Annotated in this window: 54 protein-coding genes, 2 tRNA genes and 1 other RNA gene (1 of these 57 running past the window's edge); 23 read left to right on the forward strand and 34 right to left on the reverse strand. The window is 57.8% G+C overall.

Going from position 1 to position 56,081, the window contains the following annotated elements; genetic code table 11:
• Nucleotides 1-697: 697 nt before the first annotated feature.
• Nucleotides 698-1,876: a DUF6538 domain-containing protein gene (locus AC2FLP_RS00005; protein ID WP_496681577.1), complete on the forward strand. Its 1,179-nt coding sequence runs from the start codon at nt 698-700 to the stop codon at nt 1,874-1,876.
• A gap of 749 nt (nt 1,877-2,625) precedes the next feature.
• On the opposite strand, the gene AC2FLP_RS00010 is transcribed toward AC2FLP_RS00005, so the two are convergent.
• From AC2FLP_RS00010 to AC2FLP_RS00020, 3 genes are all read right to left on the reverse strand, one after another.
• Nucleotides 2,626-2,700 (reverse strand) — tRNA-Gln (locus AC2FLP_RS00010).
• Between the two features lie 90 nt (nt 2,701-2,790).
• Nucleotides 2,791-3,780 (reverse strand): NADPH:quinone reductase, encoded by a 990-nt coding sequence (locus AC2FLP_RS00015; RefSeq protein ID WP_496681575.1) that lies wholly within the window; start codon nt 3,778-3,780, stop codon nt 2,791-2,793.
• Between the two features lie 95 nt (nt 3,781-3,875).
• Entirely contained in the window at nt 3,876-4,337 is a 462-nt protein-coding gene (locus tag AC2FLP_RS00020) for an SH3 domain-containing protein (protein ID WP_117868194.1), read from the reverse strand.
• Between the two features lie 198 nt (nt 4,338-4,535).
• Here AC2FLP_RS00020 and AC2FLP_RS00025 point away from each other — a divergent pair, with 198 nt between their 5' ends.
• From AC2FLP_RS00025 to AC2FLP_RS00050, 6 genes are all read left to right on the forward strand, one after another.
• The gene (locus tag AC2FLP_RS00025) at nt 4,536-5,522 is read left to right on the forward strand and encodes a 2-hydroxyacid dehydrogenase (RefSeq protein ID WP_117872586.1); all 987 of its coding nucleotides are present in this window, start codon (nt 4,536-4,538) and stop codon (nt 5,520-5,522) included.
• Nucleotides 5,523-5,542: 20 nt separating this feature from the next.
• Complete coding sequence (locus AC2FLP_RS00030) at nt 5,543-5,932, forward strand: GFA family protein (protein ID WP_299895122.1); 390 nt, start codon at nt 5,543-5,545, stop codon at nt 5,930-5,932.
• 111 nt (nt 5,933-6,043) lie between these two features.
• On the forward strand, nt 6,044-7,831 hold the full coding sequence (gene ggt, locus AC2FLP_RS00035) for a gamma-glutamyltransferase (protein ID WP_496681573.1): 1,788 nt from the start codon (nt 6,044-6,046) through the stop codon (nt 7,829-7,831).
• 93 nt (nt 7,832-7,924) lie between these two features.
• Nucleotides 7,925-9,334, forward strand: coding sequence for an FAD-binding oxidoreductase (locus AC2FLP_RS00040; RefSeq protein ID WP_299895116.1), 1,410 nt, complete (start codon nt 7,925-7,927; stop codon nt 9,332-9,334).
• Nucleotides 9,335-9,420: 86 nt separating this feature from the next.
• Nucleotides 9,421-9,699, forward strand: coding sequence for a hypothetical protein (locus AC2FLP_RS00045; protein ID WP_496681571.1), 279 nt, complete (start codon nt 9,421-9,423; stop codon nt 9,697-9,699).
• A gap of 142 nt (nt 9,700-9,841) precedes the next feature.
• Nucleotides 9,842-12,349: a GcvT family protein gene (locus AC2FLP_RS00050; protein ID WP_117868199.1), complete on the forward strand. Its 2,508-nt coding sequence runs from the start codon at nt 9,842-9,844 to the stop codon at nt 12,347-12,349.
• A gap of 42 nt (nt 12,350-12,391) precedes the next feature.
• Here the strand turns inward: AC2FLP_RS00050 and AC2FLP_RS00055 are convergent, their stop codons facing one another.
• From AC2FLP_RS00055 to AC2FLP_RS00065, 3 genes are all read right to left on the reverse strand, one after another.
• Nucleotides 12,392-12,727, reverse strand: a complete 336-nt coding sequence (locus AC2FLP_RS00055) for a carboxymuconolactone decarboxylase family protein (protein WP_496681568.1) — start codon at nt 12,725-12,727, stop codon at nt 12,392-12,394.
• 72 nt (nt 12,728-12,799) lie between these two features.
• Nucleotides 12,800-13,453: a DUF938 domain-containing protein gene (locus AC2FLP_RS00060; RefSeq protein WP_496681566.1), complete on the reverse strand. Its 654-nt coding sequence runs from the start codon at nt 13,451-13,453 to the stop codon at nt 12,800-12,802.
• Nucleotides 13,450-14,523 (reverse strand): NAD(P)/FAD-dependent oxidoreductase, encoded by a 1,074-nt coding sequence (locus tag AC2FLP_RS00065; RefSeq protein ID WP_496681564.1) that lies wholly within the window; start codon nt 14,521-14,523, stop codon nt 13,450-13,452. Before AC2FLP_RS00065 ends, AC2FLP_RS00060 begins: the two co-directional genes overlap by 4 nt.
• Nucleotides 14,524-14,685: 162 nt before the next feature.
• Between AC2FLP_RS00065 and AC2FLP_RS00070 the strand changes: the two genes are divergently transcribed.
• Complete coding sequence (locus tag AC2FLP_RS00070) at nt 14,686-15,114, forward strand: hypothetical protein (RefSeq protein WP_299636448.1); 429 nt, start codon at nt 14,686-14,688, stop codon at nt 15,112-15,114.
• On the forward strand, nt 15,111-16,343 hold the full coding sequence (locus AC2FLP_RS00075; protein ID WP_496681562.1) for an HlyD family secretion protein: 1,233 nt from the start codon (nt 15,111-15,113) through the stop codon (nt 16,341-16,343). The genes AC2FLP_RS00070 and AC2FLP_RS00075 overlap by 4 nt, the downstream gene beginning before the upstream one ends.
• A 61-nt stretch (nt 16,344-16,404) precedes the next feature.
• On the opposite strand, the gene AC2FLP_RS00080 is transcribed toward AC2FLP_RS00075, so the two are convergent.
• The 7 genes from AC2FLP_RS00080 to AC2FLP_RS00110 all read right to left on the reverse strand — a co-directional run bounded on the left by AC2FLP_RS00080 (nt 16,405) and on the right by AC2FLP_RS00110 (nt 24,257).
• Nucleotides 16,405-17,550, reverse strand: a complete 1,146-nt coding sequence (locus tag AC2FLP_RS00080) for an iron-containing alcohol dehydrogenase (RefSeq protein WP_496681559.1) — start codon at nt 17,548-17,550, stop codon at nt 16,405-16,407.
• 67 nt (nt 17,551-17,617) lie between these two features.
• The gene (locus tag AC2FLP_RS00085; RefSeq protein WP_496681556.1) at nt 17,618-19,000 is read right to left on the reverse strand and encodes an aldehyde dehydrogenase family protein; all 1,383 of its coding nucleotides are present in this window, start codon (nt 18,998-19,000) and stop codon (nt 17,618-17,620) included.
• Between the two features lie 93 nt (nt 19,001-19,093).
• Complete coding sequence (locus AC2FLP_RS00090) at nt 19,094-20,446, reverse strand: glutamine synthetase family protein (protein ID WP_299895093.1); 1,353 nt, start codon at nt 20,444-20,446, stop codon at nt 19,094-19,096.
• Nucleotides 20,447-20,536: 90 nt separating this feature from the next.
• The gene (locus AC2FLP_RS00095) at nt 20,537-21,568 is read right to left on the reverse strand and encodes a TRAP transporter substrate-binding protein (RefSeq protein ID WP_299895090.1); all 1,032 of its coding nucleotides are present in this window, start codon (nt 21,566-21,568) and stop codon (nt 20,537-20,539) included.
• A gap of 67 nt (nt 21,569-21,635) precedes the next feature.
• Nucleotides 21,636-22,961 (reverse strand): TRAP transporter large permease, encoded by a 1,326-nt coding sequence (locus tag AC2FLP_RS00100; RefSeq protein WP_299895087.1) that lies wholly within the window; start codon nt 22,959-22,961, stop codon nt 21,636-21,638.
• The gene (locus tag AC2FLP_RS00105; protein ID WP_496681551.1) at nt 22,961-23,479 is read right to left on the reverse strand and encodes a TRAP transporter small permease subunit; all 519 of its coding nucleotides are present in this window, start codon (nt 23,477-23,479) and stop codon (nt 22,961-22,963) included. The genes AC2FLP_RS00100 and AC2FLP_RS00105 overlap by 1 nt, the downstream gene beginning before the upstream one ends.
• A 16-nt stretch (nt 23,480-23,495) precedes the next feature.
• Nucleotides 23,496-24,257, reverse strand: coding sequence for an N-formylglutamate amidohydrolase (locus AC2FLP_RS00110; RefSeq protein WP_254683766.1), 762 nt, complete (start codon nt 24,255-24,257; stop codon nt 23,496-23,498).
• Between the two features lie 127 nt (nt 24,258-24,384).
• On the opposite strand from AC2FLP_RS00110, the gene AC2FLP_RS00115 reads away from it, so the two are divergent.
• The 6 genes from AC2FLP_RS00115 to AC2FLP_RS00140 all read left to right on the forward strand — a co-directional run bounded on the left by AC2FLP_RS00115 (nt 24,385) and on the right by AC2FLP_RS00140 (nt 31,282).
• Entirely contained in the window at nt 24,385-25,257 is an 873-nt protein-coding gene (locus AC2FLP_RS00115; RefSeq protein WP_117868212.1) for a MurR/RpiR family transcriptional regulator, read from the forward strand.
• Between the two features lie 104 nt (nt 25,258-25,361).
• A tRNA-Gly gene (locus AC2FLP_RS00120) sits at nt 25,362-25,435 on the forward strand.
• 129 nt (nt 25,436-25,564) lie between these two features.
• Complete coding sequence (locus tag AC2FLP_RS00125) at nt 25,565-27,385, forward strand: ABC transporter transmembrane domain-containing protein (protein WP_496681547.1); 1,821 nt, start codon at nt 25,565-25,567, stop codon at nt 27,383-27,385.
• A 159-nt stretch (nt 27,386-27,544) separates the two neighbouring features.
• Nucleotides 27,545-29,434: an acyl-CoA synthetase gene (locus AC2FLP_RS00130; protein WP_299895079.1), complete on the forward strand. Its 1,890-nt coding sequence runs from the start codon at nt 27,545-27,547 to the stop codon at nt 29,432-29,434.
• A gap of 12 nt (nt 29,435-29,446) precedes the next feature.
• Complete coding sequence (locus tag AC2FLP_RS00135; RefSeq protein WP_299895076.1) at nt 29,447-30,370, forward strand: alpha/beta hydrolase; 924 nt, start codon at nt 29,447-29,449, stop codon at nt 30,368-30,370.
• Between the two features lie 108 nt (nt 30,371-30,478).
• Nucleotides 30,479-31,282 carry a class I SAM-dependent methyltransferase gene (locus tag AC2FLP_RS00140; RefSeq protein ID WP_299895073.1) on the forward strand — a complete coding sequence of 268 codons (804 nt, stop codon included), beginning with the start codon at nt 30,479-30,481 and terminating at the stop codon, nt 31,280-31,282.
• Nucleotides 31,283-31,305: 23 nt separating this feature from the next.
• On the opposite strand, the gene AC2FLP_RS00145 is transcribed toward AC2FLP_RS00140, so the two are convergent.
• The 15 genes from AC2FLP_RS00145 to AC2FLP_RS00215 all read right to left on the reverse strand — a co-directional run bounded on the left by AC2FLP_RS00145 (nt 31,306) and on the right by AC2FLP_RS00215 (nt 46,634).
• Nucleotides 31,306-32,142: an alkaline phosphatase family protein gene (locus AC2FLP_RS00145; protein ID WP_299895070.1), complete on the reverse strand. Its 837-nt coding sequence runs from the start codon at nt 32,140-32,142 to the stop codon at nt 31,306-31,308.
• A gap of 154 nt (nt 32,143-32,296) precedes the next feature.
• Nucleotides 32,297-33,934: an ABC transporter ATP-binding protein gene (locus AC2FLP_RS00150; protein ID WP_299895067.1), complete on the reverse strand. Its 1,638-nt coding sequence runs from the start codon at nt 33,932-33,934 to the stop codon at nt 32,297-32,299.
• The gene (locus tag AC2FLP_RS00155) at nt 33,931-34,746 is read right to left on the reverse strand and encodes an ABC transporter permease (protein WP_117868219.1); all 816 of its coding nucleotides are present in this window, start codon (nt 34,744-34,746) and stop codon (nt 33,931-33,933) included. The genes AC2FLP_RS00150 and AC2FLP_RS00155 overlap by 4 nt, the downstream gene beginning before the upstream one ends.
• Nucleotides 34,743-35,699 carry an ABC transporter permease gene (locus AC2FLP_RS00160; protein WP_117868220.1) on the reverse strand — a complete coding sequence of 319 codons (957 nt, stop codon included), beginning with the start codon at nt 35,697-35,699 and terminating at the stop codon, nt 34,743-34,745. Before AC2FLP_RS00160 ends, AC2FLP_RS00155 begins: the two co-directional genes overlap by 4 nt.
• Before the next feature lie 15 nt (nt 35,700-35,714).
• A complete protein-coding gene (locus tag AC2FLP_RS00165) occupies nt 35,715-37,301 on the reverse strand; it encodes an ABC transporter substrate-binding protein (RefSeq protein ID WP_117868221.1) in 1,587 nt (528 codons plus the stop codon).
• A gap of 235 nt (nt 37,302-37,536) precedes the next feature.
• On the reverse strand, nt 37,537-38,640 hold the full coding sequence (locus AC2FLP_RS00170; protein ID WP_496681539.1) for a DUF4147 domain-containing protein: 1,104 nt from the start codon (nt 38,638-38,640) through the stop codon (nt 37,537-37,539).
• Nucleotides 38,640-39,077: a D-aminoacyl-tRNA deacylase gene (gene dtd / locus AC2FLP_RS00175; protein WP_117868223.1), complete on the reverse strand. Its 438-nt coding sequence runs from the start codon at nt 39,075-39,077 to the stop codon at nt 38,640-38,642. Before dtd ends, AC2FLP_RS00170 begins: the two co-directional genes overlap by 1 nt.
• A 42-nt stretch (nt 39,078-39,119) precedes the next feature.
• Nucleotides 39,120-39,788: a nitroreductase gene (locus AC2FLP_RS00180; protein WP_496681537.1), complete on the reverse strand. Its 669-nt coding sequence runs from the start codon at nt 39,786-39,788 to the stop codon at nt 39,120-39,122.
• 65 nt (nt 39,789-39,853) lie between these two features.
• On the reverse strand, nt 39,854-40,969 hold the full coding sequence (locus tag AC2FLP_RS00185) for a TFIIB-type zinc finger domain-containing protein (RefSeq protein ID WP_299895054.1): 1,116 nt from the start codon (nt 40,967-40,969) through the stop codon (nt 39,854-39,856).
• A 7-nt stretch (nt 40,970-40,976) separates the two neighbouring features.
• Nucleotides 40,977-41,294, reverse strand: coding sequence for a CPCC family cysteine-rich protein (locus tag AC2FLP_RS00190; protein WP_117868226.1), 318 nt, complete (start codon nt 41,292-41,294; stop codon nt 40,977-40,979).
• Between the two features lie 9 nt (nt 41,295-41,303).
• Complete coding sequence (locus AC2FLP_RS00195; protein ID WP_117868227.1) at nt 41,304-42,452, reverse strand: SPFH domain-containing protein; 1,149 nt, start codon at nt 42,450-42,452, stop codon at nt 41,304-41,306.
• A gap of 22 nt (nt 42,453-42,474) precedes the next feature.
• Nucleotides 42,475-43,401, reverse strand: coding sequence for a DUF2927 domain-containing protein (locus AC2FLP_RS00200; RefSeq protein WP_299895047.1), 927 nt, complete (start codon nt 43,399-43,401; stop codon nt 42,475-42,477).
• Nucleotides 43,402-43,444: 43 nt separating this feature from the next.
• Nucleotides 43,445-44,635: a toxic anion resistance protein gene (locus AC2FLP_RS00205; RefSeq protein ID WP_299640154.1), complete on the reverse strand. Its 1,191-nt coding sequence runs from the start codon at nt 44,633-44,635 to the stop codon at nt 43,445-43,447.
• Between the two features lie 30 nt (nt 44,636-44,665).
• A complete protein-coding gene (locus AC2FLP_RS00210) occupies nt 44,666-45,580 on the reverse strand; it encodes a 5-bromo-4-chloroindolyl phosphate hydrolysis family protein (RefSeq protein WP_496681532.1) in 915 nt (304 codons plus the stop codon).
• 175 nt (nt 45,581-45,755) lie between these two features.
• On the reverse strand, nt 45,756-46,634 hold the full coding sequence (locus AC2FLP_RS00215) for a pseudouridine synthase (RefSeq protein WP_299640158.1): 879 nt from the start codon (nt 46,632-46,634) through the stop codon (nt 45,756-45,758).
• Between AC2FLP_RS00215 and AC2FLP_RS00220 the strand changes: the two genes are divergently transcribed.
• Entirely contained in the window at nt 46,633-47,097 is a 465-nt protein-coding gene (locus AC2FLP_RS00220) for a nucleoside deaminase (RefSeq protein ID WP_299895041.1), read from the forward strand. The two genes, AC2FLP_RS00215 and AC2FLP_RS00220, sit on opposite strands and share 2 nt — an antisense overlap.
• 15 nt (nt 47,098-47,112) lie before the next feature.
• On the opposite strand, the gene AC2FLP_RS00225 is transcribed toward AC2FLP_RS00220, so the two are convergent.
• Nucleotides 47,113-47,805, reverse strand: a complete 693-nt coding sequence (locus AC2FLP_RS00225; RefSeq protein ID WP_299895038.1) for a metal-dependent hydrolase — start codon at nt 47,803-47,805, stop codon at nt 47,113-47,115.
• A gap of 60 nt (nt 47,806-47,865) precedes the next feature.
• On the opposite strand from AC2FLP_RS00225, the gene AC2FLP_RS00230 reads away from it, so the two are divergent.
• Nucleotides 47,866-48,537, forward strand: coding sequence for a ceramidase domain-containing protein (locus AC2FLP_RS00230; protein ID WP_496681529.1), 672 nt, complete (start codon nt 47,866-47,868; stop codon nt 48,535-48,537).
• Between the two features lie 73 nt (nt 48,538-48,610).
• On the opposite strand, the gene AC2FLP_RS00235 is transcribed toward AC2FLP_RS00230, so the two are convergent.
• On the reverse strand, nt 48,611-49,174 hold the full coding sequence (locus tag AC2FLP_RS00235) for a DUF4202 domain-containing protein (RefSeq protein WP_496681527.1): 564 nt from the start codon (nt 49,172-49,174) through the stop codon (nt 48,611-48,613).
• 156 nt (nt 49,175-49,330) lie between these two features.
• The gene (locus AC2FLP_RS00240; protein ID WP_162896729.1) at nt 49,331-49,489 is read right to left on the reverse strand and encodes a hypothetical protein; all 159 of its coding nucleotides are present in this window, start codon (nt 49,487-49,489) and stop codon (nt 49,331-49,333) included.
• A gap of 227 nt (nt 49,490-49,716) precedes the next feature.
• On the opposite strand from AC2FLP_RS00240, the gene gatC reads away from it, so the two are divergent.
• From gatC to rnpB, 5 genes are all read left to right on the forward strand, one after another.
• On the forward strand, nt 49,717-50,004 hold the full coding sequence (gatC, locus tag AC2FLP_RS00245) for an Asp-tRNA(Asn)/Glu-tRNA(Gln) amidotransferase subunit GatC (RefSeq protein ID WP_117868236.1): 288 nt from the start codon (nt 49,717-49,719) through the stop codon (nt 50,002-50,004).
• 3 nt (nt 50,005-50,007) lie between these two features.
• Nucleotides 50,008-51,495 (forward strand): Asp-tRNA(Asn)/Glu-tRNA(Gln) amidotransferase subunit GatA, encoded by a 1,488-nt coding sequence (gene gatA / locus AC2FLP_RS00250; RefSeq protein ID WP_496681525.1) that lies wholly within the window; start codon nt 50,008-50,010, stop codon nt 51,493-51,495.
• Nucleotides 51,496-51,533: 38 nt separating this feature from the next.
• Complete coding sequence (locus tag AC2FLP_RS00255; RefSeq protein ID WP_299895025.1) at nt 51,534-52,238, forward strand: hypothetical protein; 705 nt, start codon at nt 51,534-51,536, stop codon at nt 52,236-52,238.
• Nucleotides 52,189-52,896, forward strand: a complete 708-nt coding sequence (locus AC2FLP_RS00260) for an N-acetylmuramoyl-L-alanine amidase (RefSeq protein ID WP_299895022.1) — start codon at nt 52,189-52,191, stop codon at nt 52,894-52,896. Before AC2FLP_RS00255 ends, AC2FLP_RS00260 begins: the two co-directional genes overlap by 50 nt.
• A gap of 124 nt (nt 52,897-53,020) precedes the next feature.
• An RNA gene (rnpB, locus tag AC2FLP_RS00265) (RNase P RNA component class A) lies at nt 53,021-53,420 on the forward strand.
• A gap of 6 nt (nt 53,421-53,426) precedes the next feature.
• Here rnpB and AC2FLP_RS00270 read toward each other — a convergent pair.
• The 3 genes from AC2FLP_RS00270 to AC2FLP_RS00280 form a co-directional block, all read right to left on the reverse strand.
• Nucleotides 53,427-53,759, reverse strand: coding sequence for a GYD domain-containing protein (locus AC2FLP_RS00270; protein ID WP_299895019.1), 333 nt, complete (start codon nt 53,757-53,759; stop codon nt 53,427-53,429).
• A gap of 69 nt (nt 53,760-53,828) precedes the next feature.
• Nucleotides 53,829-54,671 carry a DUF2182 domain-containing protein gene (locus tag AC2FLP_RS00275; RefSeq protein WP_496681521.1) on the reverse strand — a complete coding sequence of 281 codons (843 nt, stop codon included), beginning with the start codon at nt 54,669-54,671 and terminating at the stop codon, nt 53,829-53,831.
• Between the two features lie 13 nt (nt 54,672-54,684).
• Nucleotides 54,685-55,320: a DUF1326 domain-containing protein gene (locus AC2FLP_RS00280; protein WP_299640183.1), complete on the reverse strand. Its 636-nt coding sequence runs from the start codon at nt 55,318-55,320 to the stop codon at nt 54,685-54,687.
• Nucleotides 55,321-55,589: 269 nt separating this feature from the next.
• Here AC2FLP_RS00280 and AC2FLP_RS00285 point away from each other — a divergent pair, with 269 nt between their 5' ends.
• Nucleotides 55,590-56,081, forward strand: the 5' portion of a protein-coding gene (locus tag AC2FLP_RS00285; protein ID WP_299895013.1) for a tellurite resistance TerB family protein. It continues 216 nt past the right edge of the window; 492 of the gene's 708 nt are visible here — the first part of the coding sequence; its start codon is at nt 55,590-55,592; the stop codon falls past the right edge of the window.

The following is a 56,081-nucleotide window of genomic DNA, read 5'->3' on the forward strand; positions in this document are numbered from 1 at the left end:
CCAAAAGTCTTCCTGTCGGCCATCGCTCTAGCAGCCACCGTGCTGTTCTGGCTGTAAATCAATGAGTCTAGAGCCTAGGGTTTAAGGTGGTCCTCGGTGCACCCAGTCCCCGATATCTTGTATGGGGCATCAAGGCAACAACCATAAATTGTCTAAATTCGTTCGGCGGCTACGCGAAGCTCGCTTAGGTGCCATATTCGTCCTCTAATCCATATACTTGCGCCAACCATGTGTTAGCGCTCAGAAATCTTGGGTTTTACGGTATTCGAAGCTTGCCTTCTGGGTCGTTTGGGGCCGTCTGACGGAGGATCCTCTGCTTCTTCCGCGAAGTCGCCTTTAATCAAGCGGAAGGTGGTCCATCCAACAATAGAATAGGCGCATTTTTCAAAGAGATAATAGCAGACTGGACGACGTTTGGCGGTTGGACTAGCTTGCATTGTATTGGGCAAAAATGGACGCAGAAGGACGACTGGTGCGATTCCAGAACGCGGAATCACATAAATAAATCAAATACTTGAAATGATATGAGAATTCCCTTGGGGGTATTAAAAGGGGTATTGAAGGCAATTGGATATGACTTTCGTGTTTAATTTTAGATGCTTACCGCATTTTTACGATTCCGCCCCCGGCACCATTCCCAACAGGTAAGCTACTGTTTCCCTTCAGCTTTAACTGGAGCTGACCAAGGGCGTAGTACATGCTGGAGAACAAAACCGTTCCCTTCTCATTTGTGAAAGCAGGGGTCTTCTACTTCACACGACGGGTCCCGAAGGACCTCGATCACCACTATACCACCGGAAAAATATCCTTCTCGCTGCGGACAAGATCAGCGGCGGTCGCAAAGTCCCGAGCGCAAAGAGCTGCTCAGCAACTGGATGAGCACTGGTATCACCTACGTATCCAAGACGTAGACCTACCGGGTAAGCATCTTCTGAGGATGGGAGCTGCCGCCGAGCTTGGGTCTTCGATGTCATGCACCGATCAAGCCAGCGTTGACGCTGTAAAGCTCTCAGAAGCCGTGTCAGTCTATCTGCAGCTAAAGAGGCAAGGACGTCCAATCACCTTCCAAAGGGCTGCTGAGCGGTCGTGTGGCTATGTCTTGGATGTCTGCGGGGACAAAGACATCAGAAGCTATACCAAGGCGGATGCAAATGCGTTTCGCGACGAGCTGGTGAAGCGAGAATTGGCGGGTAGCAGTATCACCCGCATCTATGGGACCGTCAGATCAGTCATCAATTTCGCTGCTTCTGAAGCCGGTATCACACTGAGCAACCCATTCGCTGGTGTGTACTACGACAGAAGTGCCGGTGTCGAAGATCGTGAACCTGTGCCAATCGAAGCGATCCGCTCTCTGCAATCCAAATGCCAGTCCCTTGATGACGACTTGCGATGGCTGGTTGCTCTGGTCTCGGACACAGGGATGCGGCTTGCAGAAGCTGCGGGTTTGCTCAAAGAAGATTTCGCGCTGAATGACCCAGTGCCTCACGTAGTTGTCCAAGAGCATCCTTGGCGTCGGTTGAAGACATCAGGTAGCAATCGAAAGGTGCCTCTGGTCGGGGCGTCACTATGGGCCGCCAAGCGCTTGCTATCTGAGAACGTTGACAGCCAGTTCGCTTTTCCCCGGTACAACAAATCGAAAACCACGAACGCTAATTCTGCCAGTGCCGCGCTGAACAAATGGATGAAGTCATATGTACCGAACCGTTGCACCATGCACAGCTTTCGTCATTCGATGCGTGACAGGCTTCGCGCTGTCGAGTGTCCGTCCGACATCGTCGACCAGATAGGTGGATGGCAAACCGAAGGCGTAGGGCATGGATATGGCAAGGGCTATCCGCTTGAAGTGCTGAGCAAATGGCTGAAAGCAACGGCATAGCTCCAGCATGTACTACGCCCTTGGTCAGCTCCAGTTAAAGCTGAAGGGAAACAGTAGCTTACCTGTTGGGAATGGTGCCAGGGGGCGGTGTTCTATTCCCGTTACAGGCACCTTCTTCAGGTCTCCCGTCAGCAAAGCAAGGGGTATCGCGACAGCCAAGCCAAGGTCAACAGGCGCGTTGCGTACTACGGTTTGTACTACGGCGGCTCGAAGACCCCATTTTCAGGGTTGGTTCAGTACGCCCCCGGCACCATTAAATAACTGAAATATTTTGTAAATTCCGAACGTTGAGAGTTCAAAATTTCAGCCGTAAAAGTTATGCACTGTTATGCGCTCCTAATTCGGCTCCGACTTGTCCAAAGATTCAAAAAAACCAAATCTCCAAGCAAAAACCTCTGCGTCGAGGGCTGGCTATCCTACAGTATGATCGTAGCCCCTTTTGGCACGTTCGCCTTTGGGACCCAATGAAGGGCGGATATGTACTGCGGTCCACAAAGGAAAAATCACGGATCGAGGCCATGGAAGTGGCTTAAGAGTTTGCCGACACGTACCGCAGCATAGCCAACAGCGACCACGCCAAGAAGAAAGCCACCAGCTTTGAACACTATGCCAAAAAGCTGATAGGGGTGCAAAAGGGCAAGTCCAAATGGTCGGGTATCCCACCTTGTATCTCACAGCCGGAGGACTGGGATACACGACGGGAGGAAGGGGAGGTTTTCCCCTTATTTTTCTGGCTTTTCGCGAAAAGATGGCTGGGGTGGTAGGATTCGAACCTACGATACACGGTACCAAAAACCGCTGCCTTACCACTTGGCTACACCCCAACGGTGAGCGGCTATCTACGATTGTTGCTGGCAGGGATCAAGAGCGTTTTGTCAAAAAAACTCACGTTGAACAGATTTTTTTCAGGGCGGTCATTTGGTGTCGATCAACACAGCTCCGGTACGGTTTCCGTCCTGCACCACTGCATGAGCGGACGCGCATTCTTCCAGTGCAAAAACCTTTTGAACAGGGCAGATCAAAGCGCCATCAGCCAAGGCCCTGTGAAGAGTCTTCACGGCAAGGGTACGCAGATCCGACGGAAGAAGATAAATCAAAATGGTCTCAAGCGTCATGGCTTTGAACATCATCGGTCCGAACGGAAACACGGGTGTCATGTCTTGGGCAGAGCCATAGGCGTTGATGCGGCCGTTCTCGGCGATGACCACGGCGTTTGTTTGAATGTTTCGGCCGAATTCGACGTCGATTATTCGACTGATTGCTTGCCCGCCATTTGCTTCGAGAATCTCGGTCGAAAGATTTTCGCTGGCGTAATCAAGTACGATATCTGCCCCGGTTGCCTTGACCCTGTCAAAGTTGCGAGGGCTGGCGGTCGCGATCACACGCGCGCCTGCCCATTTGGCAAGTTGAACAGCCAGAAAGCCGACGGTGCCCGCGCCACCGTGTATCAAGATCGTATGCCCATCGGGGCAGCCGCCTGAAAACACCGCATGGCTGGCGGTGAGACCGGGGATGCCCAGAATCGCACCGGTCTGTAACGACACTGTATCCGGCAGAGCGACGGCCTGCGCATCGGGAAGAGTGATGTGGCTGGCGGCGGTGCCAAACGGGCGTTGCCATTGCCCGTTCCAGATCCACACGCGTTGTCCGATCCGAGATGCGGATACTCCATCGCCTACGGCCGAGATCACACCGGCGCCGTCACTGTGCGGGATGATCAGGGGGAACTGCGGCTCTGTCACGCCCGGTCTGGTCCCAGCGCGGGCTTTGACGTCGGAAGGGTTCACTCCGGAAAAGGACAGCTCTACCGTGACCTCGCCCGGACCCGGCCGGACCGGAGGGAGGTCCTGTATCCGCAGGACATCAGCCGGGTCTCCGAAGGTGGAATATGTAACTGCGCGCATGATCGTCTCCGTTTTGGTCGAGTTTCACAGCATATCGGCGGGAAACTCAAACACCTTGTCGCGAGTCCGCGATGCGGGGGAGTTCAGCCCAGTGGTTATTCGCGAATCTCGGACGGGTCGACACCCCAAAGGTTCGATTTCAATGTCCAACCCCGATACCCGCCGGCGGTGATCCGGCACCAGTCCAGCGAACAGGTTCCCAGCCGGGCCACTACCCCGGATTCGAAATGCGCATTCACGGGCGAGGTCGGATCAGGTCGGGCATAGACAGGCAGCATTTCGGCTTCAACCAGCACTGTCCGAACGCCCGACAGCAAAGCGTAGTGAACCCAGCCTCCAGCGCCGTCGCGGTCCTGAACCCTTCGCCAATTGCCGTATTCGGCAGTAACCTGCAGCGGCATGCCGCGTCGTTTGAACACCCAGTCGATTCGGTGTGTCAAAGAAGGTCCGCGTCGAACGTTGCCTTCGGCCGCTTTCATCGAGACATAACGGGGTAGGGGCAGGTTGGTGACTGATCCACGTTTCACGTCGGCATGAGCAGCCCACGCGCCGAGCATGACCAGAAATACGGATAATGCCGCCAGACAACGGCGTTTTACCGGTCGAATACCACTCACTGACTGCCTGCTCTTATGCCTGTTGATCCGGTTCCGAAAAAAGGTCGACTCAATGCCAAAGGGGTTCTTGTGCCCCGCCTTTTCCTGCGCCACGATGCCATGGCGCGCGTCCGTTTGCAAAGCAGTGGGAGGGCCGAGGTGCCAAGAGAACGTTTGAGTGTTGTCGTTACGCGACGGTTGCCCGAAGCGGTCGAAACACGTTTGAGCGAGTTATTTGACGTGCGCTTGCGCGACGATGACACTCCGATGACGCGCGAGGAACTGGTGGCCGCAGTGCAAGACGCCGATGTGCTGGTGCCTACGGTAACTGATGCGATTGATAGCGGTCTACTGGGGCAGGCGGGCGAAAAGCTGAAGCTCATTGCCAATTACGGGGCTGGTGTCGACAATATTGATGTATCCACAGCGCGTCAGCGCGGTATTCTGGTGTCGAACACGCCGGGTGTGCTGACTGATGACACCGCCGACATGACGATGGCCCTGATCCTGGCAGTTACCAGACGCATTCCCGAAGGTCTGAGTGTGATGCAGCAAGGAGATTGGTCCGGCTGGGCACCCACCGCTTTTCTGGGAGGTCGTATCGGAGGTCGTCGTCTGGGTATTCTCGGCATGGGACGGATCGGGCAGGCAGTAGCGCGGCGTGCAAACGCGTTTGGAATGCAGGTCCACTATCACAACCGTCGCAGGCTGCGCCCAGAGACTGAGCAGGAACTGGAGGCAACCTATTGGGAAAGCCTGGATCAGATGGTCGCGCGGATGGACGTGATCTCGGTCAATTGCCCCTCAACGCCGTCGACTTTCCATCTGATGAACGCACGTCGTCTGAAACTGATGAAACCCTCGGCAGTGATCGTAAACACGTCACGTGGCGAAGTCGTGGATGAAAATGCCCTGACCCGGATGATCCGTGCAGGTGAAATTGCGGGGGCGGGGCTGGATGTCTACGAACAGGGCACTGACGTGAACCCGCGCCTGCGGCAGTTGCCCAATGTGGTTCTGTTGCCTCATATGGGATCGGCAACGCTGGAGGGCCGGGTGGAGATGGGCGAGAAGGTCATTATCAACATCAAGACTTTCGAAGACGGCCACCGCCCGCCGGATCAGGTTGTGCCGGCGATGCTGTAGCACTCCGGAAAGGAGCAGAAATGGACGTTTATGAAGGAGGATGCCGATGTGGAAATCTGCGCATCAAAGCTTCAGGTCGTCCTCTCAGGGTCGGGATTTGTCACTGTCTGGATTGTCGCAAGCATCATGGCGCTTTGTTCTATGCGGCGGCCGTTTTCCCGGATGACAGAATTGAGGTTTCCGGCGAAGCGCGCGGCTATGTTGACAGGTTCTTTTGCCCTGGCTGCGGCTCTCCGGTCTTTGCGCGCAGCGGAGCTGAAGTGGAAGTGCATCTTGGGTGCCTTGATGCGCCAGACCAGTTGACGCCAACTTATGAAAGCTGGGTCACCCGGCGTGAAGCGTGGTTGCCTGATTTCTGTGGAATGACCCGCTTTGACCAGGGTCGATTGGCAGACGGCGTAAAGGCTTAACTCATGTGGCGGAAGTCTGCCGTGTGTTCATGCCCGTGCAGCTTATCCTTGTTCAGAGTGTGTTCGGCGTACAGTTTTGATAATTAAGGATGTATCGGAGGATTTGATCAGATGAGACGTGTTTCAGTTCTACTGCTTTCTGCATTGTGTTGTGCAACCCAGGGGTTCGCTCAGGAAGCGGCCGATGCCGTTGCGCCGGAAACGGCCACGGAAGGGCAGGTGCAGGCCATGACAGAAGAGGTCATCGCCGCGCTCGAGGCCAAGCTAGATGGTATTCCGGTCACGTCTGAGACCTGGATGATTGCCGCAGCCAACCCGCTGGCCGTGGAAGCCGGAGCCAGAGTATTGCGCGCAGGTGGATCCGCCGCAGACGCAATGGTAGCGGTGCAGGTCGTGTTGGGCCTGGTCGAGCCTCAATCCTCGGGCTTGGGCGGTGGTGCGTTTCTGGTCTGGTACGACGCAGCGACCGGGCAGATGACAACCCTGGACGGACGTGAAACCGCACCGCTTGCGGCCACACCGACCCTGTTTCAAGACGAAAGCGGAGAGCCGCTGAAGTTCTTCGACGCAGTTGTTGGTGGGCTGTCCGTGGGTACTCCGGGCACAGCTGCTTTGCTGGAAGAGGCGCATCGCCGCTGGGGCCGTTCTGCGTGGCCGGGATTGTTTGCCGATGGAATCCGGTTGGCGGACGAAGGGTTCCTGGTGTCCCCACGTCTGGCCAGCCTTGTCGAAAACGATGCCGAGCGCCTGTCACACTTCCCGGAAACCGCTGAATACTTCCTGCCGGGAGGCGAACCGTTGCAGCAGGGGCAGCGCCTGATGAACCCGGCTTATGCCGAAACACTGCGTGTGTTGGCCAGTGACGGGGCGGCTGGATTCTACGGTGGTGAGATTGCAGCAGATATCGTGCGCACGGTTCGCAACGCTCCCGGCAATCCCGGTGTTCTGTCCGGAGCGGATCTTGCGCTGTATCAGGTGATCGAACGCGAGCCGGTTTGCGCAGAATACCGTGCCTATGAAGTCTGCGGCATGGGCCCGCCGTCGTCGGGTGCGTTGACCGTGGGGCAAATTCTGGGGATGCTGAACAGCTATGATTTGGCGGCTATGGGCTCGGAAAACGCCGAGGCGTGGCGGCTGATCGGAGACGCTTCGCGTCTCGCCTTTGCGGACCGGGGCCGCTACATGGCCGACAGCGATTTCGTACCCATGCCGACCAGCGGGCTGGTCGATCCGGCGTACCTGTCGCAACGTGCTGAATTGCTGGACTCCGAAGGCGCTTTGGCAGAGGTCGGACCGGGGCAACCAGAATTCGATCACGCGCTAAACTGGGCGGATGATGTATCGCTGGAATTGCCCTCGACCTCGCATATCTCGATCGTGGACGGCTATGGCAACGTGCTGTCGATGACCACGACCATCGAGAACGGCTTTGGTTCACGCCTGATGACAAACGGGTTCCTTCTGAACAACGAACTGACGGATTTTTCGTTCAAGACCCACAGTAACGGCGTGCCGATTGCCAACCGGCTGGAGCCCGGAAAACGTCCGCGTTCGTCCATGAGCCCGACCATCGTGATGCAGGATGGCGCGCCGGTTTTGGCTATTGGTTCTCCGGGTGGCAGTCGGATCATCGGCTATGTGGCCAAGTCGATCATCGCCTGGGCCGACTGGGGAATGGATGTGCAACAAGCCGTGTCACTGCCGCATCTGGTCAATCGTTTCGGGACTTACGACGTCGAGGCCGGGACCTCTGCAGAAGGCTTTTTTGACGGGCTGACCGAGCTTGGCTTCGAGGTAAATCCGCGTGACCTGACATCTGGCCTTCACGCCATCGAAATTGGCGGCGGGCTGAGCGGTGGTGCCGACCCGCGCCGCGAAGGTATTGCGCTGGGCGAATAGGCCCTCGGTATTTGTGGGGATTGCCCGCACTTAGTGGGCCAATTAGTCATAGACTGAAAGGCCCGCGATGTGTTGGGGCAAGGGAGGATGACGATGGTGCAGGCGACCGCTTTGCCTCGGAATGAAACAGGTATCGAAACCGTCATAGGTGTTCTGAAACAACGCTTTGGCGACAGGTTGCAAACTGGTGCCGCAATCCGGGAACAGCACGGGCACACCACGACCTGGATTGAAAACCAGAGCCCGGATGCTGTGGTTTTCCCGCATACAACGCAGGAGGTTTCGGAAATCGTCAAAACCTGTGCCGCGCACAGGGTACCGGTGATCCCCTTCGGCACTGGAACTTCGCTGGAAGGGCATGTGAATGCGCCAGCGGGGGGAATCTCGGTCGATCTGATGCAGATGGACAAGGTGCTGGCGGTCCACGCCGAAGATCTGGATTGCGTCGTGCAGCCAGGCGTCACGCGTGAGGCGCTGAACACCCATTTGCGGGACCAGGGTCTGTTCTTTCCGATTGACCCGGGGGCGAATGCCTCGCTGGGCGGTATGGCCGCGACCCGCGCTTCGGGCACCAATGCGGTGCGGTATGGAACGATGAGGGACAACATTCTCAGCCTTGAGGCGGTCATGCCGGACGGCCAGATCATCCGTACCGGTCACAGGGCCAAGAAGTCATCGGCCGGGTATGATCTGGCACGTCTTTTGATTGGGGCGGAAGGTACGTTGGGGATCATCACCGAGTTGACTCTGCGGTTGCAGGGCATCCCCGAAGCGATCAGCTCGGCCAGGTGTTCTTTTCCATCGGTCGATGCAGCGTGTCGTGCTGTGATGATGACCATTCAGTATGGCATTCCGGTCGCCCGAATAGAGTTGCTGGATGAAATGTCGGTTCAGGCGGCAAACGCCTATTCCGGGCTATGCCTGCCGGAAACGCCGTTGTTGCTGCTTGAATTCCATGGCTCTGAAAGCGGTGCAGCGGAACAGGCTGAAACCTTTGGTCAGATCGTCGAGGAGTTCGGCGGCACTGACTTTGCTGCGACCTCGACCACCGAAGAGCGGAACAAGCTTTGGCAGGCCCGGCATGATATGTATTGGGCGTGCCTGCAACTGCGCCCCGGCGCGCGTGGCATTTCCACAGATGTCTGCGTGCCGATCTCGCGTCTGGCGGAATGTGTGACCAGCACCCAACAGAAGGCATCCGATCTTGGTTTGCTCGCGCCAATGGTCGGGCATGTGGGGGATGGGAACTTCCACTCGCTTCTACTGATCGACATGGAAAATACCGAAGAAGTTGCCAAAGCCGAAGAGTTTGTCGGCTGGTTGAATGATCTGGCAATTTCAATGGAAGGCACCTGTACAGGTGAACACGGCATCGGTCAGGGCAAAATGCCTTACCTCATCAAGGAACTGGGTGCTGCCACGCAGTATATGGCGGCGATCAAGGCCGCTCTGGACCCCGAAAATATCATGAATCCCGGCAAGGTTTTGTCCGACCAATCGTAATGATTTTCGCGTTCTGGCCCGCATTGCGCCTTCAAATCGTCCACATGTTTTGGTTTCACAGACTTGATTGAGAACAGGTGGTCGACATGAGTGCAAAATATCTGGCAGGGTTTGCAGCAGTCTGTGGGGTGGTCGTTGCTGGGCTGGATTATTCTCAGCAAGCCAAGGCATCCGAGACTGGGCTGGGTATCAAAGGTTATCTTGCCTTGGTATCCTCGCGTGTCGGAATCTCGGACAGTTGGTTCGAAGCAGAAGCTCAACCTGTACAGCCAGAGGAACCTGCGGCTAAGACGCCGTCAGAGGACACTCGGAAGCTCGTCTGCACCACGATCGGGACAAGCAAGCGCTGTCGCTCCAGCGGTTGAGATCAGGGGTTTCATGCCTGATCTTCGATCCGCTTTCGATGTTCGGGTCGTTTTTTTCATATCACTGGTCGGATGAATGTCGCGCGATCCCCCTCAAGTGCGCCATATGGTGTCAACTGATTTCAAGGGGAGACGCCCGGTTATGAAAACCCAAGTCAAAGCATTGGTCGTTGGCGGCGGCGCCGTTGGGACCTCGATTGCCTATCATCTGGCCAAAGCGGGCTGGGATGATGTGATGTTGATCGAACGGGACGAGTTGACGTCCGGGTCCACCTGGCACGCGGCTGGCCTGCTGCCACTGTTCAACATGTCCTATGCGACAACTCACATCCACAAGTACTCGGTCGACTTCTACAAGACGCTGGAAGAAGAAACCGGGCTGAATGCGGGTTTTGCCGTTGTCGGCAACCTGCGCATGGCACAGACGCAAGAGCGCATGGATGAGTATATGCTCTACGCCTCGACAGCGGAGACCTGCGATGTCGCGTACGAATGGCTGACCCCCGACCAGATCAAGGAGCGTTGGCCCCTGATCGAGACATCGGATCTGAAGGGTGCGATCTATCACACCGAGGACGGCTACATTAACCCGGCTGACGTGACTCAGGCGATGGCCAAGGGGGCCCGTCAGCGTGGTGTAGAGATCGTGCGCAAGATGCAGGCGGATGCCTTCCACTGGAATGGCACCCATTGGGAAGTCACCTGCACCAAGATGGTGGAAAAAGGCGGCAATCTTGTCGAGAGCGATGAGAAGGTCGTGATTACTGCCGAGCATGTCGTCACTGCATCGGGCAACCACGCACAGCGCACCGCCAAGATGCTGGGCATCAAGATGTCGGCGATCCCGGTCGAGCATACGTTCATCGTCATGGACAAAGACCCGGAATTGGTCAAATGGCGTGAAGCGGGCAACCCCGAACACCCCGTTGTGCGCGATGCGGACAACGAATCCTATGCGCGTGAAGAGCGCGGTGGCTGGATTCTGGGTATCTATGAACACGGCGCCCCCGCGCGGTTTGAACACGGTGTGCCAGACAGCTTCCGCGCAGACCTGTTCCCGCTGGATCTGGATCGGATTGCGGATCAGTACATGGCCATGGCCGAGCGTGTGCCGTCCTGCGCCGAATCCGGCCTGAAGGACGATTTCAACGGCCCGATCTGCTATACGCCTGACGGCAACCCGCTGGTTGGTCCTGCGCCGGGTCTGCGCAATATGTGGTTGGCAGAAGGTTTCAGCTTCGGTATCACCGCCGCCGGCGGCACCGGCTATTATCTGGCGCAGTTGATGGTCGATGGCGAAGCCGAGATCGACATGGCCTCGCTGGACCCCAAACGCTACAGCAGCAACTGGATGACCACCGAGTTCGCGGCCCGCAAGAACGAAGAGTGCTATGAGCACGTCTATATCCTGCACCATCCGGACGAAGAGCGTGAAGCTTGCCGTCCGCTGCGAACAGTTCCGGCCTACGACCGTCAGAAAGCGCGCGGCGCTCAGTTTGGATGGGTCAACGGCTGGGAACGTCCGAACTATTTCGGCCCCGTCGATGCAGCTGACAATTTCGACAAGGAAAGCCGCTCGTTCCGTCGTGGAGGCTGGTGGCAGTACGCTGTCGAAGAAGCCAAAGCGATCCGCGAAGGCGTCGGCCTGATCGACGCGTCGGCCTTCACCAAACATGTCGTCAAAGGCCCCGGTGCGACCCAGTTCCTGGATTGGTTCACCTGCAACAAGTTGCCGAAGGTCGGTCGGATCAACCTGACCTACGCGCTGACGTCGCACGGTACCACCCGCACCGAATACACCATCGTCCGCAATGGCGAGAACAACTACTACATCGTCTCTGCCGGTGCCTGGACCGAGTATGACGCCGACTACCTCCGCAAGGCGGCCGAGGACAAGATGGAGGAGTTCGGTTACATCGAAATCCAGGACGTGACCACGCAATGGGGCGTCTTCGCCATCGCCGGACCCAAGTCGCGCGACGTTCTGAAAGAGGTCATCAAAGACGCCGATCCGGAAACCGCGCTGTCCAACAAGCGATTCCCGTGGCTGTCGGCCCGTCAGATCGAACTGGGCATGTGCCCGGTCAACGCGATCCGCGTGGCCTATACCGGCGAACTGGGCTGGGAGCTGCACCACCCGATCGAGATGCAGAACTACCTGTTCGACCTGCTTGAAAAAGCCGGTGAGAAGCACGGCATGAAGCTGGTCGGTGCGCGCGCCCAGAACTGGCTGCGGCAGGAGAAATCCTATCGCGCCTTCGGCACCGAACTGGGCCGCGATGCGACCCCGCTGGAAGCCGACCTGCCGCGCTTTGTTGATTTGTCGAAAGACTTCTACGGCAAGGCCAAGCTGGAAGAGACCGGCGTGCGCGTGAAGTGCTGTACCCTGCTGATCGACGGCCCGGAGGATGCCGACCCATGGGGCCGCGAGGCACTGTACACACCGGAAGGCGAGCGTGTGGGTCGATTGACCTCGGGCGGTTATTCCGTGGCATTCGAGAAGTCCATCAGCATGGGTTATGTAAAGCCCGAGCTGGCAGTCGAAGGCACAAAGCTGAAGGTCAAAATGCAGGACAAGCTTTGGGATGCGGTTGTAACCTGCGACAGCCCTTACGATCCTAAAAACGAAACCATCCGCAAGGACGGTTGATCGAAGAAAGGCCCTGGAAACCTCCGGGGCCTTTTCTTTTTGTCATGCTGAGAGTTCGTCGAAGCATTCCAGCGCCTTGGCCGCGTACATCATGGCTGGGCCGCCACCCATCTGGATAGCCATGGCCAACACGTCGGACACTTCCTCTCGTGTCGCACCTGCCTTGATCAAAGCTTCGGTATGCAGGGTGATACAGGGTTCGCAGCGCAGGCTGACCGACATGCCTAACGCAATAAGTTCCTTGGTTTTGTAGTCGAGTGTACCGCCCTCTTTGACGGCTTTGCCAAGCGCTCCGAATGCGCGCGTCGTATCGGGGATAGAACCGTTCAGGTTTCGCAAACTCTTTCGTGTTGCCGAGAGTTTTTCTTGCCATGCCATTTCTGAGTGCCCTTCTTCATATTTCGCAATCGGAATATGAAGTGGGGTGCAGCTGTTTGACTTTGATCTCGATCAGACGACAGGGCGCTCGGCAATGAATGCAAGGTTGTTGGCAGGCATCTCGACCGTAGCCAGCATGTGCAGGCCGACGTTTTTGAACAAATTCAGAATGTCCCCGTCGTTTTTGTAGCCGATTTCGGGGTCTTGTTGAAACAAAGCCGCATGAAAGCGGACATCCCCGTCACTGGTGAGTTGGCCCGAGCGTTTGAATGGGCCGTACAAGATGAACCGCCCCTTTGGTGACAGCGATTGGGCGACTTCTGAAACGATGGTTCTGGTTTCCTGCCAACTGATCAAGTGAATCAAGTTGATCAGAATGATCAGATCCTTGCCGTAAATCCGCCTGTGCCAGCCTGAATTCGCTGCATCCAGTTCTACGACCTGCGCGACATTGGGCGAGTTGCGGGTATAGGCGTCGATACTCACGCACCGCTCAGGTTCAACTTCCGAAGGCTGCCAGGTCAGCCCGGGCAGCACTTCGGCGAAGGCACTGACATGCTGACCTGTCCCGCTTGCAATTTCCAATGCCTGGCCTTGGGACGGCCCCCATTCTTGCAGCAATGCACACAGGGCGTCCGTGTTTCGGGATGCTGCCGGGGCCACCAGCTTGCCATCTTCAGACGCATTGGCGACGCTTGCAGAAGAGGGGAGGCTGCGTTTGATCATCGTTTCAACCTGTCAGGGGTCAACATGCCTACTATGTCAGGTTCCAGCTCGGGTGTGTTTCCAACAACAAGATCGCACAACAGTTGTGAGGCCGCCGGTGAGGTTTGAAAACCATACCCGCCCTGACCGCCACTCCAGACAAACGAAGGGTCCAGTGGGTCGCGCCCAAGCACCAAGGTCCCGTCAGGGGCAAAACTGCGCAAACCTGCCCAATTCGTTTCAACCCTTGTGACCGGCTCGGTCATCAACTCTTCATACCGCGCCAGTCCCTCTGCCAACACCATATCATCTGCATAGGCATCCTGCGGCGGAACCGGATCGGCTTCGGATGGTGAGACCAGAAGCTTGCCCGCATCCGGTTTGGCGTACCATGTCTCGCCAGCGCCCAGCATCATGGGCCAGACAGAAACGTCATGCCCTCCGGGGGCGGGCAGACGCGCCATCGACCGACGGCGAGGTGTGATGCCGATACCAGGCAGCCCTGCAAGCTGTGCAACCTCATCCACCCAGGCACCGGCTGCGTTGACCAGAGTGCGGGCTTCAAAGATCTCATTGGCCTCAGCCACCCAATGCTTTTCTTTTCGAATGCCGGTGACTTTGCTTTTCGTCGAAACCGTTCCTCCGTTTTGCCGGATGGTCCGGGCGAAATCCTGCAACAGGCGATCTGTATCGATGTCAAAGGCCCCTTCGCTGATGGCTGCAAACCCGACTTTGTCCGGGTTCAGGATCGGAACGCGCGATATGGCCTGATCCATCGTTATCTTCACCATGTTCAGATCGGCGCGATCGGCTTCAAAAATGTCGGGTTGTTCAACCGCTCCGACCAGCATCAAACCCCGCGGGGTCAGGTACCCGCCATTCTGTGTGCGCAAGAAGGCGGCCCCCGCTTTGTTCAGGGCGACGACCGAGGGAGGCCCATAGCTTTCTTCGAACAACGCCGCCGACCGGCCCGATGCGTGATAGCCCAGGGCGTCTTCGGCTTCGAGAACCACCACAGTTCCATGTTGCGACAGGCGCGCACCCGCACTGAGCCCGGCAATTCCGCCGCCGATGATAAGGAAATCAATCATGATTTGCGATCCGTTCGAGACAGATATGCAATGGGTTTCTTGAATTTCATGCTGACCCTAAAGCTCCTCATTCGCCACGCGTTTGGGTTTTCAAACTATAAGCAGCCTTGAAATTGTGCTTCAACCCGGTCAAAGAAGTATCAAAATAAACAGGAGGGTAAGGTGACCGCAGCAGACCTTCATCCAATGGCCACAGGGCATATTCCCGGATACGTTGTCGCAGCTGACGGAAGCGATTACCTTTTCTCCGCCATGGTCGTTTTTTTCGTCGTTCTGGTGGTGTTGATCGGTGTCGGATACCTGACACTTCATTCAGTTCCTGAAAAAATGGCCCACGAAAACAATCACCCGCAATTCCAATTGGTGGGTATTCTGGCGCTGCTGGCACTGTTCACACATAATGGGCTTTTCTGGGTTGCCGCTATATTGGTCGCAGGGTTCCAGTTTCCGGATTTTGCCACCCCGCTTAGAAATATTGCCGACGCCATTCGTTCTCTTGGTCAATCTCCTGTTCCGGAACCGGTGCCTGAAACAACGGTACCGGCATCGCCGGATTCCGAAGCCAGCGATGCGCAGGAGCAAACCACATGATCGAGACCATGCTCTGCGCCCTGATAACGGTGCTGCCCGACTATCTGTTCCGCCGGTTCGTTCAGGGTAAGCGGATCGGTCACGAGATTACCTTGTTTACCATGTGGTACGAACTGCGGTGGGGGTTGACCACCTGTGCCATTCTGGCGCTGACCGTGATCACCACGCTGTTTTATTTTCATCCAGCCAGTAAAACCGCGGCGTCCTATTTCCGGACAGTGACCATTCTGCCGCAATTGGGTGGCCGTGTTTCCGAGGTTTTTGTCAAGAACAACGAGCTGGTAACCGCTGGGCAACCGATTTTCCGGATCGAGGATTTTAGTCAGACTGCACAGGTTCAGGCGGCAAATGCGCAGATTGCACAGGTGCAGGCCTCACTTAAAGTTACGGAAACCGACTTGGCCGAGGCCGAAGCTGGAATTGCCGGTGCCAAGGCAGCGCTTGCGCAGTCTCTGGAGGATCTTGAGCGCAACACAACCCTGCGTGACGAAGGTTCAAGCGCGGTAAGGTTGGCCGAGATTGAGAGGCTGGAAAACCTTGTTGCCCAGCGAGAGGCCCAGGTTCTTGCGGCGGAATCCAAACGTGCTGCGGTTGAGCAGCAGATTGAAGAACTGATCCCCGCGCAGCTGGCAAGTGCCATTGCGCAACTGGATGCTGCGCAGACCGAATTGGACAAAACCGTAATCATCGCGGGTGTCACGGGGCGGGTCGAACAGTTCGGCCTGCAGGTCGGTGACTACGTAAGCCCGTTGTTGCGACCTGCTGGTATTCTAGTGCCATCGCACACCGGACATGACCGCTTTCAGGCCGCTTTCAGCCAGCTGTCTGCTCAGGTGATAAAGCCGGGCATGATTGGCGAATTGGGCTGCATGACCAAGCCATTCACCGTGATCCCCACTGTGGTGGTCGAGGTGCAGGATGTCATTCCTTCCGGCCAGATCCGTCCATCGGATGAATTGCGGGACGTGCAGACCAACAGCAATCCCGGCTCGATTCTGGTTTATATGGAGCCGCTATACAAAGGTATGGCCGATGACATTCCACCGGGCAGCAATTGTCTGGCCAATGTCTACACAGACAACCACGAGCGGTTGGAGCACGAGGATCTGGGCTTTTGGGAGGCGGCTTTCCTGCATGTGGTTGACACGATCGGCGTGGTGCATGCGGCCGGTCTGCGTTTGCGTCTGATCCTGATGCCTGTCAACACACTGGTGCTGACCGGGCACTGATCTGGTACAGGCTGCGCAGTTTTGTGGGGCCCGGCAGAAACTCACTGCCGGGCCCTTGGTTTTACAGAGCTGCCTTGAACAGCTGCGTCAGGTTGTCTTTCGTCAACTCAATCGGGTTTCCGCCGCATGAAGGATCGACGATCGCCCCTTCGACAAGCTCTGCGATTGAGGCTTCGGTCGCACCCAGGTCGGACAGAGTGCGGGGGATGCCAAGGCTGTCGTTGAAATCCTGCACGAAGGCGCGGAACCCATCGAAGCCACCGTCGATGTCCAGATATGCCGCGGCTTGCTGGAACCGGTCTGCAATGGCCGGGGCGTTGAAGTCCAGAACAGCGGGCATGCAGACCGCGTTTGTGGTGCCGTGATGGGTGTTGAATACCGCACCAATTGGGTGGCTCATCGCGTGGATCGCGCCAAGGCCCTTCTGGAATGCCGTTGCGCCCATGGCAGCGGCGCTCATCATCTGGGCGCGGGCTTCGATATCGGTACCGTCAGCATAAGCGCGTGGCAAGTACTCCTTCACCAGTCGCATACCTTCCAGCGCGATGCCCTGGCTCATCGGGTGATAATGCGGGCTCGAGAAGGCTTCGACGCAATGCGCGAAGGCGTCCAGGCCTGTTCCTGCCGTGATGAACTTGGGCATTCCGACGGTCAGATCCGGGTCGCAAATCACAACGGTGGGCAGAACCTTGGGATGAAAGATGATCTTCTTGGCATGGGTCTCGGAATTGGTGATGACGCTTGCGCGGCCCACTTCCGACCCTGTCCCTGCGGTGGTCGGAACCGCAATGATTGGCGCGATAACGTCGGCATCGGCACGGGTCCACCAGTCGCCTATATCCTCAAAATCCCAAACGGGGCGGGTCTGACCCGCCATGAATGCGACCATCTTGCCCAGATCCAGCCCGGAGCCGCCGCCAAAGGCGATCACCCCGTCATGGCCACCCGCGTTGTAGGTCGCAACTCCGGCCTCGAGGTTCTTCTCATTCGGGTTGGGGTCCACATCGCTGAACACCCCACGGCCCAGGCCGGCGGCGTCCATGATATCCAGTGTCGCGGTGGTGATGGGCAGATCGGCCAGCCCCTTGTCCGTGACCAGCAATGGCTTCTTCATTCCGGCGGCGGCGCAGGCTTCGGGTAATTCCCTGATGCGCCCGGCTCCGAATTTGATGGCGGTCGGATAGGACCAGTTTCCAACAAGTGTCATGTCAGGTTTCCTTTGCAAAATAAGGCCTGCTTCGGCGAGGGGGTGGGTCCGAAGCAGGCCGTCGTCCTTAGCCCGTTACCTTTTTGAGGTGGTAGGATTTGGGACGTGTCAGGTTGTGATATCCGATCACGGACAGACCGCCGCCGCGCCCGGTATTCTTGCAGCCCGTCCAGCACAGGCCGGGGTCCAGATAGTCGGCGCGGTTCATGAACACAGTGCCCGTTTCAATCCGGTCACCTATCCGCGCCGCACGATCCACATCACGGGTCCACAGGCTGGCGGTCAGGCCAAACTCACTGTCATTCATCAATGCGATGGCCTCTTCGTCGGATGACACTTTCATGATGCCCACCACGGGCCCAAAGCTCTCGTCCCGCATCACGCGCATGTCATGGGTGACATTGGTCAGGATTTGCGGTGTCAGATACGCGCCACCATCGTCTTCAGCGAAGGTGTCGATATGCGCGACCGCGCCGGATGCAACCGCCTCGGCGATCTGTGCTCGCACCTCATCGGCAAAACGCACATTGGCCATCGGTCCAATCGTTGTCTCGGCATCCAGCGGGTTGCCCAGTTTGTACCCCTTCACGATGTCCACCGCCTTGGCGACAAAGTCATCATAGAGGCTTTCGTGGACATAGATCCGCTCAATACCACAACAACACTGGCCCGAATTGAACATCGCACCGTCAATCAGCGTGTCGACTGCGGCATCCAGATCGGCGTCGTCCATGACATAGCCGGGATCCTTGCCGCCCAGCTCGGTGCCGACGCCGGTAAATGTGCCCGCCGCGGCACGTTCCATCGCCTGGCCGCCGCCGACCGAACCGGTGAAGTTCACAAAATCAAACGCGTTACCCGCAATCAGGTCGTTCGTAACATCGTGGTTCAGAAAGACGTTCTGGAACACGTCCTCGGGCACACCCGCCGAATGGAACGCCCTTGCCATGCGCTCGCCCACCAGCAAGGTCTGGGTGGCGTGTTTCAGGACGACCGTGTTGCCCGCGATAAGCGCCGGTGCGACCGTGTTGATCGCCGTCATGTAAGGATAGTTCCAGGGCGCCACCACAAAGACGACCCCGTGCGGGATGCGCTTGATATAACGCTTGAACGTCTCATCCTCGCCCACAGCGATATCTGCCAGGGACGCCTCGGCAATCCTCGCCATGTGGCTTGCGCGTTCGTTGAACCCACCGAACTCACCACCATAACGCACCGGGCGACCCATCATATGGGCCAGTTCGGGCACGATCTCATCGTTCATGGCACCAATGGCGGCCACGCCAGCCATCACAAGATCAATCCGCTCCTGCAACGGACGGGTCGCCCATTCCGCCTGAGCAGCCCGAGCGCGGGCTGCGGCCCCGGAAGCGGCGTCTCGCGACAATACTTCACGTTCGGCAAAAACCGATCCGTCGATCGGCGAGACACATTTCAATATCTGCCCCATTTTCACTCCATTTCCGAAAGAAACAAGAACCCTGCTTCATCTGGCTAAAAATATCCCGGGGGCTGGGGGCAGAGCCCCCAGCACGACCCGAACTCACGCCCGCTCGAACCCGCGGGCGATTTCCCAATCCGTCACCACGCGCTCGAACTCCTCGATTTCGACCTCAGCAGCACGGGTATAGTGGTCGACGACGTCATCGCCCATGGCCGCCCGCAACATGACCGAACCATGCAGGGCATCCCGCGCCGCACGAAGGTTGCCGGGGATCATGCCAGTCTCGCCCTGATAAACGTCCCCTTGGGTGGGTGGCTGCAAGTCCAACTCCTCTTCGATGCCCGCGATCCCTGCCGCCAGCATGCCAGCCATCGCCAGATAGGGGTTCATATCTGAGCCCGGAATCCGGCACTCGACTCGCACAGCTTTGGTGCCGTCTCCGCACAGGCGGAAACCAGCGGTGCGGTTGTCCACTGACCAGATGATCCGCGTCGGCGCGAAGGTGCCTTTCATGAAGCGTTTGTAGCTGTTGATGTAGGGTGCCATGAAACAGGTATAATCCGGGGCGTATTTCAGCAGACCGGCCATGTAGTTCTTCATTAGCGCCGACATGCCCAGCTCGTCAGCGTCATCGTAAAAGGCGGGCTTGCCGTCGGCCCACAGTGACTGATGCACGTGGGATGAACTGCCCACCTTATCGTGATGCCATTTCGGCAGGAAAGTCGCCGCATGACCATGCTGCCACGCGATCTCTTTCACCGCGTTTTTGGCAATCGAGTGGTACTCGGCTGTATCCATGGCGGGCGCGTATTTGATGTTCAGCTCTTCCTGCCCAGTCTCGGCCTCACCTTTGGTGTTCTCAACCGGAATACCCGCATCCCACAGATGGTTGCGGATCGGACGCATCACATGTTCTTCCTTGGTGGTCTGCAGGATGTGATAGTCTTCGTTATAGCCCGATATCGGCGCCAGATCGCGGAACCCTTCCTTGCGGATCTGATCAAAGCTCTTTTCGAACAGGAAAAACTCAAGCTCGGTCGCCGTCATGGCGTCATAGCCCATGGCTTTCAAACGGTTGACCTGCTTTTTCAGGATTGAACGCGGTGCGTGCGGCACTTCCTCATGGGTGTGATGATCCAGCACATCACACATCACCATCACCGTGCCCTCAAGCCACGGCACCGGGCGCAGGGTGCTAAGGTCCGGCTTCATGACATAATCGCCATAGCCCCGCTCCCAACTGGTCGAGGCATAGCCATCGGGTGTCGCCATCTCCAGATCGGTGGCCAGCAGGTAGTTGCAGCAATGGGTCTCTTCCCAAGCGCCTGCCACGAAATGGCCCGCGTGAAATCGTTTGCCCATCAATCGGCCCTGCATGTCCACCATGCAGACCAAAACCGTGTCAACCGAACCCTCGGATACCTGCGTTTTCAGATGTTCGAACGTGAGCATGTGCCACCTTTATCTTTGCCGAGGTCCATCATCGGCCATTCGTCCTGTTTGACCCGCCCCCACGGAAGGGGCAGGTCGCTTGGCCAATTCTTAGCCGTAGCGGTAGGGCCGTCCAGCCTTCAGCATGTCGGCGTTATACTGTTTGAAGATTTCAACAACCTTCGCCTTGGTCTCGGACTCGGCTGCTATCTCATCCCAGAATGCAACGGCGGCCGCCTCGACCGTCGCCCATTCTTCGTCCGGAATCGAGGTCAGCTGCATCTTGTCGCCATTGACGCGCAGGCTGGCTTCACCGCCCCAGTACCACCACTGACGGTAATAGTGCGACTGATCGGTGCAAACGCGGAACAAGGTCTGCAGGTCTTCGGGCAACTCATTCCAGCGATCCATGTTGGCGAAGAACGATCCAGCCCATGCGCCCGAAATGTTGTTGGTCAGGAAGTAGTTGGTCACATCCGCCCAGCCGACAGTGTAGTCTTCGGTGATGCCGGACCATGCGATGCCGTCCAGCTCACCAGTTTGAACCGCGACTTCGATGTCTTCCCAGGGCAGGGTGACCGGCACAACGCCGAACTGAGACAGGAAGCGGCCCGCAGTCGGGAAGGTGAAGACACGCTTGCCCTGCAGGTCAGCGAGACTGTTGATCGGGTCTTTGGTGGCAAAGTGGCAAGGGTCCCACGCACCGGCCGAGATGTGTTTTACACCGACTGCCGAATATTGCTCGTCCCAGATTTCATTCAGGCCGTACTGGTTGAACAGAACCGGCACATCCAAAGAATAGCGTGATGCGAATGGGAAATAGCCGCCGAAAACAGTGACCTCGGTGGGCGACGCCATCGAGTCATCATCCGACTGCACGGCATCAATCGTGCCGCGCTGCATGGCGCGGAACAATTCACCCGTTGGAACCAGCTGATCGGCATAGAACAGCTCGATCTGCATCCGGTCGCCGGCGATTGTGTTGAACATCTTGATGGCGGGGTCGATCACGTGTTCGGCCAACGCCGGGCCGGCATAGGTCTGCATCCGCCATCTGATGGTCGATTGCGCCAGTGCAGGCGTCGCCAGCGCAGCAGCGGGGGCCGCCGCGGCACCTTTCAGAAATGTACGTCTGTTCGTCATTCTCTCTCTCCGTTGGTCAGTTTCAGTTATGCGGGGATTGCCCGCGAAGCCCCGGTTTGATCCAGGATCATTTGTTGTAAACGTATTCGGGCAGCCAGAGCGCGATCTGCGGGAAGGTCATGATAATCGCCAGCGCCAGCGTCATCACCATCACGAAAGGCAGGATTGACCCGTAGATGTCGCGCAGCGAAATCTCTGGCGGTGCCATCGCGCGCATCAGGAACAGGTTATAGCCGAAGGGCGGTGTCATATAGGCGATCTGGGTCGTGATCGTATAGAGCACTCCATACCAGATCAGATCGAATCCCATTGCGCCGACCAGGGGAACGTACAAAGGCGCGACGATCACCAGCATGGCAGTGTCGTCCAGAAACGTGCCCATCAGGATAAAGCTGAGCTGCATCAAGATCAGGATCAGCCAAGGGTTCAGGCCCAGACGTTCGGTAAACAGGTTCTCGATTGCGCGCACCGCGCCCAGCCCGTCGAATACGGCTCCGAACGCGAGCGCGGCGAGGATGATCCACATGAACATACAGGTGATGCCCAACGTTGACCGGACCGAGGTCTCGAATACTTCGCGTGTCATACGGCCTTTGAAAATGGCCGCGGCGAACGCCGTCAAGGCGCCGATGGCCGAGCTTTCGACCAGCGAGGTCCAGCCGTTGACGAAAGGCACCATCATCGCGGCGAATATAGCCAAAGGCAGAAGGCCCGCGCGCAACAGGCGCAGTTTCTCTGCCATGGGCACGTCGCGCTCTTCGGCTGACAGAGCCGGCCCCAAGGCCGGGTTAATGCGGCAGCGGATCACGATATACAGGATGAACATTGCAGCCATCATCAGCCCGGGAAGCAGCCCGGCAAGCCACAGCTGCCCAACCGGCTGGCGCGCGATCATTGCATAAAGAACCAGCACGACGGAGGGTGGCACAAGGATGCCCAGTGATGATCCGGCTTGTATCACCCCGGTCACCATCTTCTTGTCGTACCCACGTTTAAGCAACTCAGGCAGCGCAATGGTCGCTCCGATGGCCATGCCCGCAACACTCAGCCCGTTCATGGCCGAAATCAGCACCATAAGGCCAATCGTGCCAATCGCGAGACCGCCGTTCAGACCGCCCATCCAGACGTGGAACATCTTGTACAGATCGTCTGCGATTTTGGACTCGGCCAAAACGTAGCCCATGAAGATGAACATCGGCAGGGTCAGCAGCGGGTACCATTTCATCAGCTTCATGGCTGCCGAAAAACCAATGTCATAGCCGCCGCGATCCCCCCACAGGAACAGGGCGGCCATCACGGCGACGAAACCAATCGCGCCAAAAACGCGCTGCCCGGTCATTAGCATCAGCATCATGGTCGAAAACATCAGGATGGCGATCAACTCGTAGGACATCAGATCACCTCGCGCGGGATGTCATCGCCCTGGAGGCGCAGAATATCTTTGAACAGTTCCGAGATTGCCTGAAGCAACATCAGGAACAGACCCACGACCATTATGACCTTGATCGGCCACAGATAGGGACGCCACGCCGTCGGGCTGCGTTCACCATATTGCAGCGAATAGCTCAGCGAGTCGTATCCGCCATAAATCATCACACCAAGATAGGTTATCAGGAAAAAGACGGTGATCGCATCCGTCCATGCCCGACGGCGGTCGGACCATTCGCCGTACAGCAGGTCCATGCGGACGTTGGACCCCATCTGGATCGAATAAGGGCCGCCCAGAATGTAGTAGGCGACCATTGCGAACTGGGCCATCTCCAGTGTCCATAGCGATGGCAGAAAGAACGTTTTCGAGATCGAGGACCAGAGCAGGATGCCCATCATGACGAATATTCCGTACATGACAACGCGCCCGATCCAGCGGTTCGCGCGGTCAATGACCGCCACATATCCCCGCATAAAATTCATCTCGATACCTCTGTTCTCATGGTTTCGCCTCTGCGTGCGATATGTCTTTGATGACCGATTGCAGAATTGGCATCAGCAATCCCGCAATGCGATTCACGCCTTTTGGTGAGTCGATCAGATCGTTTCGGACTTCGATCATGACATTTGGAAGCCCACGCCTGATCGCGTGTTCGCGCAACGTGTGTGTGACGCCATCTGTGGCCGAGTAGGGCTCATTCAAAGCCACACGTAGCCCCGAGCCTTCCGAGTGCCGCAGCATGAGTTGTGCGGCGCAGTCGTCTGCATCATGGAGAATTCCCAGCTCTACCGATCTGGGTTGTCCTTTGTAGACAGGCGTGAAGCTGTGGATCGTAAACACAACCGGCGGTTCACGTCGCGAATCCAGCGTAGATGAAACCAGCTGTTTGAACGGTTCATAGACATCGCGAACCCGCTGGGCACGTTGAGCGTCCGTCAGGTTCATGTTTCCGGGAACGGAAAACACTTCGCTGACCTGCGGCATGGCATCTTCGCGTTCGGGCGGACGGTTGCAGTCATAAACCAGCCGACTGACGCGCGAGTGGACAAGCGGCGCATCCAAAGCGCCCATCAGTTCCACCGAAAGGTCCAGCGCGCCGATGTCCCACGCCGCATGAGAAGACGCAGCCACCTCATCCAGCCCCAATCCACCCAGCGCGGCAGGAATAAACCGGCTTGCATGTTCGCATATCAGCACAGCAGGCGCGCGACCGTGCGCATTGAGCACGCGGGCTGCCGGGGCTTCAGTCGGCTGTAGCAATGATGACTCGGTCTCGTGACGCATAGGTAGCATTTGTTACAGCAACTTCTCACCTGTCAAGAAAATTTCTGTAGACAAAATTACAAACAAACATATTCTGTAAAAAATTTAAGAAATGAGAGCGCCAATGGCCACCGTTGCCAAACTTGTCAAACAGCGGATTCAGGATGAGCTGGACGATCTGACACGCTCCGAGCGGCAGTTGGCCTCTGTCCTGTTGCAGGATTATCCGATGGCCGGTTTGCAATCGATCACCAAGCTGGCCGCTGCAGCGCAGGTTTCGACCCCGACCGTTATTCGCATGGCGCGCAAGCTTGGCTTCGACGGGTTCCCGGACCTGCAGGACGCGCTGCGCGAAGAAGTGGCGGCGCAGATCAAAAAGCCGATCTCGAAGCGGGACGCCTGGGTTGTGGATGATGAGGCTGAGCATCCAACAACGCGCTTTGCGCAAGCGGTATGGACCAACATGCGCCACACGCTGGAACGTCTGGACAAAGAGATGTTCGATGCCGTTGCGCATCTTCTGGCAGAGACAGAGCGCCATCTTTATGTCGTTGGTGGCCGCATCACCCGGTCAAACGCGGATTACCTGTTCAATCACATGCAGATCATCCGACCCAATGTGACGATGCTGGGCAATTCGGCGAATGTCTGGCCGCAATACCTTTTGGATATGGATGAATCATCCGTTCTGGTGATCTTCGACATCCGCCGTTACGAGGCGCATCTGGAGAAGCTGGCACAGGTTGCCTCGGGCCGCGGCGTCACCGTTGTGCTGTTTACGGATCAATGGGGGTCACCGATAGGAAAGACCGCCAATTATTCCTTCCACGCGCTGGTTGAGGCACCATCCAGTTGGGATTCGACGATTGCCTTGCAGTTGATTTCAGAAACACTGATTGCAGAAGTGCAGGAGGCACGGTGGGAAGAAAGCAAGGAGCGGATTGAAGAACTGGAACGGTTTTTCTCGTCGACCAGAATATTCCGTAACCAGGACTGAACGTCCGGTAGTGGGCGGCGCAGTTTCCGAAAAAATGCACCACTAAATTTGCCACTTCCGGCTTGACGTGCCCGAACGCATGACTTAACCAGCGCAAACCATTTGCGGGTATAGCTTAATGGTAAAGCCCCTGCCTTCCAAGCAGGCTATGTCGGTTCGATTCCGTCTACCCGCTCCATTCCTTTCATTAAATTCTGCGTCAAATGGCCCTTTCGACCTACCGATTGTGGTCGTGATGCTTGACCATACCTGACTGTACCTCCAAGAAAGCGGTCACTCAGTACCGTTCAGGACACAAAGGCCAGACATGGCAAGACAAACCGTCAGCAAACCAGCAAATGCCGCAGCCCCCGGCGCCTCTGAAGAACGCGCCCGTTCAAAGAAGATTGGGGTGCTGGCCTCGCTTTGGCCGTTCATGAAGCCCTACAAGTTCCTGATGATCGGCGCGACGCTGGCGTTGATTTTGACGGCGAGCATGACCCTGACGCTGCCACTGGCAGTACGGCGCGTCGTTGACAATTTCCGCATTCAGGATGGCGAGCTTCTGGATTGGTATTTTCTGGCCGCGCTCGGCATTGCCGCCGTTCTAGCCGTGGGCACCGGTATTCGGTATGCACTGGTCACCCGTCTGGGTGAACGGGTGGTGGCTGATATCCGCAAGGCGGTGTTTGACCGCGTCATCGGCATGAGCCCGGAATTCTACGAACGCATCATGACAGGTGAGGTGCTAAGCCGGATCACCACTGATACGACGCTGATCCAATCGGTTCTTGGTTCATCCGTGTCCATTGCCCTGCGAAATTTGTTGATGTTCGTCGGTGGGCTGGTTCTGATGCTGCTGACATCTGCCAAACTGACCGGGCTGGTATTGTTGCTGATCCCTGTCGTCATAGTGCCGATTCTCGTTCTTGGCCGCCGCCTTCGCGTGATCAGCCGCGAGAATCAGGACTGGATCGCCGCCTCGTCCGGCAATGCGGGTGAGGCATTGGGGGCAGTGCAGACCGTTCAGGCCTTTTCTCACGAACAAGCCAGCCGTCAGCAATTCGGTGAGATGACCGAGACCTCTTACGGTGTATCGCTGCGCCGCATACAGACCCGTGCGGTCCTGACGGTTATCGTGATCTTCCTGGTCTTCTCGGGTATTGTTGGCGTTCTGTGGATGGGTGCGAACGACGTGCGAAACGGGCTAATGACCGAAGGCGTTCTGATCCAGTTCGTGATCTATTCGATCATCATGGCAGGTTCAGTGGCAGCCCTGTCCGAAATTTGGAGCGAACTTCAGCGCGCCGCAGGTGCCACCGAGCGTCTGGTCGAGTTGCTGCATGCAGAAGATACTGTCACCGACCCTGCCAATCCTAAAGCGCTGCCCAAAGACATTCAGGGCGAAATCCGGTTTGAAGACGTCAGCTTCCGCTACCCGGCGCGCCCCGATACAGTTGCACTGGATCATCTCTCGCTTTTGGTGAAACCCGGCGAGACGGTCGCATTTGTCGGGCCATCGGGTGCGGGAAAAACAACCGTGATTCAACTGATCCAGCGCTTCTATGATCCAAATTCGGGTCGCGTGACGCTGGATGGCCTTGATCTGCGCGACCTTGACCGGTCAGACTTCCGCCACCACATGGCTTTGGTGCCTCAGGATCCTGTGATCTTTGCTGCGTCCGCGCGTGAAAACATCCGCTTTGGGCGTCAGGACGCCTCGGATGCAGAAGTCGAATCTGCCGCGCGTGCCGCTGCCGCGCATGACTTTATCGCGGCCTTGCCAGAAGGATATGACAGCTTTGTCGGCGAACGGGGTGTCATGCTGTCCGGCGGGCAGAAGCAACGTATCGCCATTGCCCGCGCAATCCTGCGCGACGCGCCGGTTCTGCTGCTGGACGAGGCGACTTCGGCGCTGGATGCGGAAAGTGAACGCGCAGTGCAAGGTGCTGTGGACAAGATGCGTGCCGGGCGCACGACCCTGATCGTTGCGCATAGATTGGCAACTGTGAAAAAAGCCGACCGCATCGTTGTGCTGGAAGAAGGCCGCATCGTAGCGCAAGGCAGCCACGAGGATCTGGTGTCTCAGGACGGGCTGTATGCACGCCTTGCGCGCCTGCAGTTCACCGATGGTGTCGCCGCCGAATAAGAGTGACGCTCCGGCATTTGCGAATTCGCCGTAGCGTCATTCTACATTTTACCCCCCTTGAAGGCTAAGGCCTCGCTTGCGCGAGGTTTGTTTTGCTTCCATCTTGGTCGCGAATAACAAGCCCGCGCAAAACGCGGGAGAATATACGGGAGGAACCACATGGCCTTTGTGGGATTGGAAGACAAGAAGCGTATGGAACAGGAAATGCCGTGGGAGGATCGGGATTTGCCTGTCACCTTCCATCAGCTTTTGTCGCGCACGGCAGGGAAGTTTCCCAACCATAATGCCATGAGTTTCCAACTGTTCTCGGGCCCGAACGACAAGGCCGAGACCCTGACCTGGTCGCAACTTTTGGCTCAGGTCAATCAGGCGGCTAACCTGTTCCGCTCGCTGGGTGTGGGCGAAAAAGACGTGGTTGCTTATGTGCTGCCCAATTGCAATGAGACATTGGTCACACTGATGGGCGGTGCGGTCGCGGGGATCGTGAACCCGATCAATCCCCTGCTTGAACCGGAACAGATCGCCGCGATCCTGCGCGAGACCGGCGCCAAGGTCGTGGTGACGCTGAAATCCTTCCCGAAAACAGATGTCGCCCAGAAGGTCGAGGAAGCGGTGCGCCACGCACCCAAGGTCAATACCATTCTGGAAATTGACCTGAACCGGTATCTGACCCCGCCCAAATCATGGCTGGTGCCGTTCCTGCGCCCCAAGATGGGCGACAAGGAAAAGCTCGCCCATGCGGATTACAAGAACTTCCACACTGAATTGGCCAAACAGCCGACGACGCTGACTTTTGAAGACAGCAAGGAAGATCGTGTCGCCTGTTACTTCCATACCGGTGGCACCACAGGTATGCCGAAGGTGGCGCAGCACAAGTATTCCGGCCTGATCTACAACGGCTGGTTGGGAAGCACGCTTCTGTTTGACGAAAACGACGTCATCATGTGCCCGCTGCCCATGTTCCACGTTTTCGCGGTGCACGTGATTGTGATGGCAGCCGTTTCATCCGGTGCCCATGTGGTTTTCCCGACACCACAGGGATATCGCGGCGACGGGGTGTTCGACAATTTCTGGAAGCTGATCGAGCGTTGGAATGTGAGCTTTATCATTACCGTGCCAACTGCGATTTCAGCCAAGATGCAACGCCCGGTCGATGCCGATATCTCAAGCGTAAAAACGGCCTTCTCGGGCTCGGCCCCGCTGCCGGTGGAACTGTTCCGCCGGTTTGAAGAAGCCACCGGCGTCACCATTGTCGAAGGGTATGGTCTGACAGAAGCAACGTGCTTGGTCTCGTGCAATCCAGTGGACGGCGAGAAAAAGATCGGATCGATCGGTATTCCGTTTCCTTATACAGACGTCAAAATCCTGCAGGACGGGCCGGACGGACCGACCGAATGCGGGACTGATCAAATCGGTGAGATCTGTATCTCGAACCCAGGTGTCTATGCGGGAAATACCTACACCGAGGCCGACAAGAACGTTAACCTGTATCACTTCGATGAGTACCTGCGCACAGGTGATCTGGGGCGCTTCGACGAAGATGGGTATCTGTGGATCACCGGTCGGGCGAAGGACCTGATCATTCGTGGCGGTCACAATATCGATCCTGCTGAGATCGAAGAGGCTTTGCTGGGCCATGAAACCGTTGCTTTTGCCGGTGCTATCGGCCAGCCGGATGCGCATTCCGGTGAAGTTCCCTGCGCCTTTGTCGAACTGGTCGAGGGCGCATCGGTCACCGAAAAAGAGTTGATGGATTACTGCAAGGTTCACGTGCATGAACGCGCGGCGCAACCCAAGCACATGACCATTCTGGATGAGCTGCCCAAAACTGCCGTTGGCAAGGTGTTCAAGCCTGATCTTCGGAAACAGGCTATCACTCGTATCTACAACGGCGCTCTCGAGGATGCTGGTTTAGCGGCACGGGTGGTTTCTGTCATCGATGACAAGAAGCGCGGCCTGGTCGCGCAGCTTGACGCGAACGGATCTTCGGAAGACGATGTTGCTAAAGTGCTGGGGGTATACACCCGGCCATGGGAGTGGTCTGAATAAGCCGGAGGGACAATGGACTATGAACGCCTGATCGACGAAGAAACCTGGGCGTTCATACGTCGCACGGCCGAAAGCTATCCTGATGACGCGGTACAGTTGTCGATTGAGGATCAGCGCCGTGTCTATGACACCATGTGTCAGGACTTTCGCCAACCACGCCCGGCTGGCGTGGAAACAGAGGACAGGGCGGCCGATGGTGTTCCGGTTCGTATCTACTCTGCCGGGCAACCAACCCGAACAGTCGTCTATTTTCATGGTGGCGGTTTCGTTGTTGGTGGTCTCGAAAGCCACGACGATGTTTGCGCTGAGTTATGCGTCCAAACCGGGTACCGGGTCGTCGCCGTCGATTACCGGCTGTGCCCTGAACATGTGCACCCGGCACAGTTTGATGACTGTTGGACGGCTGCGAACTGGGCTGCAAGCGAATACGGTGACCCGCTGATATTGGCCGGTGACAGCGCCGGTGGAAATCTAGCTGCCGCTGTTTCCCATCACGCGCGCGAGCGTTTGGACGGGATCCTGGGGCAGGTGCTGATCTACCCGGGCCTCGGTGGGGACCCCAGTCAGGGGTCCTACACGGAACATGCCCAGGCCCCCTTGCTGACGTTGTATGAAATCAAGTTTTATGAAACCGTCCGATACTCGGGCGTTCAGCCCAAGGGCGATCCAACCTATGCTCCGTTGCAGGACATTGACTTTTCAAACCTGCCGCCGACCGTGGTTGTAACGGCTGATTGCGATCCGCTGCGAGACGACGGGCAGGTTTATTGCAGGCGGATCAACGCGGCGGGCGGGCGGGCCCACTGGATCAACGAATCCGGTCTTGTTCACGGCTATCTGCGCGCGAGAACCTCGGTGAAACGTGCGGCTGACAGTTTCGAACGTATTTCGGTTGCGATAGAAGCGCTGGGGCAGGGGATTTGGTCCTACGACTAATGCAGCGAATGTCTCGGCAATTGTGCTCGAAAGCCCGGTACGTTCACAACCCAACAAACCGTTAGGCTGTGGTATAATCTCTTGGAATTTCCAAGGAGACTTTAGGTTATGACCGACCCCTTCCAGAACGTTGATGCCGCAGGGCCTGAATTCATCAAGTTGTTTGCGGATTCAATGGACCAACGGCAAGCGGACCCGACCATGGAACGGATCGTTGCTGCGTATCTGGATCATCTGCATGTGACGCGGGCGTCCACAGTTGTAGAGGTCGGTGCGGGTGCAGGCGCCGTAACGCGTCGCATCGCATCACGCTGCCACCCGGCAGAAGTTGTCGGGTTTGAACCCTCGAAAGGGTTTGTCTCGGAAGCCAGCGATCGGGCTAAAGAGTATTCGAACCTGACGTTTAAGGTGGCGGACGGTGCCGCGCTGCCTTTGGAAGATGATGCCGTCGATGCGGTCATTATGCATACGGTGCTAACGCATGTGGAAGATCCCGAATCTCTGGTTGCCGAGGCTTTCAGAGTGCTTAAACCTGATGGTTTGTTGATTGTGTGTGACGCTGATTTTTCCAAAGCGACGTTCAGCTCTTTTCCAAATGATCCACTGGATATCTGCGCAAAAGAGTTCGTCCGCGAGTTTGTGACCGATCCCTTTGTCGTCGCAAAACTCAGGCCAATGATTGCCGATGCCGGACTTTCTGTTAGGCACTTTGACGTTCAGAGCAGAGTTGTATCAACACCAGAGCACATGTTGCCTTGGGTCGACCTGACCACCAAGCAAATGTACGAGCGAGGTGACATCGGAAAAGAATTGGCGGCGGGGCTTGTGGCCGAGCACGAAAGACGTGCTCGAAACGGGTCACTTTACGGATATCAGGTGTTTGCGACAATGGTGGCCGCAAAGGCCACATAAGCGACCCCGAAGCTGCATGCGCATTACCGCAGAAACGGTTCGGCCTTCATTGTCTCTGCAATGGGGGCACCTATCCGGCTCAGGATGGTCGGGGCCAATTGCAACTGGTTTATGACGGTCTCAGAGTCTGGCCCTTCGGCGTCGCCGAAATAATACAGCGCCGTTTCCTGTTGCAGCGGGCTGCGTCCACCGTGGTGCCCACGCTCGTCTTGGCCGTGATCCGCCGTGACGACCACTTCATATCCCAACTGGCGCCAGCGGGGGATGAAAGGGGCCAGCATCTCGTCGGCGACAAAGCAGGCGTGATCCATTTCTTCACAATCGTGGAAGAAACGGTGGCCCATACTGTCCAGCGTGCAGGTGTGCAGAATGCCATAGTCCAGCCCGAACCGCAGGCACAGATTGGTCAGAGTGGCATACAGGTCGACATCGGATGGCGTCATCTGATTGGCTTTGCCATAGCCGGTCATGCTGTGAAAACGGCCATGGTTGATCGTCCGGCTTTCGGGTTCGTCATATTCGATGTCGCGGACGTAATCAAAGGGATGACGGTTGAAGAACTGCGACCAGTAGCTGTGTGTCACCGCTCCGGTCACACCACCGGATTCACGCACCTGACTAAAGACGTCCTTGTGGTTCAGCCGGAAGACGTTTCCATTCCCGGTGCAGCCGTGCTCTTGCGGCGTCACGCCTGTGTGGATCGACGCATAGCAACTGGCCGATGTCGAAGGCAGCACCGCGCGCAGTTTCCAGACACGCGCTTCGCCGCTGTCGACCCAGCCTTCGAGATTGCCGAACAGGCGGCGAAAATTGCGATAGGGGACACCGTCCAGAATGATGAGAAGTAGCTTGCGGTCCATGTCGAGGCCCTTTGAGAGACATTGCGTTCCGGCGACCCTAGGAGATTCGACGTCCATCGGCTGCCACTTTGCGCCCCCAATAGCAAAATCCCGACACCTGTCATCAGACAAAGTGCCGGGATTTCAAACCGCCATTGAATTGTCGCGAACCGGATCAGTTCCCGGCGCTTTCCATCTTGCGATGGGCGACAACTTCCTCGAGCCAGCCCAGGTGCATTTCAGGCACCGAACTGAGCAGCAGGTCGGTATAATCGTCGAAAGGCGGGCTCAGCACCTGACTCTTTGAGCCATAACGGGCCACGCGACCCTGATACATCACCGCGATGCTGTCGCTGATCGCGCGGACCGTCGCCAGATCGTGGGTGATGAACAGATACGCCACATCCTCGATCTTCTGTAAGTCCAGCAACAGTTTCAGGATGCCGTCCGCCACCAGCGGATCCAGCGCTGAAGTGACCTCGTCACAGATGATCATCTTGGGCTTTGCCGCCAGCGACCGCGCGATACAGACACGCTGTTTCTGGCCGCCAGACAGTTCCGCAGGATAGCGGTCGATGAATTTTTCACCCAGCTCGATCTCATCCAACAACTCGATGATCCGTTTGCGCTTCTCAGCGCCGCGCATGTTGAAATAGAACTCCAACGGGCGGCCGATGATGGTGCCGACGGTCTGGCGTGGATTCATTGCCACGTCTGCCATCTGATAGATCATCTGCAACTCGCGCAGATCCTCGCGAGACCGTCCCGCAAGGTTCGGCGAAAGTGTGCGCCCGGCAAAATTGATCTCACCATCGCGCGGCGGCAACAGGCCGGTGATAACCCGGGCCAGTGTTGACTTGCCCGAACCGGATTCGCCAACGACCGCCAGCGTCTGTCCCGGATGAAGTTCGACATTGACGTTGTGCAGCACGTCGAAGTTCAGCCCCTTGTAGCGTGCCGTGATGCCTTCGACGGTGAGCAGCGGTTGCGGCGTGGGCTGTTTTTCTTCGTGCTCGATTGAACGAACCGAGACCAAAGCCTGCGTATACTCTTCCTGCGGGTTGTTGATGATCTGGTCGGTGCTGCCGTATTCGACTGTATCACCCATCCGCAAAACCATGATATCGTCGCTGACCTGCGCGACAACGGCCAGGTCATGCGTGATGTACAAAGCGGCAACGCCGGTATCGCGAATGGCATCCTTGATTGCCATCAGAACGTCGATCTGGGTGGTCACATCAAGCGCTGTGGTCGGTTCGTCGAACACCACCAGATCAGGTTCGGGGCACAGAGCCAGAGCGGTCATGCAACGCTGCAACTGACCGCCTGAGACCTGGTGCGGATAACGGCTGCCGATGTTGTCAGGATCGGGCAATCCCAGCTTGGCGAACAGTTCGCGCGCGCGGCCTTCGGCCTCTTTGCGGCTGAACTTCTTGTGCTCAACCGCGGCTTCGACAACCTGATCCATGATCTTCTTGGCCGGGTTGAACGACGCGGCAGCGGATTGCGAGACATAGGCAACCTCACCCCCGCGCAGATTGCGGATATCGCCATGCGATGACTTCAGGACGTCACGTCCGTTGACCCAGACTTCGCCGCCGGTGATTTCAACGCCACCCCGGCCATAGGCCATTGATGCGAGACCGATTGTGGATTTCCCAGCACCGGATTCACCGATCAGGCCCAACACCTTGCCGCGCTCGAGGTCAAAACTGACCCCGTGCACGATTTCGATGTCATGGGGTTTCTCACCCGGTGGGTAAACGGTTGCACCGATCTTGAGGTCGCGGACCTTGAGAAGGGTATCACTCATCCCCGGCCTCCTTTCAGCGATGTGGTTCGGTTCAGGATCCAGTCAGCCACAAGGTTGACCGAAATCGCCAGCGTCGCGATGGCGACAGCCGGGTACAGCGCCGCGCCAATGCCATAGACGATGCCATCTTTGTTTTCCTTCACGATGCCACCCCAGTCGGCCAGTGGGGGCTGTACGCCTAGGCCCAGGAAGGACAGGGTAGAGATGAACAGCACCATGAAGATGAACCGCAGTCCAAACTCGGCCACCAATGGGGACAATGCATTCGGCAGGATTTCCCGGAAGATGATCCAAGCCCGTCCCTCACCGCGCAGTTTTGCGGCTTCGACGTAATCCATCACGTTGATATCCACGGCAACGGACCGCGACAGGCGATAGGGGCGTGTCGCATCCAGAAGGCCCATGACAAGGATCAGGATCGGAACAGTGACCGGAACGATGGCCAGAATGACCAGCGCGAGGATCAGGGTCGGGATCGACATGATCAGATCGACTGTCCGGCTGAGCGCCTGATCCGCCCAACCGCCCAGAACGGCGGCCAGCAAACCGAGCGAGGTACCGGTCAGAAAGCTGAGCAATGTCGCGGCGGCGGCAATGAAGATCGTCGTGCGCCCGCCATAGATCATGCGGGTCAGCAGGTCACGGCCGATATTGTCAGTACCCAGCAGGTGCTCGGCACTGGTCGGCTCCCATACATCGCCGACCACTTCCGCCATCCCGTAGGGCGCGATCAACGGGGCAGCGATTGCCACGAAGAAATAGGCGCCGGTGAACATAAGGCCAATCAGAGCCGAAATAGGAATGTTCTTCATTTCGGATGCCTCAGTCTTGGGTTTGCAAGGATCGAGACGATATCCGCGACCATGTTCAGGCCGATGTAAACAGCCGCGAACACCACGCCGCAGGCCAGAACGACCGGCACGTCACGCTTGGTCACGGCGTCCACAAGGTACTGCCCCATGCCGGGATAGACGAAGACAACTTCGACCACGACAACGCCGACAACCAGATAGGCGAGGTTCAGCATGACGACGTTCACGATGGGCGAGATTGCGTTGGGAAAGGCATGCCGCGCGATGACCTGAAATGTGCTCAGGCCCTTAAGCTCTGCCGTTTCGATATAAGCGGATTGCATCAGGTTCAGAATTGCAGCCCGGGTCATACGCATCATCTGCGCCAGCACCACAAGTGTCAGAACAAATGCCGGCAAGGCGACGGCGTACAGTTTCTGGCCGATGGACATGGAATCATTGACCATGGCAAGCGAGGAAAACCATCCCAGTTTGACTGAGATGTAATAGATCACAACGTAGCCGATCAGAAACTCGGGGATCGATACCGTCGTCAATGTGATGGCGGAAATCAGCTTGTCTGGCCAGCGATTGCGGTACCTGACGGCCAGCAGCCCAAGGAAAATCGCTAGTGGAACCGAAACGATTGCCGCAACACAAGCCAGGAAAAGCGTGTTGCCGAGGCGTTTTCCGATGCTCTCAGAAATATCAAGCTTGTTGGTAAGCGATTGACCAAGGTCGCCCTGAACAATGCCTCCCAGCCATTCGAAATAGCGGGTCAGGGCGGGGCGGTTCAGGCCCATTTCTTCGCGGAGGTTAGCCAAGGCCTCGGGGGTTGCGGACTGCCCCAGGACGGCTTGCGCGGCGTCTCCGGGAAGAGCTTCGGTCAGGCCAAAAATCAAGGCCGAAGCGCCAAACAGCAATAGGATTCCCAGCGCGAGGCGCTGGGAAACCAATTTGATGATAGGATGCATTATCCGTGGCCCGTCTTAGACGAACCACATTTTGCGGGACATGTTGCCGTTCATCATCTCTTGCGTCGGGTCGCTTTCCCAGCCGTCCAGTTGGTTGCTGACACCTTCGACAAAGTCGTTGAACATCGGGCAGATCAGGCCGCCTTCGTCGCGGACCATTCTGCCCATCTGGCTATAGATGCCCTTGCGTTTTTCAACGTCCAGCTCCGCCTTTGCCGCGAATAGCATGTCATCGAACGCCTGAACCTTGAACCGAGTGTCGTTCCAGTCTGCGGTTGATAGATACGCGGTCGAGTACATCTGGTCCTGAACCGGACGGCCGCCCCAGTAGGAGGCACAGAAAGGTTGCACGTTCCAAACTTCGGACCAGTATCCGTCATTGGGTTCACGCTTGATCTCAAGCGGAATTCCGGCCTGCGCCGCCGTCTGTTGGAACAGCGCTGCGGCATCCACAGCACCCGGGAAGGCACCGTCAGCAACACGAAGGATAATCGGCGAGCCGTCATGACCGGACTTCTTGTAGTGCTCGGCGGCTTTTTCCACGCTGAACTCGCGCTGTTCGATGGTCTCATCAAACAGTGGGTAGGCGGCGTTGATCGGCATATCATTCCCGATCGAGCCATAGCCGCGCAGTACCTTATCCACCAGATCCGTACGGTTGATTGCGTATTTCAGTGCCGTGCGCAGTTCGTTGTTGTCGAACGGAGCCGTGTCGCAATGCATGATGAAGACATAATGTCCGCGACCCGCTGTTGAATGCACCGTCAGGTTTGGCGCGCGCCCCAGTAAGTCGGCTACTTTGGGTTCTACGCGGTTAACGGCGTGCACCTGACCGGACTGCAGCGCTGCAGTACGTGCGGTCGCATCGTTGATGACAACCACTTCGACGCTGTCAAAGTTGCCGAAATCGCTGTTCCAGTGGTTTTCGTTCTTGGTGAACAGGTGACGGACACCGGGCTCGTCAACTTCCAGTTTGTACGGACCAGTGCCGATCCCAGCCGCCGGGTTATCCATGCCGCCGTCCGGCTGAATGATCAGGTGGTAGTCCGCCATCAGATAAGGCAGGTCGGCGTTCGCTTCGGTCAGAGTGACCTGGAAGTTGTCGCCGTCGGCCTTCATTGACTCGATGCCCTTCATAATGCCGAGGGCACCAGATTTGGAGTCTTCGTTCGAGTGGCGCTGCATGGTCTTCAGCACGTCCTCGCTGGTCATAGTCTTGCCATTGTGGAACTCGACACCCTGACGCAGTTTGAAGGTCCAAACCTTGGCGTCCGCGCTGCCTTCGACGCTTTCAGCCAGGCGCGGCTCGATGGTCCCATCAGGTGCAACTTCTACAAGCTGGTCGCCGAATTGCTTGCCGTTCTGGAACGGAACCGAGCTGGCATAGGTTGCGGGATCCAGCGAGTTTGTGGACTCGCCACCCTGAAGGCCAAACTTCAGGTCGCCGCCCTTTTTCGGGCCAGCTGCGCGTGCTGCGTCGGCGAACATCGTGCTGGCCACGGCAGCCGAAACGCCCAGGGCCGCGGCTTTCCCCATGAATTCGCGGCGGGTCATTTTTCCGGCTGTGACCTGACCGGCCATATGCGTGATTTGTTCGTTCATTTAGTGATCTCCCTATCGAGTGGTTCCAGCCCTTTTCGGGCTTTTGTTGACGCATGAGTCAACGTTGGCTTATTTCCGCGGACCGGGCAAGGACATTTCTCCTAAATACCGATGGCCGAAGCCCTCTCTTTCTTGCCCGGTGTGCGGCAATTGCTGATTGGGTGTTCAGGTGCAGTCTGCATTTCCGAGTAGTTTCCGGTCGATTGCGGGTCAAGGTGGCATGATAAGCGTCAATTCATCCACGTATCGCGACAACCAGGTCCATGACATTGGTGCCGGTTGGCCCTGTTATCAGCAAAGCATTGGCTTTTTCCAGGAAAGACCCGCTGTCGGCTTTTCGAAGCGCGCGATCTGCGCCATCACCCCAGGTTGCGCCTGTTATGATTCCTCCCGCCGCATTTGTCGGACCGTCCGTGCCGTCGGTGCCGCCCACGACCACCGCAAGATCTGTTTGGCCTGAAATCTCTTTGGCCAAGGCAAGCGCAAGGGCCTGATTTCTGCCGCCACGCCCCGGGTGATCAGGCAAAACCACGGTCGGTTCTCCGCCAAAGATCATCACTCCCTTTTTCATTTCGCGCAGCATGGGCCCAAGACACGCCGCGACCTGCAAATAGTCGTCGTGCAGGGCCTCATTATTGGTCAAGACGCCCAACCCCGCCGTTTCCGCTGCTTTGGCAGCCGCATTGCGGGCATGCGCGTTCGAAGCAACGATCCGGGTGGTGGCCGCAAAGGAATGTTTATCAGGCAATGCTCCGATTCCCGATCCGATGACATTCAGGTCGTCTCCGGGCACATCCGAAATCGCCAGAACAGTGGCGCGGTTTCCGGCGAAATGGGACAGCAGACCGCCGCCCTTGATACGCGACAGCTTGCGCCGCTCGGCATTCATCGCGCGAATATCCAGCCCTTTGGACAGCAGTTTGCGGTTTAACCCCTCGAGGTCATCAAGTGATGTTCCGGGAAGTAGGTCCTCGGCCAGGGATGACGCGCCGCCCGAAACCAGCAGCAGCACATGTGATCCGGGTTCCATTTGTTCCATGGCCAAGCGCAGAGCACGCCCGCCCGCCAGGCTGCGGTCGTCCGGAACGGGGTGTGACGCTTCAATCACCTCGACCCCACCCGGCAGGTCGCGGCCATGGTCGTCTTTGGTGACCACAAGCGTGGGGATAGCGCCAAATTGCGCCAGCGCAGCCCGCGCCATGGCTGCGGCTGGTTTGCCCACGGCCAGAATACGGTCGGGTTTCGGGACATCAGGCAAGGCGGCTTGGGTGGCCTGATACCCGCCGACGGCCTCAACCCCGGCCTGCCACAACCTGACGGCTTGCTTCTCAATATCCATCAATTCTCCACCCAGATCGTGACTGGCCCATCATTTACAAGCTCAACCGCCATGTCCGCGCCGAACTGTCCGGCTTCCACTGCAATCCCCTGCGCGGCAAGGTGCTCTGCGAAGACCGTGTACAACTGCTCTCCCAGCTCAGGCGGGGCTGCGTTCGAAAATCCGGGGCGATTGCCGCCGGAGGTGTCCGCCGCCAATGTGAACTGGCTGACCACCAAAGCAGAGCCTTCAACATCCAGAAGCGAGCGGTTCATCTTGCCGGCGTCGTCCTTGAAAATCCGCAGTTTCGCGGTTTTCTCGGCCAGTTTTTCTGCCTGTGCCTTGCTGTCGCCCTGCATGGCACAGACAAGAATCATGAGCCCAGGGCCGGTTGTGCCTATGACGGTGCTTCCGACTGACACTTTGGCCTGTGTCACCCTTTGCAGCAATGCGCGCACTTGGTTCCTCCCCCGAAACGTTGAGCCTGCCTGAGCGACGGTTTAGCCGCGCCAGTCCACAAAGTCACCCAATGCCGCGCGCTCCGTACGGAAGCTGTTTGCAGGATGATCCATATCCGAATAGCCAAAGGAAATTGCGAACAGGATCAGCCGGTCATCGGGGATCTGAAAATACTGATGCAAAAAAGGACTATATGTGGCCAATGCCGCTTGCGGGATGGTTGCCACGCCCAAAGCCTGAGCAGCGAGCGCAAAAGCCGTGACAAAGCCGCCGCAATCCATTGCACCATATGGTCCAAGCTCTGCCGGGCTTGAGATGATGGCACAATGTGGTGCGCCAAACAGGGCAAAGTTCTGCATCATTTGCTGGGCCGATTCCTCGCGGTTCCCCCGTTTTACGCCAACCGCGTCGTAGAGTGCCCAGCCGCACGTCCGGCGACGGTCTTTGTACACGCCGGAGTAAGACGTGGGAAATGGAAGATCCGGGGCCGGTGTGCCGTTTTCCGCCTCGTTTAGCATCGCGTCGCGGAACCTGTCGGTTTCGTCTCCGCTGGTGATGATCAGTTGCCAAGGTTGCGCGTTGCACCAGCTTGGCACCCGGGACGCGCTGGTCACGATCTGCGCGATCTGTTCTTGCGGTACCGGGTCCGGCAGAAAGGCCCGGCAGGAATGACGTTTGTCCAGCAAGGCATTCAATTCAGCAATCGACACATGGACCTCTTCTCAACGTTGCAGGCCTGAGGATGAAGGTGCGGTGTACAATGTACAAGAGGCTGTTATTGCTGTCCTGTTGCCATCAAGTATCCGACACCTGCGGCAACCAGCAGGCCAAGTACAACGGCGATTGTGATCTTTATTGCCGACCAGGGGCGCTCTCCCTGAACCCGACCGGTCCGGCCGTTCACCACGAAACGATATGTCTGGCCGCGATACTTATAGGCCGCCAACCAGACCGGCAGCAGGATATGTTTGAATGTGACATCGCGCACATCGGTGTCCACTGCGTGGATACGTTGCCTGTCGCCACCAATATCAAAACGTACATCCCGCTCGATCACGCGCGCCATATGTGCTCGGGCCTCGGCATATCCCTCTTTCAGCTCAACCGTATAGGCCTCGGCGCGAAACCCGGCGAGGTATTCTGGCTGGTAGGGTTCCAGAGCCGGTAGATCCCAAGGCTCCAGAGCATCGGTGTAAGTCTTGGGCAGTGACCTTGAGGCCAATACCAACACGTCGTCAAAAAAACGCGCCACCCGGCCGGACTTGGGCGTCCAGCGGACTTTTGGCACCTGTTGTTGCACCCGTTTGCCATCCCGCATGACGGTGCGGGTTTCATAGTAGACTGTGCCGCGCTCTCCGCGATAGGCCGATTTGGTATCGGCATCAAAGGTCCAGTACGGCACGTAGATACCCTGCATCCTACGTCCTTTGCGGGCATAGTCCTTGAGCCCGTTCGGAGCGAACCACAACCGCCCCAGCCAATCGCTCATCGCCGTGTGGGCCACGCGTTCATCCAGAGCAAAAGGCAGAACGCCCTTCGGTTTGATATGTCGGTTCACCCCGGTGTCCGTCACAACCGGAGTAGCGCAGAACGGGCATTCCGCAGCATGGGTGTTGGGGTCGAATTCAACCTGCGCCGCACAATTTGGGCAGGACAGAACCCGTGTCTCTTCGATTTCGCTGTCGGGCAGGCGGTCGGCGATGGCCGCGTCGAAATCCAGCTCGCGCAGGCTGGCGCCGCCCCAGGGGCCCGCACCGATCGGTTCGGAATGGCCGCAATGGTCACAGGTCAGCGTGCCGGATTTCGGGTCGAACCGATAGTCCGCACCGCACTGGTCACACGGAAAACGGTGTTCCGCGACATCAGGCGATGGGGCAGGGGCATGAGTCATGACGCGCTCAGTCCTTGAGAGGGAAGTAGAGATAGGCCGCGCGGTTTTCCTCGGGCAGGACATGCGGCAGCATCGCGGCCTCGCAGGCCCCGATCGTCTTGAAACTGTCGCGCCCTTCGGCCAGCGTCAGGCTATGATTGGCCGCCGAGGGCTCGCGTGGGTTCGTGTCACAATGGATTTTTTCGTCCTCCCAGAAACAGATCGGACAGATCAGGTACTTTCCGCGCTCCGAAAGGGTGACATAGTCGCAGCAGGGGCAGACGAAATGCGGGCCGGGCCGCGTTCTGCGTCTGACCTTCTTCGTGCGCTTTCCAGGGCCGGTCATGCGGTGCCCTCATGTGCCGGGTGGGGGCGGAGGCAGAATGGTGAACAGCTGCGCCAGCTCCTGCACCTCGCCCGCTTTCTTCCATCCGTCCTGACCAGGTGTCCACACGAAAGTGTCGCGCGTGATCTCGCCGTCGCTGGCCATGCGGCCCATCTTGGCCTTCGAGAACGGGCCGCTGGTCTGTCCGTCCACCGCGATATGCCACACATGCTCGACGGGGGGCGGAGGCGGCGGGGCCACATGCGCGGCCGGTTGCGCAGCAGCGGGCGCGGTCGCGCCCCACGGGCCTGACGGCTGACCCGCTGCCATGTTCGCCATCTGGTTCGCCATCGCCATGCCCATTCCCATGCCAAGGCCAGCGCCCATGCCGCCACCGCCGTTTGGGTTGCTGGCGGCCGCCGTCATTGCCTCGGCTGCGGAATACTGTGTAAACTTGCCCAGATCACCGGCCAATCCCATCGAGGTGCGCTTGTCCAGCGCCGCCTCGACCGCTGGCGGCAACGAGATGTTTTCGATATAGAACTCAGGCATCTCGAGCCCGTATCCGTCCAGTACCGGCGACACCTCGGCCGCGATCAGCTTGCCCAGATCGGCGGTGTTGGCGGCCATGTCCAGAACCGGAATGCCCGACCCCGCGATGACCCGACTGAATTCCTGCACGATGATGTTGCGGATCTGAAAGCTGATCTCGTCCATTGTGAATTCACCGTCAGTTCCTACGATCTCGATCAGGAACTTGGCTGGGTCCTTCACACGTACAGTATAAGTGCCATAGGCGCGGATCCGGGTCGGCCCGAACTCCGGATCGCGCAGCATGATCGGGTTCTTTGTGCCCCATTTCAGGTCGTTGAACCGTGTGGTGTTGACGAAATAAATCTCTGACTTGAACGGAGATTGAAATCCATGATCCCAGTGCTGCAACGTGGTCAGGATCGGCATGTTGTTTGTTTCAAGCATATAAAGGCCCGGCGTAAACACATCCGCCAGTTGGCCTTCGTGCACAAAGACCGCCGCCTGACCTTCGCGCACGGTCAGCTTGGCGCCATACTTGATCTCGTGACCTTCGCGCTCGAACCGCCAGACCATGGTGTCACGGGTGTCATCCACCCAATGAATGACATCAATGAATTCTCCGGTCAGAAAATCGAATATTCCCATTTGGGTTCTCCTGTCCTTGGGGTCAGAGCGGCTGCCCCATCAGTTCGTGTGCAATAATTCTTACAATGGGTCGTGCTTCGTCGACGTCTACGCCGGGCTGCAGTCGCGGGTCATACAGCATCGTCAGCAGCTTTTCGTCGTGGCTGGTCAGCAGGGCAAACTCGTCGTCATCATTGAAAATCGAAGGTCGCGCTGCCGGGCTGTCATTGGACAGGCCAAGACCCTGAGCAATTTCTTCGTGAATGCAGCTTTGGCGGCCCAGATCCGTCAATTCGGCCCGGATAAGGGAAACGGCTCGTACGTATCTGTGTGGTGATGAGGTCGTTGCCGATGCAAACACCAGACAATCGATATTGGCACGTGGATTGGCCACCAGGTTCAGCGAGTCCTGACCGATATTCGGGATCAGCTGCTTCAGGCGGGATACGACATAGGCGCTGTCGTCCTTGCCTGCAAAAAAGACATGGAAATTGGCGTTGCGAGAGACGACGGAAATCGGATGATCGGTCAATCTGGCCAGACGGGTGGCAAAGGACCGAACCTGATCTGTGTCTTTCTGCCGTGCAGAGGGAAGCACGGAAGGGCCGAACTCGGTCTGTATGCGCACCGACCCGGACCATCGGCTGAGTTGCCCGTCCGTCTGACGCGAGCCAACCGCGACGCTCTGCGTCGGATACTCACTGTAGAACGCAATCGCTTCGAAATTCCGCGACAGATCTTCGGCATCATAGGGGGTGTCGGGGCCGCCCCCATCGATGCGCAAAAGTCCCCGCACCAGCAGGTCCCGTTCAACCCGCCGATAAAAGCGCGCCAGATCCTGACTTGCGGCAGACGGCGGCACATAAGCATTGGCTGCCACAGGTGCGGGTGCGGGGCGGGGTTGCGGAACAACGGATGACGTCAGGGTCTCATCGCAATTGGCCAGGGCCAGGAATGATACTATCCCCAATGTTCGTTTCAAGTAACCGAAGGCCCGCACGCTGAACCCGCCCTTAGCCAGGTACCGCCGTACCGGCATTGTCGCCGGTTCCGTCGCGCCGTGCCTTGGCAGACGCCAAAGTGTCGCGCAGTTCCTTTTCCATCTTCTGCAACTCAGCTTCGGCTGCGGCGCGTTTGGCCTTGCCTTCGTCCGCAATCGCAAGGCTTTCGTTGATGGTGCCAATTAGGTCGGCATTGGCCTGCTTGACCGCTTCGATGTCAAACACACCGCGCTCCATTTCTTGGCGGATCATCTTGTTCGATTCACGCAGGTTGGCTGCGTTCGAGGTCAAAAGCTCGTTGGTCAGGTCATTGGCATCCCGCACCGCGGCAGCGGCCTCGGCGCTGCGCTGGATCGTAACCGCCTGGGCCAGTTGCGTTTCCCAAAGCGGGACGGTGTTCACCAGTGTCGAGTTGATCTTGGTGACCAGCGACTTGTCGTTTTCCTGAACCAAACGGATCGACGGCAGCGACTGCATCGTGACCTGTCGTGTCAGTTTCAGGTCATGAACCCGGCGTTCGAGGTCATCGCGTGCCGCGCGCATGTCGCGCAGTTCCTGCGCCTTCATCACCTGTTGTTCTTCGGGTGCTGCCTGAACTTCGGCTTCTTTTTCAGGGATGGCGTGGCTGTCGAGTTCGGTCAGCTTCTCTTCGCCCGCCGCGATGTACAGCGCCAGTTCATCATAGAAATCCAAGGTCTTTTCATACAGCAGGTCCAAAGACTTGATATCCTTGAGCAGCGTATGCTCATGCCCCAGTAGATCGTCGGTAATGCGGTCGATCTGGTCCTGAACCTCTTCGTACTGAGCGGTAAATTTTGCAAATGGTGCAGCTCTGCCCAACAGTTTTTCCCACCAGCTACGTTCGCGACGCACGTCAAGTTCACTGACCGAGAACCCGCGTATCGTGGTTACGATGTTGCGCAGGCTGTCACCGGCCGGGCCGACATCCTTGTTGCGCACATCCGCCAGCATGGCCTGGCTGATTTCCTGAAGTTCGGCCTGAGCCGACGAGCCAAACGCGACGATCGAATTGGTGTTGTCCATGTCGATTTCATTCATCCGCTTGCGGATTTCGGCGCTGACGGGTTCGTCGGCTTCCTCCAGCGACACGACTTCGGCCTGTGGTTCGGGCAGGGCAACTGCGGTGACTTCCTGTACCAGAGTTTCGGCCTGAACTGCCTTTTTCTTGATTTCATCGGACATGGGGATGTTCCTCGCTCAAATAATGGCCGGTCAGTCCAGCCGGACGCCTTCGCGCTGCAATCTTTCGCGCAACACGTCGATTTCGACCGTCAGATCACTGCGGTCATCCAATAACATTTTCCGCGTACGTGCGGAAAAATTCTGCTCCAGATCGTCCAGCAGGGCGGAATAGTCGGCAAGCGCCTGCGCATCGCGGGTGCGCGCGTAGACATCAGCAAACTTAACAGTCGCGTCACGCGCGCCGCGCAGATAGACGATCAGGTATTTTCTGGCTCCGGCCAGATCGCGAGGATCTTCCTCGACCGTGCGGAACAGGTCACGTGCGGTGTCCTGAAACCGCTCCACACGGGCTTCGACGCGTCGGTCGCCCGCGCGTTTTATGGCGTCCGTCATTTCCGACAACTGTTTCTCGGCATCATCGACCACGCGGGCCACGCGGTCTTGCTGATAGGTGTCGACCCCTTCCATCCCTTTGCCCTTCATCGGATCAAGTCCAAATGAGACAGAGTGCAGAACGGTCGCCGCAACGCCAAACAGCACGGGGGCCAACAGACTGACCTGCGCGGCTGCCTCAGCGTCCAGAAACTCGGATCTGTAAGACGCAAGGCCTGCGCCAAGACCAGTGAGAACACTGGCAAAGATCTTGCGCGGAAAAGCGGGCCTTCGGGCGGTTTTGCGGGCGTTGTACTCGGCCTCGGCCCTCAGACCTTCCCGCAGCAAGAATGCGGCCGCCGTCAGAATACCAGCGGCGATCAGCCCGATGGTCATGCCAATCGCGCCGTCGTTCAGGGACAGAAACACCAGAGGAATGGCGGGCAGAAACAAAATATTCGCACGCGCACCAGCGGGCTCGACCCGCGCGCCGTCAAACTGACCCCTTGGCAGCGGAGCGTTTTCCGTTTCATCGCCCTGTGGGCTGTATTTACCGCCAAACCGTTTTGCCATGGCTTACAGACCCCCGAGCAAGCCAGTGCAGACGCCGAACAACAGCACCAGCAGTACAGCGTAGGCCAGTTTTTGCACTCCGCTTCCGGACATCACGCCCCCCAAATAGCAGCTTTCACTGAAAATTTAGGGGATACGCGGGCTTAGCGCTAGGGGGAAGGTTGCCGAACCCGCATCACTTGCGGGGATTCTTGCCGATTTGAGGTCGTTTTCTTTGTGGCCGTGACGGGCGTTTGGGCGCGTTGTCGGCTTTATCTTCGGAATCCAGACCCAGTTGGTCGCGCATGACCCTGCGCCGGACTTCTTCGACCTCACCCTGTTTCAGAGTTCCCAGCTGGAAGGGGCCGTAGGACACGCGCAACAGTCGGTTCACGGTTAAACCGATATCCTCCATCGCGCGGCGGATTTCGCGGTTCTTGCCTTCGCGCAAGCCGATCGTCAGCCAGGCATTTGCGCCCTGTTGGCGATCCAGCGACACGGTCATCGGCTGAAATCGTTCTCCTTCGATTACCAGCCCCTTGCGCAACGGTTCGAAGTCTTCGTCCTTCGGGCGACCGTTCACTCGCACGCGGTACTTCCGCAACCAGCCGGTCGAGGGCAGTTCAAGCTTGCGCTTGATGCCGCCATCGTTGGTCAACAGCAGCAACCCTTCGGAATTCAGATCCAGCCGCCCGACGCTCATCACCCGTGGCATGTCGTCGGGCAGCCTGTCGAATATTGTCTCTCGCCCTTTTTCGTCGCTGGTCGTTGTCACCAACCCGGCAGGCTTGTGATACAGCCACAGGCGCGATGGTTCCGGTTCCGAGACCGGCTTGCCGTCGACTACGATCTTGTCTTTCGCCGTCACGTTCAGGGCAGGGCTGTCAATGGTCTTGCCATTCACTGCCACGCGGCCTGCTTCGATCATGCGTTCCGCCTCGCGCCGCGACGCTACGCCAGCGCGGGCCAGGACTTTGGCGATCCGATCGCCGGGGGGGGGGGTCTTGTTCATGTCAGGGCCATACCGCATCCCGCGCGCTTGCGAAAGGCGGGTTTCTGATGCAGTCAGGGGCATGGTGTTCAAATCGCATATGGAACAGGCCCTGGCCGAGGCGCGCGCAGCGGCTGATCGCGGCGAGGTGCCCGTGGGGGCTGTTATCATCGGTCCGGACGGAACCGTTGTGGCGGCGGCTGGAAACCAAACGCGCGAGTTGAATGATCCCACGGCCCATGCGGAAATCATGGCCTTGCGAGCAGCCTGTGCGCAGGCGGGCTCTGAACGGCTGCCGGATCACGATCTCTACGTCACGCTGGAGCCTTGCGCGATGTGCGCCGCAGCCTTGGCGGCCGCGCGTATCCGGCGGATCTATTACGGTGCGGCAGACCCCAAATCCGGGGGTGTGGCGCATGGCGCGCGCGTGTTTTCGCATGCACAGGCGCATCACGTGCCCGAAGTCTATGACGGGATAGCAGGCGAAGAGGCTGCCGCGCTTTTGAAGGCCTTCTTCGAAGCGCGCCGCCAGGACAAGCCGGGCTGACGCGCTGCGCTGTCGTCAGACGGTGATGGCTTTCATAACTTCAGGTTCGATCACATCGACCCCCGGCAATCCGTCGATCAACGCCTGTACGGATTGTTCCAGAATGGGGAACGTCCTATAGTGGCATGGGATGACCGTCTTGAAGTCGAAGTACCGTTTCGCGGCATAGGCGGCGGCTTGCATATCCATGGTGAAATGCCCGCCGGCCGAAAGGATGCCGATATCGGGCTTGTAGTAATCCCCCATCCAATCCATGTCGGCCATGATGTCGGTATCGCCCGAGACATAGAGCATATGCCCCTCAGCCGCGATCATGAAGCCGACTTCACTGCCACCGGTGCGCAGACCGTCCGGTGTTGAAAAGGTCGAGCTGTGAGAAGCCGGAACCATTGTCACCTTGACGCCGTTCAGATCGACGGTGCCACCCTTGTTGAAACCGATGGTCTCAATGCCTTCCGTTTCGCTCCAGAATCCCATCAGATCATACTGGCCGACAACGGGGACTTTCAGGTGTTTGGCCAGCGGCAGAATATCAACCACGTGGTCGAAATGCGTGTGGGTCAGAAGGATATGAGTCGCACCATCCAGCGCTGCATCATGCTGATCTTCCGGCAAGACCGGGTTGCCGGTCAGCCACGGGTCGATCAACAGAACCTGCCCCTGAGTTTCAATGCGAAAACTGCCATGGCCCAGCCAGATAATGTTCATTCCGGTTTTCCTCCCATAAGGTCTCTTGGCAGCAGCCTAGCATCGGCTATGTAAAATTCCATGGACTGGATTCGAGAAATTGATGGCTATTGCGAACGCTTGTCGGCGGACTATTGGGCCGAGCCGATCAATGCGATCACAAACGCTGCTTTTATGATTGCCGCATGGATCATGTGGCGGCGCGTACGCGATCAGGACATGCCGCTGGCCAAGGGTCTGGTCGTGATTCTGGCCATGATTGGGATCGGCAGCTATCTGTTTCACACCCATGCCCGGGTGTGGGCGGCATTGGCGGACGTGGTGCCGATCCTGCTGTTCATATTGGTCTATATATATGCGGTGAACCGGGACATCTGTCGCATGTCGTCTGGATTGGCCTTCGTCGGTATGATTCTGTTTCTTCCCTATGCGGCGGCCGTTGCACCATTGTTCCAACGTGTGCCAGGGATTGGTGGGTCGGCGGCTTATGCGCCGGTCCCTTTGTTGATCCTGATCTACGCGTTCCTGATGCGGGGCAATGACCCGAACTTGGCCAGAGGGATGACGCTCGGTGCCCTGATCCTGATTCTATCGATCACTTTCCGTGCGCTCGATTTGCAAATTTGCAAGCAATGGCCGATGGGGACGCATTTCATGTGGCATGTCCTGAATGCCATCATGCTGGGTTGGATGATTGAGGTGTATCGCACGGCCCTCATAAGGGGCCGTTTCGACGATGGCCTCGGGCCTTGAGTCGCGGAATGGTCCTTTCCGGCCATCCCGCGTCTCATGGAAACGAGGTCGGCGAATCCGCATTGGTCCGTGTTCAGGTCTGAAAGGCCGCGGCCAGATGATCGGGCAGATCGAATTCGCGCAATACCCGTGCGCGGCCGTCGGGCGACATCTTGCGGGCAGTCTTTTCGACGATGCTCTGGATTTTCTCGGCCGAGTGTTTCGCAGCAAAGGGCTGGAAATACCATTTCAGGAATACAAAGCAGATCACGTCTTCCAGCGCCTGTACCTTTGCGTCGCGCTTGAGGCCCTGTTTGCGCAACATGCGCCCTGCGGCCTCAACCTGTTCCGCGTCATAACCTTCACGGGACATCAAGCCCATGACCACTTCGGCATGGTGTTCGCCCTGCGCCTTGCGCCAGGCCAAATATCCCGCCCGGCCTTCGGGGTATTCACTGCGGGCAAGTTTCCAACGCTCAACATGCTGCCCGCGCGCGGCGATCTGAAGGGCGTCAGAAGCTTCCGGAAACAGGCGGTCCAGCTCGGCACTCATGCGTTCGCCATACAACAGCGCCGCGGGGCGGCCATCGTCTTGGTTGGGGTCATTTGCGTTGGCTGCGTCGATTGCGTCCAGAACCGCTTGTTTTTGCGTGCTCATTTTCTGCTCCACTGGCTTGCCTGAACTACGAAACCTCGGCGCAGTTCTGTTCGTCATTCGACGTCATGCTAACGGCTTGCCCTGGGATGTGCATCCTCGAAAATGAAAAACGGCCGGGTCAGAGAGGGGATATCTGACCCGGCCGGGACCTGCGCTTTAGCTGGCAGGTTTAACCTGATCCTGCGTGACCGGTTCCGCAATAGGGGACGGGAAGGTCAACGTGCGTGTCAGGTTGCTTGTGTCGATACCCAAGGCCATGGCCGGTGCGGCCAGAAACGTGGCGGACAAGACTGCGGCTGTTATCAGGGGTTTCATGTTTTTTCTCCGGTTTGCGTTATGTCGCACAAATAAAATGAACAGTACAGTTTAGTTTTCAAGATCCGCAACGAACTATTCAGTTTACTTTTTCGCATACCACTCATTCAGTTTTGAATGGCAAGAGAAGAGGAGGACTCCAAAACTCGGACCTGCCAGTGGCGCGGCGGTCTTGCGACTGTCGCAACAGACGGGTAAACGCCCCTTAACGTAGATGAGGGAAGCCGATGTCGATTGACCAAAGCACCGCCGCCAAAGTGGCCAAGCTGGCCCGGATCAAGGTCGAGGATGACGCGCTGCCGGCGCTGGCATCCGAGTTCAACACCATCCTAGGGTTCATCGAACAGCTGAACGAAGTGGATGTGGAAGGTGTCGAGCCGATGGTCTCGGTCACACCCATGCGCCTCAAGCGTCGTCAGGACGAAGTCACTGATGGCAATCAGCAGGACAAGATTCTGGCCAACGCCCCCGACGCCCGTGAAGGGTTCTTCGCAGTCCCCAAAGTGGTGGAGTAAGACATGAGCGAACTGAACAAACTTGGCTTGGCCGATGCCCGCGACGCATTGCGAGCCGGCGACGTCACTTCTGTCGAGCTGACAGACGCCTGCCTGAAAGCCATTGATGAAGCAGATGCGCTGAACGCATTCGTCCACAAGACGCCTGAGATCGCGATGGAACGCGCCAAGGCTGCGGATGAACGGATCAAGGGTGGCGACGCTCCGTCTATGTGTGGCCTGCCGATCGGCATCAAGGACCTATTCTGCACCAAGGGCGTGCCGTCGCAGGCCGCGTCGGGCATTCTTGAAGGCTTCAAGCCGGAATACGAATCCACTGTTTCGCAGCAACTGGCCGACGCAGGCGCAGTGATGCTGGGCAAGCTGAACATGGACGAATTCGCCATGGGGTCGTCCAACGAAACATCGGTCTATGGCAATGCCGTCAGCCCATGGCGTCGTGGCAACGATGATGCGCAGCTGACGCCGGGTGGCTCGTCCGGCGGATCTGCGTCTGCTGTGGCCGCTGACCTGTGCCTTGCGGCAACGGGCACCGATACCGGCGGTTCCATCCGCCAGCCCGCGGCTTTTGTCGGCATCACCGGCATCAAGCCGACCTATGGTCGCTGCTCCCGTTGGGGCATTGTCGCCTTCGCATCCTCGCTGGATCAGGCCGGCCCGATGACCAAGAACGTCCGCGACGCCGCGATCATGCTGGAAACCATGTGCGGTCATGACGCCAAGGATTCGACGAGTACGGACCTGGCCGTCCCGAATTTCGAAGCGATGCTGACCGGAGACATCAAGGGCAAGAAGATCGGTATCCCCAAGGAATACCGCATGGACGGCATGCCCGCAGAGATCGAAAAGCTCTGGGCCGACGGTGCCGCGATGCTGAAGGATGCGGGTGCCGAGATCGTCGATATCTCACTGCCGCACACCAAGTATGCGCTGCCAGCCTACTATGTGATCGCCCCGGCCGAGGCGTCTTCGAACCTCGCCCGCTATGACGGTGTCCGTTATGGGCATCGTGCGCAGTTGGCGCAGGGGGATGGCATCACCGAGATGTACGAAAAAACCCGCGCCGAGGGCTTTGGTCACGAAGTGCAACGCCGGGTCATGGTCGGTACATACGTGTTGTCGGCGGGCTTCTACGACGCCTACTACAACCGTGCCCGCAAGGTGCGCACGCTGATCAAGAAAGACTTCGAAGACGTGTTCGCGGCCGGAGTCGACGCCATCCTGACCCCGGCGACCCCATCGGCAGCCTTCGGTCTGGGCGAAATGACCGAGGCAGATCCAGTTCAAATGTATTTGAACGACGTCTTTACAGTGACTGTGAACCTGGCCGGATTGCCCGGAATATCGGTCCCCGCCGGGCTGGATACACAAGGCCTTCCGCTGGGTTTGCAACTGATCGGGCGTCCTTGGGAAGAAGGCGATCTGCTCAACACCGCCTATGCGCTGGAAAACGCAGCCGGTTTTGTGGCCAAACCCGGGAAATGGTGGTAAGCCTAAGGCAACAGAATATCTAGACACGGAGCCAAACAATGCGCGTTTTGCTTTTGGTGCCCGCTCTGACACTGGCAGCTACATGCACAGACGTCGCGCCGCTGACCAGCACAGGTTTCAACACGCCTGAATATCAGGCGCAGCGAGAAGCTCAATTGGCAGGTCAAGGTGCGGTCGGCAACCCTCTGCTGGCTCCGGTCGATGTGTCACAACAACCGCTGGGCGCTCCCGGTGCGGCGACTGTTGCCACGGGTGAAAACGCGGATATCGCCAACCAGGCCGCGGCAGCATTGGCCATCACATCTGGCCAAAACCCAGCCGCGGCTACGGCGGTTCCCGTGGCGAACACTGGCGCGATTTCGGATGAACAGGATTTTGCCGCCGTGTCCGAACGTCGCAGCATCGAAACCGACGCCGTCCGAATCGAGCAGAACCGCCAGACGTATGAGCTCGTGGCCCCGACGGCAGTGCCCGAGCGTACGGCGAGCGGCCAGACAAACATTGTGCAATACGCGCTGAGCACGTCCAATCCCGTTGGCACCCAACTCTACAGCCGCTCGGGCTTAAACCTTCAGGCCAAAGCTCAGAGGAACTGCGCGCAATTCCCATCCCCGGATCAGGCTCAGATCGAGTTTCTGTCCAATGGCGGCCCACAGCGCGACCGTAAAGGTCTGGACCCGGATGGGGACGGCTATGCGTGTGGCTGGGACCCAAGCCCGTTCCGCAGTGCCGTCAGAAACTGAAACCTCGCCCATTTGGCATCCGTCGCCCAATTTTGGTGAACGCCGGGATGGGCTGACGCCATCTTTAATCGTGATTCATTACACCGCGATGGACAACGCGCAGGCGGCTCTGGATCGTCTGTGCGACCCGGAGGCCGAGGTCTCGGCCCATTACCTGATCGGCAATGATGGCACGCTTTGGCAAATGGTGCGCGAAGAAGACCGGGCCTGGCACGCGGGTGCCGGAGAATGGCACGGTCAGACCGACATCAACTCCCGTTCCATTGGCATCGAGTTGGACAACACCGGCAAGCATCCGTTCTCGGAACCCCAATTGCACAGGCTCGAACAGTTGTTGCATCAGATAATGCACCGTTGGGCCATTTTACCAAATGGCGTTATCGGCCATTCGGACATGGCGCCTGGGCGCAAATTTGACCCCGGTCCGCGATTTGACTGGTTGCGGCTGGAGCGCAACTTGCTGGCTACGCCACGCGGATATGCCCTTGGCCCGCAAGCTGCATCAGAGGACCAGTTCCGAAATCTGGCTCAAGCCGCCGGTTTCAGCGCTGATGTAGACGATGAAACGCTGTTACGTGCCGTCCGCCTTCGATACCGCCCATGGGGCAGGGGGCCATTGCAGCAAGCCGATCTCGCCCCGTTGATCCGGCACTCCTGATCCGCACTTCATCTGGCCGAAAATATCCCGGGGTTGAATTGGCCGCAGGCAAAGAAGGGGCTGGCCCCTTCTTTGAACCATCATCCCTTGACGCCGCTGGGCGCAAAGCCTAACCAGCCCAAGCGCGGAGGGCTGGATGGCCGCTGGGGTCGCAAGGCCCGAGAGGAAAGTCCGGACTCCACAAGACATCGGTGCCGGGTAACGCCCGGGCGGGGTAACCCGACGGAAAGCGCCACAGAAATCAGACCGCCTGCGATTTCGGTCAAAGGTAAGGGTGAAACGGTGGGGTAAGAGCCCACCGCGCCGCTGGCAACAGGGGCGGCACGGCAAGCCCCACCGGGAGCAATGCCAAATAGGGTCCCCGCGCGGACAGGTCGGCACCAGCCGAAACCGCCGCTAAGCCTGTCTTGGCCGAGAGGGACCGGGTTGGCAGCTTGAGCCGCGCAGCAATGCGCGGCCTAGAGGAATGGTCATCGAAGGGGGAAACCCCGGAACAAGATCCGGCTTACAGGCCCTCCGCGCGTACCCTCCTATCCTCCGGGCGGCGTGTAGGAACCGGTCAGCGCTGCTGCCTTTTCGGTTATCGACGTGAACTCGTCCGCGGTCCAGGCACGAACGGTTTCTATGTTCGTCACTGCACCCGATGCGGCGACAGCCATGCCAACGGCCACAGCGTCTGTTCCATCGGGGGCTTCGCTGATCACGACCACGTCGTTGCTGCCGGTTGTCATGTAAAAGGACAGCAGTCTGCCACCTACTTTTTCCAGCAAGGCTTTCACCGGCCCGGTGCGGTTTTCAGGTTTTTGCAGCATCCCTTGGACGCCAGCCTGCGAGTAGGATGCATAAGTAATGAAAATAGGCATTGGTTTCTCCGTTTATTTGTTGAAACAGTGCAGGGGTTTATCGTCTACCGACCCCTTGGCGGACGGGCGTCAGATGCCAGAAAACAACGGTGCAGTGATGAACCAGAGGCCAGCACTGATCAGCGCCAAGCCAGTCACGGGAACAAGCCACCGGGCCCTGGGCAGGAGCTTTTCCAGCGCGACGTAGGCGGCAATTCCGACAATCCAGTAGAGATTCATGATTCCTCCTACGAACAGCAGCAACATCAGTGCCCAGCAGCACCCCAGACAATATGTGCCGTGTTCCGCACCGGTTCGGAACGCCCCGAATGGTCCAGGTCGGTTGTGATCGGCCAGGAAACGTGCAGGGCTTTGGCAGTGGCGCAGGCATGCGTTCTTCAAACCTGAAAACTGATAGGCACCGGCAGCCAGCAGAATACTTCCTGCGAAGACACCGGAACTGATCGTCATCATTGGACCGTCGAACAGACCGACATGCTCCAGCCCCCATTGCAACGCAGTTGCGGTCAGACTGAATGCACCCCAGGCAACAAGATAACCTGACAGGAAACAGAATCCGAACGTTGCCGTTCGATGCTTTTCAGGCCCTATCCGCTTGATCGCGATGAACAGAAGAACGGCAGGTGCAGCGCTCGGGGTCATCATGGCGATCATCATGACCCACCACATCAGAAAGATCAGCAAGGCATAGTTTGCGCTCCAGGCGGACCCAGAGCCCATTTGCATGGGATCTCCGACCGGGCCGGCCATTCGGGTCATCTCGACCGCAGACATGGTCATTCCGATACCGGTTATCGTGTACCAGGCTGCTGCGAGAATAATCAGAAGAACACTTCCCAAAACAATCGCGTTGTCCTGTCTCAACAACCGTTCAACCGCCCCAACCCGGGACGATTTGTTTTGTCTGGTCATGGGAGGTCTCCGCCTAAGCGCCCAGAACGCCGTGGCCCGAGATGTTCAGATGCGCCAAATGAGCGTGCGTCGCGTCAAAGGTCAGGCTGATCTGACCGCCTGTTGTCGTCGCACTGCCCGATGCCGCCTCGGCATGGCGGTATTCAAAGCCATTCGGCAATTGTATCGACGCGCGGTGAGGTGCGCCCGATACGATATGTGGGATCGGGTTGACCTCAACATCGAAAACCCCGGCAACCTTGGCGTATCCGCTACGTTCTTCGCGGTTCCAATCCAGCTCGATTGGAACGAAAAGTGTTTCGTGTTTCGTTGGTGCCATGGCGCTGAAGACATACCAGAACGTGGCCATTTCATCGGTATCCTGACCGGTCATGATCGCTTGCAACGCGGCCCGCTGTTCAGCCGTCGCGCTTTCATCAATGATCAGCTGCATCTGACCATTCCCTTCATGAATTGGTCCCGGCCAATAATAAACCCCTGCCGCCCGAAGCCCGCCCAGATCAGTGTCACCGTAGTGACCGCTTTGAATGTCGAAAACGACAACCGCCTCGCAGTTTCCGTGAGACGGAAGTACGCTGAACTGACACGGACAACCGAAATTGCAATTGCAATTGGCCAGTTCTTCGGCCTGAATAGCCCATTCTGTCATGATAGCCCCCAAGAAAAGTCACGCAAAACACCCCTGCTCGATGCGGATCAATCCCACTTGGCACTGCCTCGGCCTTCGAGCCTGAATTCGGCTTCTTGGATACGCAAACCTATCACGAAAGCGTGATATGTACAAACATCATGGCAAATAACCCGCCTTCTCCAGACGTTATAGTGCGCGTCAGTCGCGCTGGGGTTGAGTGCGGTATTCGTGCTTCCATTCTGCTGTTAGGCTTGCGGCACCAATTTTTTTGAAACGGGAGGTTGATTATGAGCTTTATGAAAACGCTGGCGTCCGTGGCCATTGGGTTTGCTGCTGCCAAGGGCATGGACAAATATCAGAAGATGGGCGGCATGGCTGGCCTGCAGGACATGATGCAGGGCGCCGGCGGCGGTTTTGGCGTGGATCAGCTAGGCAAAATGGCAGAGCAGTTTGGTCTGCCCGGTGGCGCGTCAGGCTTGCAAGACATGATGAGCAAGATGGGCATCGGCGGCAGCGCAACCGGTGCGGCCGGATTGGGTGGGTTGTTGAATGCCATGCAGGGGGCCGCCAAGACGGCCAACCAACAAACAGGTGACATGATGGAAACCGTATTCGGCGGCACGCCCGCGGGTGCGGCAATGGAAGAGCAGGCGAAGCTGATGCTTCGGGCGATGATTCAGGCAGCCAAGGCGGATGGCGAACTGGACGAACAGGAAAAGGAAATCATTCTGGGTGAATTGGGCGATGACATCAGCGATGAGGAACGCGCTTTCGTGCAA

Source organism: Ruegeria sp. CDSA141 (assembly GCF_059612005.1).

What these genes read in the sequence shown, in the direction of transcription:
- AC2FLP_RS00005 (WP_496681577.1), top strand. Translation starts at nt 698, where the DNA reads ATGCTGGAGAACAAAACCGTTCCCTTCTCATTTGTGAAAGCAGGGGTC.
- AC2FLP_RS00015 (WP_496681575.1), bottom strand. Translation starts at nt 3,780, where the DNA reads ATGCGCGCAGTTACATATTCCACCTTCGGAGACCCGGCTGATGTCCTG.
- AC2FLP_RS00020 (WP_117868194.1), bottom strand. Translation starts at nt 4,337, where the DNA reads ATGCTCGGCGCGTGGGCTGCTCATGCCGACGTGAAACGTGGATCAGTC.
- AC2FLP_RS00030 (WP_299895122.1), top strand. Translation starts at nt 5,543, where the DNA reads ATGGACGTTTATGAAGGAGGATGCCGATGTGGAAATCTGCGCATCAAA.
- ggt (WP_496681573.1), top strand. Translation starts at nt 6,044, where the DNA reads ATGAGACGTGTTTCAGTTCTACTGCTTTCTGCATTGTGTTGTGCAACC.
- AC2FLP_RS00040 (WP_299895116.1), top strand. Translation starts at nt 7,925, where the DNA reads ATGGTGCAGGCGACCGCTTTGCCTCGGAATGAAACAGGTATCGAAACC.
- AC2FLP_RS00045 (WP_496681571.1), top strand. Translation starts at nt 9,421, where the DNA reads ATGAGTGCAAAATATCTGGCAGGGTTTGCAGCAGTCTGTGGGGTGGTC.
- AC2FLP_RS00050 (WP_117868199.1), top strand. Translation starts at nt 9,842, where the DNA reads ATGAAAACCCAAGTCAAAGCATTGGTCGTTGGCGGCGGCGCCGTTGGG.
- AC2FLP_RS00055 (WP_496681568.1), bottom strand. Translation starts at nt 12,727, where the DNA reads ATGGCATGGCAAGAAAAACTCTCGGCAACACGAAAGAGTTTGCGAAAC.
- AC2FLP_RS00060 (WP_496681566.1), bottom strand. Translation starts at nt 13,453, where the DNA reads ATGATCAAACGCAGCCTCCCCTCTTCTGCAAGCGTCGCCAATGCGTCT.
- AC2FLP_RS00065 (WP_496681564.1), bottom strand. Translation starts at nt 14,523, where the DNA reads ATGATTGATTTCCTTATCATCGGCGGCGGAATTGCCGGGCTCAGTGCG.
- AC2FLP_RS00075 (WP_496681562.1), top strand. Translation starts at nt 15,111, where the DNA reads ATGATCGAGACCATGCTCTGCGCCCTGATAACGGTGCTGCCCGACTAT.
- AC2FLP_RS00080 (WP_496681559.1), bottom strand. Translation starts at nt 17,550, where the DNA reads ATGACACTTGTTGGAAACTGGTCCTATCCGACCGCCATCAAATTCGGA.
- AC2FLP_RS00085 (WP_496681556.1), bottom strand. Translation starts at nt 19,000, where the DNA reads ATGGGGCAGATATTGAAATGTGTCTCGCCGATCGACGGATCGGTTTTT.
- AC2FLP_RS00090 (WP_299895093.1), bottom strand. Translation starts at nt 20,446, where the DNA reads ATGCTCACGTTCGAACATCTGAAAACGCAGGTATCCGAGGGTTCGGTT.
- AC2FLP_RS00095 (WP_299895090.1), bottom strand. Translation starts at nt 21,568, where the DNA reads ATGACGAACAGACGTACATTTCTGAAAGGTGCCGCGGCGGCCCCCGCT.
- AC2FLP_RS00100 (WP_299895087.1), bottom strand. Translation starts at nt 22,961, where the DNA reads ATGTCCTACGAGTTGATCGCCATCCTGATGTTTTCGACCATGATGCTG.
- AC2FLP_RS00105 (WP_496681551.1), bottom strand. Translation starts at nt 23,479, where the DNA reads ATGAATTTTATGCGGGGATATGTGGCGGTCATTGACCGCGCGAACCGC.
- AC2FLP_RS00115 (WP_117868212.1), top strand. Translation starts at nt 24,385, where the DNA reads ATGGCCACCGTTGCCAAACTTGTCAAACAGCGGATTCAGGATGAGCTG.
- AC2FLP_RS00125 (WP_496681547.1), top strand. Translation starts at nt 25,565, where the DNA reads ATGGCAAGACAAACCGTCAGCAAACCAGCAAATGCCGCAGCCCCCGGC.
- AC2FLP_RS00130 (WP_299895079.1), top strand. Translation starts at nt 27,545, where the DNA reads ATGGCCTTTGTGGGATTGGAAGACAAGAAGCGTATGGAACAGGAAATG.
- AC2FLP_RS00135 (WP_299895076.1), top strand. Translation starts at nt 29,447, where the DNA reads ATGGACTATGAACGCCTGATCGACGAAGAAACCTGGGCGTTCATACGT.
- AC2FLP_RS00140 (WP_299895073.1), top strand. Translation starts at nt 30,479, where the DNA reads ATGACCGACCCCTTCCAGAACGTTGATGCCGCAGGGCCTGAATTCATC.
- AC2FLP_RS00145 (WP_299895070.1), bottom strand. Translation starts at nt 32,142, where the DNA reads ATGGACCGCAAGCTACTTCTCATCATTCTGGACGGTGTCCCCTATCGC.
- AC2FLP_RS00150 (WP_299895067.1), bottom strand. Translation starts at nt 33,934, where the DNA reads ATGAGTGATACCCTTCTCAAGGTCCGCGACCTCAAGATCGGTGCAACC.
- AC2FLP_RS00155 (WP_117868219.1), bottom strand. Translation starts at nt 34,746, where the DNA reads ATGAAGAACATTCCTATTTCGGCTCTGATTGGCCTTATGTTCACCGGC.
- AC2FLP_RS00160 (WP_117868220.1), bottom strand. Translation starts at nt 35,699, where the DNA reads ATGCATCCTATCATCAAATTGGTTTCCCAGCGCCTCGCGCTGGGAATC.
- AC2FLP_RS00165 (WP_117868221.1), bottom strand. Translation starts at nt 37,301, where the DNA reads ATGAACGAACAAATCACGCATATGGCCGGTCAGGTCACAGCCGGAAAA.
- AC2FLP_RS00170 (WP_496681539.1), bottom strand. Translation starts at nt 38,640, where the DNA reads ATGGATATTGAGAAGCAAGCCGTCAGGTTGTGGCAGGCCGGGGTTGAG.
- AC2FLP_RS00185 (WP_299895054.1), bottom strand. Translation starts at nt 40,969, where the DNA reads ATGACTCATGCCCCTGCCCCATCGCCTGATGTCGCGGAACACCGTTTT.
- AC2FLP_RS00190 (WP_117868226.1), bottom strand. Translation starts at nt 41,294, where the DNA reads ATGACCGGCCCTGGAAAGCGCACGAAGAAGGTCAGACGCAGAACGCGG.
- AC2FLP_RS00195 (WP_117868227.1), bottom strand. Translation starts at nt 42,452, where the DNA reads ATGGGAATATTCGATTTTCTGACCGGAGAATTCATTGATGTCATTCAT.
- AC2FLP_RS00205 (WP_299640154.1), bottom strand. Translation starts at nt 44,635, where the DNA reads ATGTCCGATGAAATCAAGAAAAAGGCAGTTCAGGCCGAAACTCTGGTA.
- AC2FLP_RS00210 (WP_496681532.1), bottom strand. Translation starts at nt 45,580, where the DNA reads ATGGCAAAACGGTTTGGCGGTAAATACAGCCCACAGGGCGATGAAACG.
- AC2FLP_RS00220 (WP_299895041.1), top strand. Translation starts at nt 46,633, where the DNA reads ATGGTGTTCAAATCGCATATGGAACAGGCCCTGGCCGAGGCGCGCGCA.
- AC2FLP_RS00215 (WP_299640158.1), bottom strand. Translation starts at nt 46,634, where the DNA reads ATGCCCCTGACTGCATCAGAAACCCGCCTTTCGCAAGCGCGCGGGATG.
- AC2FLP_RS00225 (WP_299895038.1), bottom strand. Translation starts at nt 47,805, where the DNA reads ATGAACATTATCTGGCTGGGCCATGGCAGTTTTCGCATTGAAACTCAG.
- AC2FLP_RS00230 (WP_496681529.1), top strand. Translation starts at nt 47,866, where the DNA reads ATGGACTGGATTCGAGAAATTGATGGCTATTGCGAACGCTTGTCGGCG.
- AC2FLP_RS00235 (WP_496681527.1), bottom strand. Translation starts at nt 49,174, where the DNA reads ATGAGCACGCAAAAACAAGCGGTTCTGGACGCAATCGACGCAGCCAAC.
- AC2FLP_RS00240 (WP_162896729.1), bottom strand. Translation starts at nt 49,489, where the DNA reads ATGAAACCCCTGATAACAGCCGCAGTCTTGTCCGCCACGTTTCTGGCC.
- gatC (WP_117868236.1), top strand. Translation starts at nt 49,717, where the DNA reads ATGTCGATTGACCAAAGCACCGCCGCCAAAGTGGCCAAGCTGGCCCGG.
- gatA (WP_496681525.1), top strand. Translation starts at nt 50,008, where the DNA reads ATGAGCGAACTGAACAAACTTGGCTTGGCCGATGCCCGCGACGCATTG.
- AC2FLP_RS00255 (WP_299895025.1), top strand. Translation starts at nt 51,534, where the DNA reads ATGCGCGTTTTGCTTTTGGTGCCCGCTCTGACACTGGCAGCTACATGC.
- AC2FLP_RS00260 (WP_299895022.1), top strand. Translation starts at nt 52,189, where the DNA reads ATGCGTGTGGCTGGGACCCAAGCCCGTTCCGCAGTGCCGTCAGAAACT.
- AC2FLP_RS00270 (WP_299895019.1), bottom strand. Translation starts at nt 53,759, where the DNA reads ATGCCTATTTTCATTACTTATGCATCCTACTCGCAGGCTGGCGTCCAA.
- AC2FLP_RS00275 (WP_496681521.1), bottom strand. Translation starts at nt 54,671, where the DNA reads ATGACCAGACAAAACAAATCGTCCCGGGTTGGGGCGGTTGAACGGTTG.
- AC2FLP_RS00280 (WP_299640183.1), bottom strand. Translation starts at nt 55,320, where the DNA reads ATGACAGAATGGGCTATTCAGGCCGAAGAACTGGCCAATTGCAATTGC.